This is a genomic window from Martelella mediterranea (assembly GCF_021021415.1).
Lineage (GTDB): Bacteria > Pseudomonadota > Alphaproteobacteria > Rhizobiales > Rhizobiaceae > Martelella > Martelella mediterranea_C.
Map to the genome: position 1 here is coordinate 1 of NZ_JAINWJ010000026.1, position 56931 is coordinate 56931.

At 61.4% G+C, this 56931-nt stretch carries 55 protein-coding genes and 3 pseudogenes (1 of these 58 only partly in view); 31 read left to right on the forward strand and 27 right to left on the reverse strand.

What is annotated here, in order from left to right:
* Positions 1–204: 204 nt before the first annotated feature.
* From K7H91_RS15470 to pxpB, 4 genes are read right to left on the reverse strand one after another with little or no spacing between them, the layout of a single operon-like run.
* A complete protein-coding gene (locus K7H91_RS15470) occupies positions 205–978 on the reverse strand; it encodes a LamB/YcsF family protein (protein ID WP_230721169.1) in 774 nt (257 codons plus the stop codon).
* Position 979: 1 nt separating this feature from the next.
* Entirely contained in the window at positions 980–1351 is a 372-nt protein-coding gene (locus K7H91_RS15475; protein ID WP_230721170.1) for a biotin attachment protein, read from the reverse strand.
* Positions 1348–2331, reverse strand: a complete 984-nt coding sequence (locus tag K7H91_RS15480; protein ID WP_230721171.1) for a biotin-dependent carboxyltransferase family protein — start codon at positions 2329–2331, stop codon at positions 1348–1350. Before K7H91_RS15480 ends, K7H91_RS15475 begins: the two co-directional genes overlap by 4 nt.
* Positions 2331–2993 carry a 5-oxoprolinase subunit PxpB gene (gene pxpB, locus K7H91_RS15485; RefSeq protein WP_230721172.1) on the reverse strand — a complete coding sequence of 221 codons (663 nt, stop codon included), beginning with the start codon at positions 2991–2993 and terminating at the stop codon, positions 2331–2333. Before pxpB ends, K7H91_RS15480 begins: the two co-directional genes overlap by 1 nt.
* A 28-nt stretch (positions 2994–3021) precedes the next feature.
* Between pxpB and K7H91_RS15490 the strand changes: the two genes are divergently transcribed.
* The 14 genes from K7H91_RS15490 (at position 3022) to K7H91_RS15555 (ending at position 16631) form a co-directional block, all read left to right on the forward strand.
* Positions 3022–3210 carry a hypothetical protein gene (locus K7H91_RS15490; RefSeq protein ID WP_230721173.1) on the forward strand — a complete coding sequence of 63 codons (189 nt, stop codon included), beginning with the start codon at positions 3022–3024 and terminating at the stop codon, positions 3208–3210.
* A gap of 456 nt (positions 3211–3666) precedes the next feature.
* Positions 3667–4647 carry a TRAP transporter substrate-binding protein gene (locus tag K7H91_RS15495; protein WP_230721174.1) on the forward strand — a complete coding sequence of 327 codons (981 nt, stop codon included), beginning with the start codon at positions 3667–3669 and terminating at the stop codon, positions 4645–4647.
* 116 nt (positions 4648–4763) lie between these two features.
* Positions 4764–5276: a TRAP transporter small permease gene (locus K7H91_RS15500; protein ID WP_230721175.1), complete on the forward strand. Its 513-nt coding sequence runs from the start codon at positions 4764–4766 to the stop codon at positions 5274–5276.
* Positions 5277–5292: 16 nt separating this feature from the next.
* On the forward strand, positions 5293–6585 hold the full coding sequence (locus K7H91_RS15505; protein ID WP_230721176.1) for a TRAP transporter large permease: 1293 nt from the start codon (positions 5293–5295) through the stop codon (positions 6583–6585).
* 194 nt (positions 6586–6779) lie between these two features.
* Positions 6780–8015 carry an aminotransferase class I/II-fold pyridoxal phosphate-dependent enzyme gene (locus K7H91_RS15510; protein WP_230721177.1) on the forward strand — a complete coding sequence of 412 codons (1236 nt, stop codon included), beginning with the start codon at positions 6780–6782 and terminating at the stop codon, positions 8013–8015.
* 12 nt (positions 8016–8027) lie between these two features.
* Entirely contained in the window at positions 8028–8684 is a 657-nt protein-coding gene (locus tag K7H91_RS15515; protein WP_230721178.1) for an RraA family protein, read from the forward strand.
* Between the two features lie 113 nt (positions 8685–8797).
* Positions 8798–9703: a LysR family transcriptional regulator gene (locus K7H91_RS15520; RefSeq protein WP_230721179.1), complete on the forward strand. Its 906-nt coding sequence runs from the start codon at positions 8798–8800 to the stop codon at positions 9701–9703.
* 600 nt (positions 9704–10303) lie between these two features.
* Positions 10304–11161 (forward strand): NAD(P)-dependent oxidoreductase, encoded by an 858-nt coding sequence (locus K7H91_RS15525; protein ID WP_230721180.1) that lies wholly within the window; start codon positions 10304–10306, stop codon positions 11159–11161.
* Positions 11162–11240: 79 nt separating this feature from the next.
* Positions 11241–11921, forward strand: coding sequence for an RraA family protein (locus K7H91_RS15530; RefSeq protein ID WP_230721181.1), 681 nt, complete (start codon positions 11241–11243; stop codon positions 11919–11921).
* A 27-nt stretch (positions 11922–11948) separates the two neighbouring features.
* Entirely contained in the window at positions 11949–13055 is a 1107-nt protein-coding gene (gene dctP, locus K7H91_RS15535) for a TRAP transporter substrate-binding protein DctP (protein ID WP_230721182.1), read from the forward strand.
* 109 nt (positions 13056–13164) lie between these two features.
* Entirely contained in the window at positions 13165–13722 is a 558-nt protein-coding gene (locus K7H91_RS15540; RefSeq protein WP_230721183.1) for a TRAP transporter small permease, read from the forward strand.
* A 20-nt stretch (positions 13723–13742) separates the two neighbouring features.
* Positions 13743–15029: a TRAP transporter large permease gene (locus tag K7H91_RS15545; protein WP_230721184.1), complete on the forward strand. Its 1287-nt coding sequence runs from the start codon at positions 13743–13745 to the stop codon at positions 15027–15029.
* The gene (locus K7H91_RS15550; RefSeq protein ID WP_230721185.1) at positions 15026–15823 is read left to right on the forward strand and encodes an amidohydrolase family protein; all 798 of its coding nucleotides are present in this window, start codon (positions 15026–15028) and stop codon (positions 15821–15823) included. Before K7H91_RS15545 ends, K7H91_RS15550 begins: the two co-directional genes overlap by 4 nt.
* A 139-nt stretch (positions 15824–15962) precedes the next feature.
* The gene (locus K7H91_RS15555) at positions 15963–16631 is read left to right on the forward strand and encodes a GntR family transcriptional regulator (RefSeq protein ID WP_230721186.1); all 669 of its coding nucleotides are present in this window, start codon (positions 15963–15965) and stop codon (positions 16629–16631) included.
* Positions 16632–16788: 157 nt separating this feature from the next.
* On the opposite strand, the gene K7H91_RS15560 is transcribed toward K7H91_RS15555, so the two are convergent.
* From K7H91_RS15560 to K7H91_RS15575, 4 genes and pseudogenes are all read right to left on the reverse strand, one after another.
* Positions 16789–17286: an IS66 family transposase gene (locus tag K7H91_RS15560; protein ID WP_230721187.1), complete on the reverse strand. Its 498-nt coding sequence runs from the start codon at positions 17284–17286 to the stop codon at positions 16789–16791.
* Positions 17283–17582, reverse strand: a complete 300-nt coding sequence (locus K7H91_RS15565) for a transposase (RefSeq protein ID WP_230721188.1) — start codon at positions 17580–17582, stop codon at positions 17283–17285. The genes K7H91_RS15560 and K7H91_RS15565 overlap by 4 nt, the downstream gene beginning before the upstream one ends.
* Positions 17583–17619: 37 nt before the next feature.
* Positions 17620–17712: pseudogene (locus K7H91_RS15570) on the reverse strand (LamB/YcsF family protein); the annotation flags it as partial.
* 256 nt (positions 17713–17968) lie between these two features.
* Positions 17969–19108 (reverse strand): mandelate racemase/muconate lactonizing enzyme family protein, encoded by a 1140-nt coding sequence (locus K7H91_RS15575; RefSeq protein WP_230721189.1) that lies wholly within the window; start codon positions 19106–19108, stop codon positions 17969–17971.
* Here K7H91_RS15575 and K7H91_RS15580 point away from each other — a divergent pair.
* From K7H91_RS15580 to K7H91_RS15615, 8 genes are all read left to right on the forward strand, one after another.
* Positions 19107–19793 (forward strand): tripartite tricarboxylate transporter TctB family protein, encoded by a 687-nt coding sequence (locus K7H91_RS15580; protein ID WP_230721190.1) that lies wholly within the window; start codon positions 19107–19109, stop codon positions 19791–19793. The two genes, K7H91_RS15575 and K7H91_RS15580, sit on opposite strands and share 2 nt — an antisense overlap.
* A gap of 12 nt (positions 19794–19805) precedes the next feature.
* Complete coding sequence (locus tag K7H91_RS15585) at positions 19806–21314, forward strand: tripartite tricarboxylate transporter permease (protein WP_230721191.1); 1509 nt, start codon at positions 19806–19808, stop codon at positions 21312–21314.
* A 3-nt stretch (positions 21315–21317) separates the two neighbouring features.
* Entirely contained in the window at positions 21318–22520 is a 1203-nt protein-coding gene (locus K7H91_RS15590) for a CaiB/BaiF CoA transferase family protein (protein ID WP_230721192.1), read from the forward strand.
* Between the two features lie 24 nt (positions 22521–22544).
* Positions 22545–23516 (forward strand): Bug family tripartite tricarboxylate transporter substrate binding protein, encoded by a 972-nt coding sequence (locus K7H91_RS15595; protein WP_230721193.1) that lies wholly within the window; start codon positions 22545–22547, stop codon positions 23514–23516.
* A gap of 97 nt (positions 23517–23613) precedes the next feature.
* Positions 23614–24672: an Ldh family oxidoreductase gene (locus K7H91_RS15600; RefSeq protein ID WP_230721194.1), complete on the forward strand. Its 1059-nt coding sequence runs from the start codon at positions 23614–23616 to the stop codon at positions 24670–24672.
* A gap of 6 nt (positions 24673–24678) precedes the next feature.
* Complete coding sequence (locus K7H91_RS15605; protein ID WP_230721195.1) at positions 24679–25548, forward strand: fumarate hydratase; 870 nt, start codon at positions 24679–24681, stop codon at positions 25546–25548.
* Positions 25541–26161, forward strand: a complete 621-nt coding sequence (locus tag K7H91_RS15610) for a fumarate hydratase C-terminal domain-containing protein (protein ID WP_230721196.1) — start codon at positions 25541–25543, stop codon at positions 26159–26161. Before K7H91_RS15605 ends, K7H91_RS15610 begins: the two co-directional genes overlap by 8 nt.
* A 348-nt stretch (positions 26162–26509) precedes the next feature.
* Positions 26510–27466, forward strand: a complete 957-nt coding sequence (locus tag K7H91_RS15615; protein ID WP_230721197.1) for a sugar-binding transcriptional regulator — start codon at positions 26510–26512, stop codon at positions 27464–27466.
* Between the two features lie 3 nt (positions 27467–27469).
* Here the strand turns inward: K7H91_RS15615 and dhaL are convergent, their stop codons facing one another.
* From dhaL to K7H91_RS15680, 13 genes and pseudogenes are all read right to left on the reverse strand, one after another.
* The gene (gene dhaL, locus K7H91_RS15620) at positions 27470–29230 is read right to left on the reverse strand and encodes a dihydroxyacetone kinase subunit DhaL (RefSeq protein WP_230721198.1); all 1761 of its coding nucleotides are present in this window, start codon (positions 29228–29230) and stop codon (positions 27470–27472) included.
* Positions 29231–29250: 20 nt separating this feature from the next.
* The gene (locus K7H91_RS15625) at positions 29251–30243 is read right to left on the reverse strand and encodes an ABC transporter permease (RefSeq protein WP_230721199.1); all 993 of its coding nucleotides are present in this window, start codon (positions 30241–30243) and stop codon (positions 29251–29253) included.
* Positions 30233–31762 carry a sugar ABC transporter ATP-binding protein gene (locus tag K7H91_RS15630; protein ID WP_230721200.1) on the reverse strand — a complete coding sequence of 510 codons (1530 nt, stop codon included), beginning with the start codon at positions 31760–31762 and terminating at the stop codon, positions 30233–30235. The genes K7H91_RS15625 and K7H91_RS15630 overlap by 11 nt, the downstream gene beginning before the upstream one ends.
* A 113-nt stretch (positions 31763–31875) precedes the next feature.
* The gene (locus K7H91_RS15635; RefSeq protein ID WP_230721201.1) at positions 31876–32820 is read right to left on the reverse strand and encodes a substrate-binding domain-containing protein; all 945 of its coding nucleotides are present in this window, start codon (positions 32818–32820) and stop codon (positions 31876–31878) included.
* 92 nt (positions 32821–32912) lie between these two features.
* Positions 32913–33422, reverse strand: a complete 510-nt coding sequence (locus K7H91_RS25850) for a hypothetical protein (protein WP_419197484.1) — start codon at positions 33420–33422, stop codon at positions 32913–32915.
* Between the two features lie 89 nt (positions 33423–33511).
* Positions 33512–33889: pseudogene (locus tag K7H91_RS15645) on the reverse strand (Tn3 family transposase); the annotation flags it as partial.
* 70 nt (positions 33890–33959) lie between these two features.
* Positions 33960–35120: an iron-containing alcohol dehydrogenase gene (locus tag K7H91_RS15650; protein WP_230721222.1), complete on the reverse strand. Its 1161-nt coding sequence runs from the start codon at positions 35118–35120 to the stop codon at positions 33960–33962.
* 72 nt (positions 35121–35192) lie between these two features.
* On the reverse strand, positions 35193–37490 hold the full coding sequence (locus K7H91_RS15655) for a molybdopterin-dependent oxidoreductase (RefSeq protein WP_230721202.1): 2298 nt from the start codon (positions 37488–37490) through the stop codon (positions 35193–35195).
* A gap of 34 nt (positions 37491–37524) precedes the next feature.
* Complete coding sequence (locus K7H91_RS15660) at positions 37525–38709, reverse strand: mandelate racemase/muconate lactonizing enzyme family protein (protein ID WP_230721203.1); 1185 nt, start codon at positions 38707–38709, stop codon at positions 37525–37527.
* The gene (locus K7H91_RS15665; RefSeq protein ID WP_230721204.1) at positions 38706–40220 is read right to left on the reverse strand and encodes a tripartite tricarboxylate transporter permease; all 1515 of its coding nucleotides are present in this window, start codon (positions 40218–40220) and stop codon (positions 38706–38708) included. The genes K7H91_RS15660 and K7H91_RS15665 overlap by 4 nt, the downstream gene beginning before the upstream one ends.
* Positions 40221–40230: 10 nt before the next feature.
* Positions 40231–40707: a tripartite tricarboxylate transporter TctB family protein gene (locus tag K7H91_RS15670; RefSeq protein ID WP_230721205.1), complete on the reverse strand. Its 477-nt coding sequence runs from the start codon at positions 40705–40707 to the stop codon at positions 40231–40233.
* 93 nt (positions 40708–40800) lie between these two features.
* Positions 40801–41769 (reverse strand): tripartite tricarboxylate transporter substrate binding protein, encoded by a 969-nt coding sequence (locus tag K7H91_RS15675; RefSeq protein ID WP_230721206.1) that lies wholly within the window; start codon positions 41767–41769, stop codon positions 40801–40803.
* 59 nt (positions 41770–41828) lie between these two features.
* Positions 41829–42533, reverse strand: coding sequence for a GntR family transcriptional regulator (locus K7H91_RS15680; protein ID WP_230721207.1), 705 nt, complete (start codon positions 42531–42533; stop codon positions 41829–41831).
* 106 nt (positions 42534–42639) lie between these two features.
* On the opposite strand from K7H91_RS15680, the gene K7H91_RS15685 reads away from it, so the two are divergent.
* Genes K7H91_RS15685 through K7H91_RS15695 form a run of 3 tightly spaced genes read left to right on the forward strand, consistent with a single transcriptional unit; the run spans position 42640 to position 45736 of the window.
* The gene (locus K7H91_RS15685; RefSeq protein ID WP_230721208.1) at positions 42640–43218 is read left to right on the forward strand and encodes a hypothetical protein; all 579 of its coding nucleotides are present in this window, start codon (positions 42640–42642) and stop codon (positions 43216–43218) included.
* Positions 43215–44822, forward strand: coding sequence for a rhodanese-like domain-containing protein (locus tag K7H91_RS15690; protein ID WP_230721209.1), 1608 nt, complete (start codon positions 43215–43217; stop codon positions 44820–44822). The genes K7H91_RS15685 and K7H91_RS15690 overlap by 4 nt, the downstream gene beginning before the upstream one ends.
* On the forward strand, positions 44819–45736 hold the full coding sequence (locus tag K7H91_RS15695) for an NAD(P)-dependent oxidoreductase (RefSeq protein ID WP_269066288.1): 918 nt from the start codon (positions 44819–44821) through the stop codon (positions 45734–45736). Before K7H91_RS15690 ends, K7H91_RS15695 begins: the two co-directional genes overlap by 4 nt.
* A 339-nt stretch (positions 45737–46075) precedes the next feature.
* Here K7H91_RS15695 and K7H91_RS15700 read toward each other — a convergent pair whose 3' ends face one another.
* A complete protein-coding gene (locus tag K7H91_RS15700) occupies positions 46076–48319 on the reverse strand; it encodes a heavy metal translocating P-type ATPase (protein ID WP_230721211.1) in 2244 nt (747 codons plus the stop codon).
* Positions 48320–48384: 65 nt separating this feature from the next.
* Here K7H91_RS15700 and K7H91_RS15705 point away from each other — a divergent pair, with 65 nt between their 5' ends.
* From K7H91_RS15705 to K7H91_RS15715, 3 genes and pseudogenes are all read left to right on the forward strand, one after another.
* Complete coding sequence (locus tag K7H91_RS15705) at positions 48385–48801, forward strand: MerR family transcriptional regulator (RefSeq protein ID WP_230721212.1); 417 nt, start codon at positions 48385–48387, stop codon at positions 48799–48801.
* A gap of 307 nt (positions 48802–49108) precedes the next feature.
* A pseudogene (locus tag K7H91_RS15710) lies at positions 49109–49293 on the forward strand (response regulator); the annotation flags it as partial.
* A gap of 105 nt (positions 49294–49398) precedes the next feature.
* Positions 49399–52335, forward strand: a complete 2937-nt coding sequence (locus tag K7H91_RS15715; RefSeq protein ID WP_230721223.1) for an autotransporter outer membrane beta-barrel domain-containing protein — start codon at positions 49399–49401, stop codon at positions 52333–52335.
* Between the two features lie 124 nt (positions 52336–52459).
* Here the strand turns inward: K7H91_RS15715 and K7H91_RS15720 are convergent, their stop codons facing one another.
* The 4 genes from K7H91_RS15720 to K7H91_RS15735 all read right to left on the reverse strand — a co-directional run bounded on the left by K7H91_RS15720 (position 52460) and on the right by K7H91_RS15735 (position 54742).
* On the reverse strand, positions 52460–52684 hold the full coding sequence (locus tag K7H91_RS15720; RefSeq protein WP_230721213.1) for a hypothetical protein: 225 nt from the start codon (positions 52682–52684) through the stop codon (positions 52460–52462).
* 136 nt (positions 52685–52820) lie between these two features.
* The gene (locus K7H91_RS15725) at positions 52821–53030 is read right to left on the reverse strand and encodes a cold-shock protein (protein WP_230721214.1); all 210 of its coding nucleotides are present in this window, start codon (positions 53028–53030) and stop codon (positions 52821–52823) included.
* A 296-nt stretch (positions 53031–53326) separates the two neighbouring features.
* Entirely contained in the window at positions 53327–54352 is a 1026-nt protein-coding gene (locus K7H91_RS15730; protein ID WP_230721215.1) for a fatty acid desaturase, read from the reverse strand.
* A 180-nt stretch (positions 54353–54532) separates the two neighbouring features.
* Complete coding sequence (locus K7H91_RS15735; protein WP_018066166.1) at positions 54533–54742, reverse strand: cold-shock protein; 210 nt, start codon at positions 54740–54742, stop codon at positions 54533–54535.
* Between the two features lie 501 nt (positions 54743–55243).
* Here K7H91_RS15735 and K7H91_RS15740 point away from each other — a divergent pair.
* From K7H91_RS15740 to K7H91_RS15750, 3 genes are all read left to right on the forward strand, one after another.
* Complete coding sequence (locus tag K7H91_RS15740) at positions 55244–55636, forward strand: hypothetical protein (RefSeq protein WP_230721216.1); 393 nt, start codon at positions 55244–55246, stop codon at positions 55634–55636.
* Positions 55637–55660: 24 nt separating this feature from the next.
* Positions 55661–55915: a hypothetical protein gene (locus tag K7H91_RS15745; protein ID WP_230721224.1), complete on the forward strand. Its 255-nt coding sequence runs from the start codon at positions 55661–55663 to the stop codon at positions 55913–55915.
* Between the two features lie 145 nt (positions 55916–56060).
* A complete protein-coding gene (locus tag K7H91_RS15750; protein ID WP_230721217.1) occupies positions 56061–56315 on the forward strand; it encodes a DUF1488 domain-containing protein in 255 nt (84 codons plus the stop codon).
* A 24-nt stretch (positions 56316–56339) separates the two neighbouring features.
* Here K7H91_RS15750 and K7H91_RS15755 read toward each other — a convergent pair whose 3' ends face one another.
* A protein-coding gene (locus K7H91_RS15755) for a transglutaminase-like domain-containing protein (protein WP_230721218.1) crosses the window boundary here: on the reverse strand, positions 56340–56931 show its 3' portion. Its footprint extends 212 nt past the window's final position; the window shows 592 of its 804 coding nt (coding positions 213–804); the start codon falls outside the window, past its right edge; its stop codon occupies positions 56340–56342.

Sequence of the window (56931 nt, forward strand, 5' to 3'; positions counted from 1 at the left end):
TTCGGTTTTCGGTCGAGAAATGATGGAGATCTGGTGGAGATCGATGAACCAGCTCTCTCAAGCGCGTGCGCCCGGGTCAAGGAACTGACCAGGGCTCCCCGGCGGCGATCGCCTTGACCAAGTCGATCCTGGACAAGGTGCTCCATGAGCAAGGTGCCGCTCGCTTTGAAAGCGGAGCGCCCCCAACTCGCCTAGTCCCACCGTTCAAAGGTCTGGATGTTGCCTCAGGCCCGACACCGTGAAACCTGCCGTCTCGACAGCAGCTCGGATGGACCGGCCGAGATCGACGGCTTTGGGCGTGTCGCTGTGGACCAGGATGGAGTGCACCTGTGTGCGAATGGTGTTGCCCTCAATCGTGTCGATCGTGCCTTCAACGATTGCCTGGGTCACGCGTCGCGCGATTGCCTTCGGGTCCGCGATGACGGCGCCATCCACATTGCGGGCCACAAGCCGGCCCGCATCGTCATAGGCGCGGTCGGCGAGGAACAGGCAGGCAACGCGCATTCCCGCCTTGCGCGCAGCCCGTTCGGCTTCGGTGTTCGGAAGGGTCACCACAATCATCTCGGGATCGAAAGCCTTGTAGGCCCGGATCAAAGAGGCCGCCAGCGCGGGGTCGGCAAATGACATGTTGCCGAGCGCGCCATGGGCGCTCACATGGCTAACCTTGCGGCCGCGAGCGCCCGCAATCGCCTGCAATGCACCAAGCTGATAGAGAACCATGGTTTCCAGTTCGCGGCTATCCATCGGAATCTGACGGCGCCCGAACCCCATGCGGTCGGCAAAACCCACATGGGCGCCGATATCGACGCCATTGCGAACGGCAATCCGCACGGTCTCATCCATGATCAACGGGTCTCCGGCATGGAAGCCGCAAGCGATATTTGCCGACGAGACGATGGACAGAAGCGCTTCGTCATCGGCAATGCGGTAGGGGCCAAACCCCTCCCCCAGATCCGAATTGATGTCGATCATCCGCATTCTAGATCTCCTCATACTCAAAAAAAACCTGACCGAATTCCACAGCCTCTCCCTCCCGGACAAGAGGAAGGCCAAGGCGCGTTTCCCGGTGGGCCAGAACCGGAAACGCCAGCGGTCCCGCATCGATAAAAGCAACCACATCGCCAGCCGAAACCGCCCCACTCCTAACCTGTTCAGCGGCGCGAAACAGGCCGGGCGCCTCCGCCGCAACGGTGTTCCTGGGTTGTTTGCGCGCACGGTCCGGAACACTCCCCTCCGCAGCAGCGGCGGCAAGCCGGACACGGAGAGAAAAACTCGTCATGTTCACGTCCAGGCCGTACGCGCCCGCCGCGCGCTTGCGCTCTGCAAGCGCCGCAACTTCAGCTGGTTTCACGGCTTGGACCTCATGGCGGCGAGCGATATGAAATGTGCGACCTTGCGAAGGAAAGCGTCCTCCTCATGGGCGGCAGCCAGCGCCTCGCGCTGCGAAACCTCAACAAAACGAACCGCCTCACCCGGCCTCGATTGGGCCAGTCGCCTCAAATCGGTTGCGATGATCACGCCGAGCCGCGGATAGCCTCCTGACGTATTGCCATCGGCCATCTGCACGACCGGCTGACCTGAAGGTGGAAGCTGCACCACGCCCGGCAGAATGCCGTGAGAAAAGAGCTCCATCGGCGCTTCAAGATGCAGTTGCGGACCGGAAAGGCGATAGCCGACGCGGCTATTGTTTCTCTCGAGCCGCCATTCGCTCTCCCAGAAGGCATCGCGGCTTTCCGGGGTAAACGCATCATATTCGGCGGCAGTGAGAATACGCAGGATTGCCGGCTCGTGAGGCGTCTTTTCAAAAAGCCTCGGCGAAAGACCGAAGCCGGCCTCGGACCCGTTGGTCGCAGGCGCGGGATTGGCGGCGGGATTGATACGCAGGCGATCATCCGGCCGAAGCGCCCGCCCATCGAAGCCGCCGAAACGGCCTTTCAGATCAGTGCTCGCAGAGCCAAAGACAGGCTCGACGGACAAGCCGCCGGCCACAGCGAGATAAGCAAAAGAGGCGTCGCGCGGCGGCTGCAGGGCAAGCACGTCGCCCTTTCGCGCCAGCATTGTCCACCAGGGTGGCACGGCGCGCTCACCAAGCCGCGCATTGCAGTCGCCCCCGGTCAGGGCGAAAACCATATCCTGCTCGAAGCGTATGGTAAGGCCGGAAGCGGCAATCTCGATGCCTGCCGCCCCGGGTTCATTGCCGAGCAGAAGGTTCGCGAGTTTGAGGGCAAGCGTATCCATGGCGCCGGTCAGGCCAACGCCGGACGCGCGATAGCCGGGACGCCCGAGGTCCTGAACGGTAATCATCGGGCCGGAGGCAAGCACCGTTATCATCAGCGCACCTCCTGAATGCGAAAGCGTATACGGTCGCCAGGCGACAGCAGAATGGGCGCCTCGCGATCCGGGTCGAAGAGCCTGATTTCCGTTCCCCCGATGATATGCCAACCGGACGGGGAATCGCAGGAGATAACGCCCGTTTGCGCGCCGCCGATCACCACGCTGCCCGCTTCGACGCGCGTGCGCGGCACGTCGCGGCGCGGGGTTGCAAGACGCTCATCCATGCCGGCGAGATAGGCGAAACCGGGCTGCGACCCTAGACAATAGACCGTGCATTCGCTGGCTGCATGGCGTTCGGCGACAGCCTCGACGGAAAGGCCGGCGTGGCGTGCCACCTCCTCCAGATCGACCCCTGCTTCGCCGCCATAGCAAACCGGGATCTCCACGACGCGGCCTTGCCTGCGGCTCACGTCCAGTGTTGACCATGCCTCTTCCACAGCAGCGCACATGTCTTCGAAATCGGCACGTTCGGGGTCGTAAACCAGAAGAAGATTGTTCATGCCCGGGACCGCTTCGCGGACATGCGGCCAGCCGGCCGCAAGCTCGGCCAGGCTCCAGATGCGCTCCTGGACCGCATGGTCGAGCTTCTCGCCGGCCGCATCGCAATGGATGGCCGCCTCGCCGAATGGGCTGAAGCGCAAGGGTTGGGTCTCATGCATCCTGCGGCTCTTTCAATAAGCGCTCCAGATGGTGGATGCTGCATCCTCCGGCCATGAAGCCTTGGTCATCAAGCAAGCGGCGGTGCAGCGGAACATTGGTCTCTATGCCCTCCACGACTATTTCACGCAATGCGCCGCGCAACCGCGCGAGCTCCTCCGCATTGATGCGGCACTCGATGGCATGGCCGGTAAAAACCAGATTCTGCTGGGCAAATGAAAGGGGCTCGCCGCGCGCGATGTCGTATCACCTTCGGTGATTTCCAGCTCAGCTATTCCACCTTTCCGGACCAGGTCGATATAGGCCTTGATCTTGTCGATTTTCACGGTTTCGGTCTCCAAGATTACCAATGAAGTCATGGCCAAAACCGAACGCGCAAAAAAGCGATAAATTCGCATTTTGAATCATTCTTAAATCAGATGGTTGAACCTCCGCAGTCCAGCAAGCCCCGCTACCGGTTTTGAAAGACATGACTATAGGCAGAGGTTTTGCCGGCATGCCTTCTGACGCCAGCACGAGAAGGCACCACAAAAAACTCATGAATTAAAGAGATATATTATGATAAATTATTATCGCTATTCAGAATAGAATTATTATGAAACTCTCTATAGCTGATAATGAAGGGCATTTCCGCACAACTCTTGACCTTGCCCTCAACGCAAAAAGGGGAAATCCATGATCAAATCCTTGCTCTCGGCCGCACTCACCGCATCGTTGATGCTTGGCGCAACATCTGCCATGGCGCAGACCAGCTGGGATCTGCCGCTTGCCTGGCCGGCCGACAACTACATTACCGAGAATGAGCAGATCTTCGCCGATGAGGTCAAGGAAGCGACCAATGGCGACGTCGTCATCACGCTGCATCCCGGCGGTTCGCTGGGCTTCAAGGGGCCGGAGATGTTTTCCGCCGTGCGCGATGGTCTGGTGCCGATCGGCGACATGCTGCTCAACCAGCAGGTCGGTGAAAACAAGCTGCTCGGCCTTGAATCCCTGCCCTACCTGATCGGCAGCTTCGACGAGCTTCGCGAATTCCAGAAGCCTTACCGTCCGCTCCTCGACGAGGTGTTCGGCGCTGCCAACCAGAAGGTGCTCTTCACCATTCCGTGGCCGCAGCAACAGATCTTCACCAAGAAGGAAATCAACACGATCGAAGACATGAGCGGCATCAAGATCCGCTCCTACGACAAGTCCTCGACGGAGATTTTCAAGGCCGCCGGCATGACGCCGGTACAGCTTCCCTGGGGCGAAGTCATTCCCTCGCTGGCCGCCGGCGCCATCGATGCCGTCGCGACCTCCTCGCCATCCGCGATCGACGGCGCATTCTGGGAGTTCCTGGGCTACGCCTACCCGACCCGGCAGACCTGGAACACCAATGTCGTCAGCGTAAACCTTGACGCATGGAACGCACTGACCAAGGAACAGCAGGACCAGATTTCGGCAATCGCCGAGGAACTGGAACCGAAGTTCTGGGCGGCAGCACAGGAAGTCGACGCCAACGCGATGGAGACCCTTGCCGACAATGGCATGGTGATCGGCACGCTTTCGGAAGAGACCCGCGATGCGCTTCGCGAGCGTGCAGCGCCGCTGCGTGAAGCTGCCCTCAACGAAATGGGCGACAAGGCGAAGGCCGTTGTCGAAGAGTTCCAGAACCAGTAATCGAGACTTGCGCCGGCCCAACAGGCCGGCGCAATCCGTTTGACCGCCCACGTGGCGCTCGCATGGCAGGCCTGCGACAAACCGCGCCCGCCTCGCTCTTTCCAGGAGAGAAACCGATGTGGCAGGCCGTCAATTCGCTGGTCGATCGCTTTTCCCGCATGCTCGCCTATCTTTCAGGCGCCGCGATCCTGCTCATTGCCGTCATGCAGATGGCAGAGATCATTCTTCGCAATTTCGCCGGCATAAGCCTGCCCTTCGTCTGGGAATACGCATCCTATCTTCATATCAGCGCCATCTTTCTCGGTGCGGCCTTCACGCTCAGGACCGGCGGGCATATCCGCGTCACGCTGGTGCGCGGCCTCAATCCGCGCCTGTTCGAAATCGTTGCAACCATAATCGGACTGGCAATCTCGTCCTACCTGACAAAAGCACTTTTCGGGATGGCATGGGGCTATGGCGCGACCGGTCGCACATCCGGAACAATCAATGACGTCCCACTCATCATTCCGGCAATCTTCGTCTCGGCAGGCGCGGCGATGCTGACTGTGCAACTCGCGCTTCGCCTCGTTCAGGCGGTCATAGGCAATCCGCTCGTGGTGCCGTGGCACGAAACCGCGCGCGCCGAGTGAGCGGAGGGAAGCAGAAATGATGCCGATTGTTACAACGATTCTCCTGTTCCTGGTGCTGCTGACAAGCGGTGCCTGGGTCGGACTTGCCCTGATGGGCGTGGGTATCGGCGGGCTCACCCTGTTCCGCTCCCTGCCCGTGGACAAAATTCTGGCGCAGACCGTGTGGAACGGCCTCACCTCGCCGGAACTGGTGGCCCTTCCGCTCTTCATTCTCATGGCTGAGCTTCTGTTTCGCTCACGGTTCATTGACGGGCTTTTCAGCGCGCTCGAACCATGGGTGCGCCGCCTGCCCGGTGGCCTGTTGCATACGAATGTCATCGGCTGCACCTTCTTCGCGCTGATCTCGGGCTCTTCCGCCGCGACAACCAGCGCCGTCGGCCGTATTACCGTGCGCGAACTGGAAAAGCGCGGCTATGAACGCTCGATCGTCATGGGATCGCTGGCGGGCGCCGGTACGCTGGGCTTCCTCATCCCACCAAGCGTCATCCTGATCATCTACGGCGTCCTTGCGCAGACCTCGGTGCTGAAGCTTTTCGCGGCGGGCATTCTGCCGGGGCTGCTGCTCGCCTGCATGTTCATTCTCTATCTTGCCATTCGCGCCATCGTCCTCAAACGGCAATACGAACCGGAGCAAGACGCGTCGGAAAACATATGGAAGGAGCGTCTTCGCGCCTTTCCCACCCTGCTGCCCTTCTTCATCCTGATGGGCGTGCTGCTCGGCTCGATGTATGGCGGTCTGGCAAGCCCGTCGGAGGCGGCCGCCATCGCTGTCTTCACGACCCTTGTGATCATGGCGGTCGAGGGTACGCTCAGCGTCAAGGCCGTGACCGATGCCTGCCTCGGCACGGCCCGAACCGCGAGCATGCTCGGGCTCATCATCGGCGCGGCCTCGTTCCTTTCAACAGCGGTTGTCTATCTCGGGCTGCCACAGGCGATTTCCGCGCAGATCAACGCGCTTGATCTCAGCCCGATGATGCTGATTGCGCTTCTGGTCGTGATTTATATCGTTCTGGGCTGTTTTCTCGAAGGCATGTCGCTCATCGTCATGACGCTGCCGATCGTGCTGCCGCTGGTCACGAATGTCGGCTACGACAAGGTATGGTTCGGCGTTTTCCTCGTCATCGTCGTGGAAATGGCGCAGATCACCCCGCCGGTCGGCCTCAATCTCTTCGTGATCCAGGGCCTGACGGGCGAGAAGCTCGGGCGGATCGCCAGGGCGGTGCTCCCCTTCTTCCTGATCATGATCGCCTTTGTGTTCCTGTTGGCGGCATTCCCACAGATCGCGACCTTCCTGCCCGGCAAGCTCTGATTCCCGGCAGATAAAAAACGTCCTGCAAAGGCTGAAATCCCGGCTTTGGAAGATGCCGGCAGGCAGAGAAGAGCAACCTTTAATTAAGTCGAATTATTCATTATAAAACATAAATAATTATCGCTATTATTCATATTTTTGTTTGAATATGATCTTTCAAAAGCCGCAAGGCGGCATGCGACGAGGTACTTGAAATGACGCTGAAACTGGCCGAGAGGGTCGTAAAGCTGAAACCGTCGGCGAGCATCGCCGCCAAGAAAATGGTGACGGAGCTGGAGGCGGCGGGCCGGAAGATTCTCGATTTCACCCTTGGCGAGCCGGACCAGCCAACGCCCGCGCACATCATCGAGGCGGCGATTTCGGCGATGAAGAACGGCGAGACGCATTACACCGCATCCGCGGGAACGCCAGCGCTGCGCGATGCCGTGGCCCGAAAGATCGTCCGGGAAAAGGGGTTTGCCTGCAAGGCCGAGAACGTGGTCATCGGCTGCGGCGCAAAGCAGCTCATCTATGAAGCATTCGCCGCCACCGTCGAGCCGGGCGTGGAGGTCATCGTTCCCGCCCCCTACTGGGTTTCCTATCCCGATATCGTCGGATTGCAGGGCGGCAAGGCCATAACCGTAACCTGCGGCGCGGAGCATGACTTCAAGCTCACGCCGGCGGCACTCGAAGCTGCCATAACGCCTGCGACGCGCTGGCTGGTGCTGAATGCCCCCAACAACCCCACCGGCTCCTACTACGCACATGAGGAGCTTGCCGCGCTGGCCGATGTGCTGCGTCGCCATCCGCATGTCTGGATCATGACGGACGAGATTTACGAGAACCTGTTCTACGAAGGCGAACGCTCGCCGAGCATCATCGAAGTCGCGCCGGACCTGGCGGACCGCTCGCTTGTGATTAGCGGGGTCTCGAAGGCCTATGCGATGACGGGTTGGCGCATCGGCTATGCGGTCGGCCCCAAGCCGCTGATCGATGTCATGACCAAGCTCCTCAGCCAGAGCACCACCTGCCCCAGTTCCATCAGCCAGGCTGCGGCCGTCGCCGCGCTCGACGGCGACCAGACCTGTGTGGAGGAAGCGACGGCGCTCTATCGCAAGCGCAGAGACAGGATGGTCGAGCTTCTCGGAGAGGCCCCCGGCCTCGAAGTGCGCGCGCCTGCCGGCGCCTTTTATCTATACCCCTGCGTGGCGGGCCTCATCGGCAAGACCACGCCGGGCGGAAAGACGCTCGAGACCGACACGGACGTCGCGCTCTACCTGCTGGAAGCGGCAAATGTCGCCGTTGTGGATGGCGGCGCCTACGGGCTCTCTCCCTATATCCGCCTCTCCTTCGCAACCGGCATCGAGACCATCGAGCAGGGCTGCGCCAATGTCGTTGCCGCCTGTGAGGCGCTGTTTGAAAACAAAACCCGCCAGTCGGGCACCGCTTGAAGGAACCGAATCATGATCGGAAACCGCATCTTCCCGAACGCAACACACGCTGACCCCGCGATCATCGAAGCCTTCCGCGCCAGCGCAACGGCGATCATAAGCGACAATCTCGAACGCCTCCCCGGGGCTGTCGGGCTGCGCCCCTTCCACAAGATGGACGGCGTAATGGTGGGCACGGCCCTGACCGTGAGGGTGCCGGCTGGCGACAACCTCCTCATTCATAAAGCGTTGGACCAGATGCAACCCGGATACGTTCTTGTCGTCGATGGCGAGGGGCATGAGAACCGTGCTCTTGTCGGCGAAATCATGACGTCCATCGGCGCATCGCGCGGGGCCGTCGGCTTCGTCATCAACGGCTCGATCCGCGACGCCGGCGCGCTCGCGCAGAACCCGTTTCCGTGTTTCGCCCGCTCTGCCGTCCATCGCGGCCCCTACAAGAATGGTCCCGGCGAGATCAATGTTCCGGTCTCCATCGGCGACTTCGTCATCGAACCCGGCGACATTGTCGTGGGCGACGAGGACGGCGTGGTCGCCTTTCCGCAGTCCATTGCCGCCGAATTGCTGAAGGGCGTCCGCGCCCAGGAAGCGAAGGAGGCCGAGATTATGAAGAGCATTGCCGATGGCACCTATAAGGGCGCCTATGGCAAGCCGGCCGGTCCTGCTGCCTGACAGAATCCGGCATCACCCGCCTCCCTCTGAAGGCTTGCGGGCTCTTGCCCGCGCCGGCAAAATCCGCAGAGTGTATGCCGGACCTGCAAGGCCGGCAGAGGGAGCGCGACCGCTTGATTACCTTCAAACAGCTTGAAGCGATATACTGGATAACCGAACTTGGGAGCTTCGCAGCGGCTGCCGACCGCCTCAACACGACCCAGTCGGCAATCTCGAAGCGGGTGCAGGAGCTGGAACAGCAGTTCAGCGTCGAAATTTTCGACCGGTCGAAGCGCACCGCGCGCCTGACAGAGAAGGGCGCGGAAATCCTGCACTATGCCAAGTCCCTGCTTGAGGAGCGCGACAATTTCATCGAGCGCGTCAGCTCAAACCAGGTTTTGATCCGGCACTTCCGGATCGGGGTCACGGAGCTGACCGCCATGACCTGGCTTCCCCAACTCGTGAAGGAAATCAAGACAGAATATCCGCGCGTCAGCATCGAACCGGAGGTCGAACTCAGCGCGACGCTTTTCGACCGCCTGATGGACGATACGATCGACCTGATCGTCATTCCCGACGTCTTCAACGATTCGCGCTGCGTCGTGACGCCGCTGAAGGCCGTGGAGAATGCCTGGATGTGCGTGCCGGAACTTGATCCGGGCGGGGAAACCTTGTCGCTCGAGGATCTGTCAAATTTTACCATGCTGGTTCAGGGCACCCGCTCCGGCACGGGTCTTATCTACGGCCGCTGGCTTGCCGAGCATAATATTATCCCCTCCAAGACGATCTATTGCGAAAGCATGTTGGCGCAGATCGGTTTCACGGTTTCAGGCCTCGGCGTCAGCTATCTGCCCGTGCCGGTGACCCGGCAGCTCGTTCGGGATGGAAGGCTGAAGCACCTGGCCATGCGCGGCGATCTGCCAAACATTCGCTACGCCGTGCTGTACCGTCACGACCGTAGTTCCAGTTTCAAGAAACGCATTGCCGACATGGCGCAACAATGCTGCGACTTTCGCACCTTCTTCGCCGAATCCAGCTAGCCTCCAACGTGATCCATTCAGGGGCGGGACACGTGCAGTTCTAAATCATAGGGCCACCGCCGTCTTCGCGCGCTTGATCGCGGTCAGAGCGACTTCTGCTTTGAAGGCGGGATCGGCTTTGCGGCGTTCTCTTCTTGCCCTTTGGTTCCGTGATCGCATCATGATGACGAATGCCGCACCGAAAACCACTTATGCCGCCTCGCAAGTTTCCCTCGAGCCATTCCACCTCAAAGCGAGTGTAAATCCGGGGGCGGGTCAGCAAGACCGGAAGCACGGTGTGAGGCGGCCTTAGCTAAGGTGTTGCGGACCGCGTGGAGATGCAATCGCCATCTGCCGCAAACACCGAGAAATTGTGAGGAATACCCATGTCCGTAATGAAGGTAATAGACGTCCCCCATCTTGGCGGGGCGAAGGTAGGGTGCCGTTTCAGCGGCGAATACACCTGAGATCGGTGAGGCCTGAAATGCGGATATAGAAATGCAAAATAAAAACATTATAAGTGATCACTGGGAATAAAACCTCAAAAAACTCCGACATTCAGATTTTTCAGTTGCATTTTGTATCCAAAAATGGATTATCTCGTTCCGAAGGGGAGATTCCATGACTGTAATTGCCGCCGCCAGCAAAATCGTCATCATCGGATATGGAGAGGTCGGCCGCGCCTTTGGCGATCAGTTGGAGAAAATGGGCGAGCGGCCTCTTTATGTCGATCCAGTCGCAGCCCCCAGGGATCCGAAGCATCAGGTCGTCCCCGCCTTGCCTGACCATATTGAACCCGGGTCGCTGGTGCTCGGCGTGTTTCCCTCCGCCGTCGCCGCCAGCGTGGCGCGCGAAGTCGCGAAGCGGGCTGGCGCTTTCACCTATGTCGACCTGTCGACTTCGCCGATGACGCTGATGCGCGACTGCGATGCTATTCTGGCGGGCACGGAGGTTGCTTTCGTCGATGGCGCCATCATGGGCTCGGTCGATCTGTCCGGCGCGGGCTCGCCGATCATTCTTTCAGGCGCTGGGGCCAAGAGCGTGTCCGCGGCGCTCAATCGTCTTGGCTTCAACACCCGCGCAATGGCCAATTCTCTCCCGGGAGAAGCCGGCGGGTTGAAGCTCCTGCGCACGCTGATGTCCAAGGGGATCGAGGCGCTGGCTGTCGAGTGCTATGCGACCGCGCAGCGCATGGGGCTTGAGGCGGAGTTGCGCGAAAACCTTGCCGATATCAGCGCACGGCCCTTTCCCAATCTGCTCGATGCGATGGTGCGGACACATGTCCTGCATGCCCCGCGACGCGAGCATGAGGTCGAGGACGCCATCGCCCAGGCGCGCAGTTTCGGGCTGCAGACGCCGGTGTCCGACGCGGTTCTAGCCGCCTATGCGAGGACATCACAGCGAATTGCGGAAGAAAGCCCCACCCCGCCGGCCAATGTAGCGGAGGCGGTGCGCTGGCTTTCCGCAGGTCTGTCGTGACCGGGCGTCGCTTACGCCGCCCTCTGAAAGCCCGGCGGCCGCTTCCCACACACCACCATTTGACTATCGGAGAGAAGAAATGACTGCCGGCTTCAGAATTCATGCCCGCAAATCCAGGGTGGAAAGTGCGCTTGTGGACGGGTTTGCAAGCCTTCCCGTCGCCAATGTCTCGGACGCGATGAACCGGATGACCGCCGCCGGATCGCGGTTGCGTCCGTACCATGCCGAAGGGCGGATCATGGCTGGTCCCGCGCTGACGGTAAAAACCCGTCCCGGCGACAATCTGATGGTGCACAAGGCGATCGACATGGCGGAAGAGGGCGATGTCATCGTCGTTGACGCCGGCGGAGACCTGACCAACTCGATCATGGGTGAGATCATGGTCTATCTCGCGCAGGAAAACCGCGTGGCCGGGTTCGTGATCAACGGCGCGATCCGTGATGCCGAGGAAATCCGCGAAAGCGGCATGGCGATGTTTGCCGCCGGCGTCTCCCATCGCGGCCCCTACAAGGACGGCCCCGGCGAAATCAATGTTCCGGTTGCCATCGACGGGATGGTGATTAAGCCCGGCGACCTGATCCTCGGCGATGGCGATGGCGTGCTCTGCGTTCCGGCCGGTGAAGCGGCGGAAATCCTTGAGGCTGCGCGCGCAAAACAGGCCGCGGAGCAGAAGGAGATCGCCGCGATCCGCAACGGCACGGTCGACCGCAGCTGGGTGAATGAAATTCTGGCGAACCGCAACGTTGAATATTTCGACTGACAGTTAACACTCTAGGAGGAGAAAACCATGGAAAAGAAAACACTGACAGCGCTTGCCGCGGCGATGACCCTGGCGCTTGCCGCCCACGGATCGGCGCAGGCCGAGGTGACCGAGGTGCAGTTGCAGGAACTGGCGAAGACCTTGCCGGAAAAGACCCAGGTCTCGGTGCTGGCGATCGACAGCAGCACGTCGGAATGGAGCATGCTTGAGAAGCCCTTCTGGGAGGAGGTCGTGCCGCGCCTCAGCGACGGTCGGATCGACGTCAAGCTCAGCTCGATCACCGAGCTGGGCGTGCCCGGCTCGCAGATGGTTACGCTGGTGCGCTCGGGGGTCTACGACATGGCCGATACCGTGGCATCCTATGCCAGCGAAAACATGAAGATCCTGGATGGTATGGATATTTCCGGCGTCACGCCGACGATCGAGGGCGTGCGCGCCAGCAGCGACGCCTTCATGCCGGTCATCAACGAGACCCTGTCGAAAAAGGCGGGATCGGTTGCGCTCGCAAGCTGGCCGACCACCGGGCTCGTTCTGTGGTGCGGGGCAAAGGTTGAAAGCCTCGAAGACCTGAAGGGCAAAACCGTTCGCGTCTTCAGCGGCACGCAGGCCGATCTGATCACCGCGCTCGGCGCGACGGCGGTTTCCATGCCGTTTGCCGAGATGGCGCCGGCCCTGCAGCGCGGCGTGATTGATTGCGGCATCACCGGTACCGCCAGCGGCAATATCGCCAAGCTGCCGGAGGTCACGAAATATGTCTATGCGCTGAACACAGGTTGGGCCCCGCAGATCAGGATTGTGAATGAATACTGGTTCAACAAGCAGGCGCCCGAGGTCCAGGAATGGCTGCGCCTTGCCAGCGAATATTTCGAGCAGGAAATGGCCTGGCCGACGCAGATCCGCAACCACAATATGGGCCTGTGGTGCACGGCCGGCGACGCGCAGTGCGACGATAGCGGCGCGTTCCAGAAATATGATGCGACCGTCACCGTTCCGACCGAGGCCGAACTGGCCGAAGTCGCAAGGCTGACGCAGGAGAAGGTGCTGCCGAATTTCGCCCGCAACTGCGGTGAGGCCTGTGTATCGGAATGGAATGCAACGATCGGCGAGCTTGTCGGGATTGAGATGAAGCAGTAGAGCCGGTTGGCAACGGGGTCCGGTCGGGTCAAGAGACCTGATCGGCCCCTTTCCCTTTCGGCATCGCAGCTCCGATTTGTCTGAAACCGTTGACGTGGAAACGCCGCATATGACCTCCGCACCCGTTCTGAAGAAGCGCTCGCTGTTGCAACAGGTAACGACCCTGGCCTCCCGCGCCGGCGGTTATGGCCTGCTCGGCATCGCTGCGATGATTTGCGTGGATACGATCTCGCGCAAGCTGTTCAAGGTCTCGATTACCGGGTCGACCGAGATCACCGGTTTCGTTTTCGCCTTTGCCACCGGCGTTGCGATTGCGTATGCGGCGCTGTTCACCGCGCATATCCGGCTCGATGTCGTGCAACGTCTGTTGCCCACCCGCCTTCGGGGGTCGCTCGATGTGCTGGCGGCGCTGACCATGCTGATCGGCGCGGCCATCCTGAGCTGGAACGAGTGGCTTCAGCTGAAGGAGGCCCTCGAATTCGATGCGACCTCGACCTTGCTCAATATTCCGCTGGTCTATCCGCATGCGCTCTTCCTGCTCGGGCTGTTGCTTTTCACGCTGGTCTCGGCGCTCGTCCTCATCGGGCTGTTGCGCAGGTTTCCCAGGACGGTTGAGCACCCGGGCTCTGAGGGACATCAAAGCCTCGAAGACCTCGGCGACCTCTAGAAAGCCCCGGAACAAAAGCCATGTCTATTCTCGGATTTATCGGCAGTCTCTTCGGCCTGATCGCGACAAGCATTCCCGTCGGGATTGTTCTTCTGTTTGCGGGTATCCTTCTCAGCCTGTTCTGGCTGCCCGTCAACATCATCTCGGTGATCGGGATCACCACCTGGGAAACGGCCACCAACGACTTGCTGGTCGCCATTCCGCTGTTCATTCTCATGGGCGAAATCATGCTGCACAGCGGCAGCGCATCGTCCATGTACCGCGCCTTGCTGCCGTGGCTGAACCGCCTTCCAGGCGGGCTGATGCACACCAATATCGCCGCCTGCACCATGTTCGCCGCCACCTCCGGCTCCAGCGTGGCCACGGCCGCCACCGTGGGCACCATCGCCTTTCCCGAGATCGAGAAGAACGGCTACAATGAGCGGCTGTTCCTCGGTACGGTCGCTGCCGGCGGAACGCTGGGCACGCTGATCCCGCCGTCCATCAATATGATCATCTATGGCGCGATCACCCAGACCTCGATCCCGCAGCTTTATCTGGCGGGCTTCATCCCCGGCATATTGCTGGCGCTGATCTTCATGCTGGCGGTGATTATCTGTTGCGTGTTCTTTCCGTCCTGGGGCGGGCGGAAAGAGACCTATGGCTGGGCCGAACGGCTGGGCAGCCTGCCGCAATTGCTGCCGATCTTCTTTATCTTCATCGTCGTGGTCGGTTCGATCTATGCCGGCGTCGCCACCCCGACCGAGGCCTCCGCGCTCGGCATTGCCGCTTCCCTGATCCTCAGCGCCTTCAACGGCACGCTGTCTATCGCCATGCTCAACAAGGCGATCGAAGGCACGATGCGTTCGACGGGCATGATCATGCTGCTCCTGATTGGCGCCTATTTCCTGAACTTTGCGCTCGGCATGTCCGGCTTTATCGAGCAAATCACGGACTATATTTCCGGTCTGGCGATGCCGCCCCTGGCCGTTCTGTGCATTATCATCGTGTTCTACATGGCGCTCGGCTGCGTACTGGACGGGATTTCGATGATCGTGCTGACGGTCCCGGTCACCGCGCCGCTCATTATCGGCCTCGGCTATGATCCAGTCTGGTTCGGCATCATCCTGATGATGGTGATCGAGGCCGGGATGATCACGCCGCCGATCGGAATCAATTGCTACGTGGTTCAGGGCCTGCGGAAATCGGGGTCGCCAAACGACGTTTTCATCGGTATCCTGCCCTTCCTCGGCGCGATCATCGCCATGATCGGCCTGATGATCGCATTCCCGCAGATTGCGCTCTGGCTGCCGGAAAGCCTGCAATGACCACGAACACCGCTTCCGGCGCCTGGGACTGCCATTTTCATATCCTCGATGCCGCAGCGCCGGTCGTCGCCAATGCCGTCATCGCGAACCGGACTGCCAGTTGCGCCGACTATCGGGCGGCGACGGACGGGCTGGGTCTGACCCGCGGCGTGCTGGTGCAGCCTTCGCTCTACGGCGGCGATCATACGGTCCTGCTGCGCGCGCTCGCTGAACTTGGCGCGGGCTACCGCGCGACCGGCGTGATCACGCCGGATGTCGATCGCGATGCGCTTTCAGCGTGGCACGCGGCCGGGATGAGGGGCGCGCGCTTCAATCAGGTTCAAGCCGGCGCGACGCAGATCGAAGACATGTCAAAAACCGCGGCGCTCGTCCGCGATCTCGGCTGGAGCCTTGAACTGCACCTGCCCGCCAGGGAGCTCTCCCGCCATCATGAGATGCTCGCCGATCTCGGCGTCCCGCTTGTGCTCAACCACCTCGGCCGCTGCCGTCCCGGTCATGGCACGGATCTGGAGGCGCTCCTGCGGCTTTATGAACTGCCGCATGTCTGGGTCAAGCTTTCGGGCCCTTACCATGAGGATGTGGACGACCTCTCCTGGGCGCATAGCCTTGATGTCGCAAAGCGGCTGATCGCCACCGATTCCTCTCGGCTCATATGGGGAAGCGACTGGCCGCATGTGACCGAGAGTAAGCCCCCGGACTTCTCGAAGCTCCTCTCTTTCATTCGCACGGCGGCCGACGATGAAACCGTCCTGCGCCGTATCATGTCGGAAAACCCTCAGACGCTCTATCGTTGAAGCGCGAAAGGGAAGGTTTCAAGTTACGGATGACAGCTTGTATCCATGAGACCTGCGTTCTAACCTGCCGGCGGTCGATGGGAGACTCATCTTTTCGCGGACAAGCCTACGAGAGTTGAATGATAAGGTCAGGTGTCGCATGAGCGTCAGTGACGATGTACACACGGAATTGAGGCGCCGGCTGATCGCGGGCCATTTCTCACCCGGGGAAAAACTGCGGGAAGAACATATCGCGACCGAACTGCATGTCAGCCGCACCCCCGTCCGGGCAGCACTTCAGCGGTTGATCACGGAAGGTCTGCTCGAGGCCGCGCCGAAGCGCGGGGCCGTGGTCAGCCAGTGGACCGACAATGATATCGAGGAAATCTTCGAGCTGCGCATCCTCGCGGAAGGTCTGGCCGCCGCCTGGGCGACGCGCAACATGTCGGACGCCGATATCACAAAAATGGAAGAGATGAACCGCGACATCGCTCGTGCGTTTGAAGGCAAAGCCCGTAATTTCAGGGACATCGTCCAGTCGGTGAACCATGAATTCCACATGCAGATCTACCAGGCCTGCGGCAGCGCAAGATTGCGCAATTTCGGCACCTCGCTTCTGGAATATCCCAAATTGTTGGGTGGTTTTTACATCTACTCGGATAACGAGATCCAGGAGAGCATTCAGCAGCACGAGGATATTCTGCACGCGCTCAGGGCCCGCAACGAGCGATGGGCGCGGTCCTCGGTCACTTCCCACCTCAGTGCCGCTTTCGAACGGCTCAAACGCTCCCGCCGCAAACCCCAGGTGACGCCAACTCCAAAAGGCTAGCGTATCAGGCCGACAACCCCAATCGATTTCCAGCAAGCACGATGCAGCGCGGCCGGACCACGTCAACCACGTCCCAACTTTCGCCGTACGAGTGCTGGTTTAAAGAAGTACCGCACCGGCATCTCGCCCAGCCGTAAGCATCCGGCGCAGGCCGTGGTCATGCGGCGCGTCGGCGTTTAGATGGCTGCCAATTCCAGGGCAGACGATCCGGCACCCTTGAAGCCGTTGTGTTGGGAAGAAGGGCGAGGACGTCATCAAGCCAGGCTTGGGGATCTGTGTCGTTCAACATTGCCGTGACGATCAGGGAGTACATGAAGGCTGCTCTGTCACGGTCCCGCTCCGAGCCGGCGAAGAGCCATGATGTCCTCCCCAGAGCGATACCGCGAAGCGCGCGTTCGGCCGCGTTGTTCGTAGGGCGGATCCGCCCATCTTCGAGGAAGAGCGTGAAGGCATCCCAACGGTCGTGCTTGAACATGTAGGCGATCGCCTTGGCGACGGGGTTGTGCTTCGACATGGTCCTTGCTCGGCCCGCGTCCAGTTGTGGAGGTCCTCGACCAGAGGGCGGACCAGCGGTTTGTCGGGCGTCGAGCCGGCTGGCGACGTCCAGGCCGTTGATCTGACGCTCGACGTCAAAGATGGTGTCGATCTTCTTCACGACGCGATCCGATCCATAGCGGGAGCAGGTGGTGGGCGTTTCGATGACCACACGCTCCGTGGCAGGTGGCCCGGGAATGGCTTGCACGCCGGACGGCGACGCTCAAGACTGGCAACGGCCGTGGTCTTCGCCATGTTCAGGGCTTCGATCTCGTCTTCGATCGCAGCGGCTTCGAGTTCTTCGAGTTGCATCTCCATCTGGTCGATCAGCCGGGCGCTGCGCTCCGAGCTGTAGCCATAATGTTCCCATCGGAGTTTGGCGATCTCCAGCTTCAGTTGGGTCGCTCGTGCTTTCAACGATTGCCTGGATCACACGTCGCGCGATTGTCTTGGGGGCCGCGATGACGGCGCCGTCCATACCGCGCGCGACAAGCCTGCCCGCATCGTCATAAGCGCGTTCTGCGAAAAGCAGGCAGGCAACGCGCATTCCGGCATCGCGCGCAACCTGCTCGGTTTCGGTGTTCGGCAGTCGCCACAATCATGTCAGGCTCGAATCAGCGAAGCTGCCAGTTCGAAGCGCCTGCCTTTGGACCGTCGCCCGGATATCGGGGTTCGATGCCGATCGGCACGATAACTCTTTGAAATATTCAAAGCGTGCGGGGTCCCGATGCCGCGCCGAATGACACATCGGGCGAAAAAGTGGTCGCCGGTTTTCCGATAACCCGATGCGTCAAAACGATGCTCTAGCTGGAAAAATGGTAGAGCGGCTTTCTGTCGACGGTGCTTCCGGGAACGAGTTTGTGGGCTTGAAGCGCATCTTTTTCGAACCGGACGCCGTGGCCCGGCGCATCGGAGAGCTGGTGTTTTCCCCCGCTGATCGGTAGCGGTGCGGATGTCGCGCCGAAATCGAACAGGTTGAGGCCGAAGATATTCTCCACATGCATGGCGTTCGGGAGCGCAGCCGCGAGATGGACCGAAAGCTCCGCGGCTCCGTGTGGGGAGACCGGGATGCCCGCTGCCGCGCCGAGCGCCGCGATCTTCACGAATTCGGTAATGCCGCCGACCTTCCAGACATCGGGCTGCAGGAAATCCAGCGCGCCGGCGCGTATATAGTTCCAGAATTCGAAACGGTTGCAAAGCTGCTCGCCCGCCGCGATCGGCATGCCGGTGGCTGCCCGCAAGACGGCATGGCCATCGATCGTATCGGAAAGCAGCGGCTCTTCCAGAAACAGCGGCGCGGCCTCGAGCAGCAGGCGGGAACGCTGGATGGCTTCGCCGAGCGACCATTTCTGATTGGCGTCGAGCATGAGCTGGCAGTCCGGCCCGATCAGTTTGCGGACCGCCATGACCCGCTCGCGGTCTTCATCCAATCCGGGCCTGCCGACCTTGAGCTTGAAGGCCCTGTAGCCCTCTTCGAGTTGCCCGCGCGTTTGCGCCAGAAGGTCGTCCTTCGAAAGATGAAGATTGATGGCGCTGGCATAGACTTCGACCGTGCTTCGGGCGCCGCCCAGCAACCGGTGGAGCGGCTCGCCGGCGGCCTTCGCCTTCAGATCCCACATGGCAATGTCGATCGCCGAAAGCGCCAGCGTGGTGATGCCGCCCGGCCCGGCGGCATGGCATTCCATCCATAGCCGCTGCCAGACCTGCTCGGTGTTGCGCGGATCCATGCCGATCAGCATCGGAGCGAGATAGCCGGTGATCAACGCTTCAGCGGAGGCGGCGCCCACGCCCGCCGTCGTGCACCAGCCGGTTCCGCTCTGCCCATCCGACGTGTTTACCTCGACCAGCACCAGTTCGCGATGGGTCATGGTCACGCGGCTGGAGGTGAAGGGTTGCTTCAAAGGCAATCGGTAGCCGCTGCAGCGGACTTCGGTAATTTTCATGTCGGTTATCGCCTCCCTCGCTTACCCGGAAAGCCGTGCCGTTCTGGCAGCAGCCTTGCGCCGGCCCATCTTGCCGGAGCCGGGGGACGCGTACCTTGTCGTTATCCCCGCCTTTCGCCTGCCGAAACGTCGGCGAGTGGCTGTATCGCTGAATCGGCACGCGGATATTGTGAACGCGCCGTCGCGGATTCCTTCAAAAAAGACGAGAAATGCTCGAAACATGCAGAAATCAAAACTCAACGCCGATCTGATTTCCGGATTGCTGTTCATAGCGTTCGGTCTCTGGTTCTGCGGCTCTTCGGTCTATGGACTCAAAATCGGTAACGCGTTCCGCATGGGACCGGGCTTCTTTCCGGCCGTGCTTGGCGGTCTTCTCGCGCTGCTCGGCCTCGTCATCGTCGTCAGCGGCCTGCGTTCGGATGAAGCGCCGTTGACGCTGCCGAACGTGCCCTGGCGGGCTGTCGTGCTCCTGCCGGTGGCGCTCATCCTGTTCGGCGCGGCCATGAAACCGCTCGGCCTTGCCATTGCCCTTCTCCTGCTGTGCTTCTGTTCGGCCATGGCGATCAAGGAGATGACGGTGCTGAAATCGGCGGCGTTGTCGGTCGCTGTTACGCTGCTCTGCATCGGCATCTTCTCCGTCGCGCTCGGGCTCAACCTGCCTCTTCTGGGCAATTGGCTGCGATAGGAGGCGGATCCCATGGATTTCATCAACAATCTCGCACTGGGTTTTTCGGTCGCCTTCGCCGTCAAGAACCTGTTTTTCTGCTTTGTGGGCGTGTTGGGCGGTACGCTGGTCGGCGTGCTGCCGGGCGTCGGACCATTGGCGACGATCGCCATCCTGTTGCCCGTCACTTTTTCCATGGGGCCGGATTCGGCGCTGATCATGCTTGCCGGCATCTATTACGGCGCCCAGTATGGCGGCTCGACCACCGCGATCCTGCTCAATCTTCCCGGTGAGGCGTCATCAGCCGTCACGACGCTCGACGGCTACCAGATGGCCCGTAACGGCAGAGCGGGGCCGGCGCTTGCGACCGCGGCGCTGTCTTCCCTGTTTGCCGGAACCATTGCCACGCTGGTCATCGCTTTGTTCGCGGCCCCGCTTACCCATGTGGCGATGGCCTTCCGCCCGCCCTCCTACTTCTCGATGATGGTGCTCGGCCTGATCGCGTCCGTCGTGCTTGCCCATGGCTCGGTGCTGAAGGCGATCGCCATGGTGCTGCTCGGGCTGTTGCTCGGCATTATCGGCACGGATATCTACACCGGCACAACCCGCCTCAACATGGGCATGCTCGAACTTGCCGATGGCGTCGACATCGTTGCGCTGGCCATAGGGTTGTTCGGCATCGCCGAGATCCTGCGCAATCTGGAGACGAACGAGGTCCGCGATGTCCTGAACGAGAAGGTCAGAGGGCTGTGGCTGTCGCTGGCCGATCTCAAGCGCATCTTCATGCCCTCGGTGCGCGGAACCGCGATTGGCTCGGCACTCGGCATTCTGCCGGGCGGAGGGGCGATGCTCTCCTCGTTCGCGGCCTATATCGTGGAAAAGAAGGTCTCGAAGAACCGGGCGGAATTCGGCCAGGGCGCGATCGAGGGCGTCGCCGCACCGGAAGCGGCCAACAATGCCGGATCGCAGACCGCCTTCATTCCGATGCTGACGCTCGGCCTGCCTTCGAATGCGGTCATGGCGCTGATGATCGGGGCGATGATCATCCAGGGCATCCAGCCGGGACCCGACATCATCGTCAAGCAGCCTGGCATGTTCTGGGGCCTGATCGTGTCGATGTGGATCGGCAACTTCATGCTGGTGCTCCTGAACCTGCCGCTGATCGGCCTGTGGGTGAAGTTTCTGTCGGTGCCCTATTCGGTATTGGTTGTGGCGGTGATGGCGTTCAGCGCTGTCGGCATCTACTCGGCCTCCGGCACGCTTTTCTCGATGTACGAACTCGGCTTCTTCGCCTTGCTCGGATACCTGCTGATGCGGCTTGGCTGCGAGCCGGCGCCGCTGACGCTCGGCTTCATTCTCGGCCCGATGATGGAGGAGCAATTGCGGCGCAGCATGTTGATGTCGCGCGGCGATCCGACCGTCTTCCTGACAGAGCCGATCAGCCTGGCATTTCTCGTTGCCGCCGCCATCGTGCTCGCCCTGCTGGCGCTGCCGTCGATCGCCCGCAAGCGCGAAGAAGCCTTCCTTGAAAGCGAGGGCTAGACCATGGTCCCCATCAATGACATCCGCCCCTTCGAGGGCATCAGGGTACTCGACATCACCCATGTTCTGGCGGCGCCCTTCGCGACCTATCAGCTCGCGGTTTTCGGGGCCGACGTCATCAAGATCGAAAACCCGCACGAACCGGAACAGACCCGTATCGATGGCAGCGATCCGCAGCTTTCGGCCGACAATATCGGCACCCACTTCATCATCCAGAATGGCGGCAAGCGATCGCTCACACTGGACCTTAAAACCGAGCAAGGGCGTGAGATCCTGCGCAAGCTGGTGCCCGGCGCGGATATTCTGGTCGAAAACTTCCGGCCGGGAGCACTGAAGGCGCTGGGGCTCGGCTATGAGGATCTCAGAAAACTCAACCCTCGCCTGATCTACGCCTCGATGTCCGCCTTCGGGCAGGACGGGCCGCGCGGCGGGCAGACCGGATACGATCAGGTCATCCAGGCGGTGTCGGGCCTGATGATGGTCAACGGAACAGACGATATGGTGCCGATGAAGGTCGGCACGCCCGCCGTTGACTATTCCACAGGCGCGATGGGCGCGTTCGCGCTCGCCGCAGCCCTTTTCCAAAGAGAAAGGACCGGGATCGGGCAATATATCGATCTTTCCATGCTCGATACCGCCTTGATGCTGATGGGCGCCCATCTGACCAATTACAGCCGTTCGGGCAAGGAACCAAAGGCGGGCGGCAACCGGCACGAGTTTTCGACATGCGGGCTCTACGACACGGCTGACGGCAAGCTTCAGATCGCCGCCATCAATCTGCGCCAGCAGGCGCGGCTCTGGAAGGCGCTGGGGCATCCCGAACTGGTCAAAGCCAATAATGGTGAACGCCGCAAGGACGCGGATGCCGAGCGCGCAATCCTGTTGCCCATCCTGCTCACCAAAACGGCGGCCGAGTGGGAGGACTGGTTTCAGGACCATCATATCCCCGCCGCCCGGATATGGACGTTGCCGGAAACGCTGGCCCACGGCCAGCTCGAAAGCCGCGACATTCTGCACCATTACGAAGATGAGCCCGGTATTCCCGGAAAGATCACGGCTCCCAAGGCCGCGTTCAAACTGGATCACGGCGGCGCGCGGATCGATCGCCCGCCACCGCGTCTGGGCGAGCACAACGAGGAATTGCTCGCCGAGCTCGGCTATAGCGCCGAAGAAATCGCCAACCTGCGAGCAACAGGCGCGATCTGAACCCAAAATGAGGAGGAGGACCCCATGAAACCCTTGACACTATTGACGTCCGTTTCCCTGGCGCTTGCGGCATTGACAGGCGCCGCCATTGCACAGGAGAGCGACTATCCAAACGATCTTGTCCGCGTTGTCGTCGGTTCATCGCCGGGCGGCACGGCCGATACCGTTTCCCGGATCGTTGCCGACGCCCTGAGCGACAAGTTCGGCGAAACCTTCGTCGTCGAGAACCTGCCGGGGGCCGGCGGCGCGCTTGCGGCATCCGAGGTCAGGAGCGCGGAGCCGGATGGCTACACCATCCAGTTCATCTTCTCGTCGTTCTCGATCCTGCCCTCGCTGAACCCGGATGTGAACTACGACCCGGTCAAGGATTTCGAAGCCATTACCATGGTCTCCTATGCGCCGAACCTTCTGCTCGTGAACCCGTCCTTCGGCGTGAAAACCTTTCCGGAATGGGTCGACAAGATCAAGGCCAATCCCGGCAAGTATGACTATGGCAGCGGCGGGATCGGCTACAGCCAGCATCTGTCGATGGAAATGCTGTTGCAGGATATCGGCGGCGATGTCGTGCATATCCCCTATGCCGGCAGCGGCAACCTGCTCGGCGCCCTGATCTCGGGCGAGATTCCATTCGCCTTCGACACGCTGACGACGGCCGTGCCGCACATCGAATCCGGTGCGCTCATTCCCCTGGCGATCACCAGCTCCGAGCGGTCCGAGATATTGCCGGAGGTGCCCGCGGTCGGCGAGTTCGTTGAAGGCTACGAACTGACCGCCTGGAACGGCTTTGTCGCGCCGGCGGGCACACCCAGGGAAATCGTCGACCAATTGAACGCCGCGATCGTGGAATATCTCGAGACCGACGCGGCCAAGGCGTTCTTCGGCAAGCTCGGAACCGCGATCGCCGCGAGCACGCCCGAAGAATTCGAACAGGTGATTGCCGGCGACTACGAAAAATTCGCAGTGGTGATCAAGGAAGCGGGCATCACCGCGCAATAAGCCAGACAAGTCGGGCAAGGACAGAGTTCGTGCCCGGCTTCCCGACGCATGCCTGCTTGCAGGCGAATGCGTTTTGCCATGCTGCGGAGCTCTGCCAATGTCAGACGAGGTAACTTTTTCAGCCGATCTCCTGCGTCGCTACGCGACTGATCTTTTCACGGCGGCGGGTCTTTCGGCGCAGGCGGCGGGGCGCGTTTCCGACGCCCTGATCGAGGCCGATCTTTCCGGGCGCGGTTCGCACGGGATGTTGCAGGCCGACAGGTATATCGAGCGGCTGATTGCCGGTGCGATGTCGATCGCCGACGTGCCACAGGTCGTCAGCCGAAGTCACGGCGCGATCGTGCTCGATGCCGATGGCATGGAAGGGCATCTGGTCGCCGAGGATGCGATGAAATTGGCCATAGAAACGGCCCGTGAAACCGGCATTGCGGCCGTCGCGGTTCGCCGGGCGCAGCATATGGGCGTGGTCGGGCGTTATGTGCGCATGGCCGCCGAGGCCGGCTGCGTGGGAATTGCCATGGGCAACACCAAGCCCGTAATGGCCGCCCCCGGCGGTGTGGAAAAACTCGTGGGCACCAATCCGCTTGCGATCGGCATACCGGCGACGCGTGAGGCGGTCGTGCTCGATATGGCAACCAGCGCGGGCACCTACGGCCGCATCCGGCAGGCAAACGCCCTTGGCCTGGATATTCCCGCCGGCTGGGCGCTGGATGCCGATGGCGTTGCGACCACGGACCCGGCGGAGGCGATGAAAGGATTGTTGCTGCCGGTCGGCGGCGCAAAGGGCTTTGCCCTGTCCTTCATGATCGACCTTCTCGCGGGGTTGTTGTCCGGCGGGGCCTGGGGAACAAAACTCGGCCTGATCGACGACAGCACCGTCGGACCACAGATGTCGTCCTATCTTTTCATCGTGCTCGATATCGCGTCTTTCCGGCCACTTGAGGAATTCAAGGCGGAAGCGGACGAAGCGATCGCCGGGGTACGGCAATCGCAAAGGGCAGACGGCGTGGACCGGCTCTATACACCCGGTGAACGCAGCGCGGAACAGCTCGCGGCGAGCAAAGGTGAGATCAGGCTCGCCCCCGCCGTCGTAAAAGCGCTTGCCGAACGCGGCCGGCAACTCGGCATCACCGTGCCTGCAGAATTTCTGGAGTGATGAGCCATGACCATCGGCTACGACATCATCAGGGAAACCGCTCGGACGCTGTATGATCGGGCGATCAAGCGCATTCCGGAAAATTCGAAGGCGGCGCTGGAGAACGCCCTCGAAACAGAAAGCTCGCCTTCTGCCCGCACGACGCTCGAATTCATGATCAAAAGCGCCCGCCGCGCCGAAGAGAAGTCGACCTATGTCTGTTCGGATGCGGGTTTTCCGGTCTATTTCGTCAAGATCGGCACGAACGCCCGGTTCGAGGGCGATATCAAGAGGGCGTTTGTCGATGCGTTCGACGAACTGGTGAGAACGATCGAGCCGCCGATCCTGAAATTCGTTACCAATCCGCTGACCGGCGAGCGCAGTTATCACGGCAAGGACATGCCGCATATCACCTGGGACTTCGTCTCGGACGACGATTGCATCGACATCACCTGTTCGCCCAAGGCGCTTGGTTCCGGGCGCTGGGCCGCGCTGGAAATCTTCAGCTATCCCAGGCTTGAGGAGATCGAGCGCTATATTCTCGATGTTTCCATAAGGGCGGGATCGCAGCATTGCCCGCCGGTGGTCATCGGCGTGGGCATTGGCGGCTCCTTCGACCACGCGGCGAAAATGGCGAAACTGCAGACATTGCGACCGTTCGGGACCACCAATCCTGAGCCAATCCTTGCCGCGATGGAGGAGCGGCTTACCCGCGCCGTCAACAAGACCGGATTCGGGCCGATGGGCACCGGCGGCGACACAACCGCCCTCGGCGTTCACATCGATTACGCGTCCGGCCATGGCTTCACCCCCGTCGCGGTCTGTTTCAACTGCTGGATCAACAGGCGCACCCGGGCGCGCATCGGCAATGACGGGGAGGTGCGCTATCTTGAGTGAATACATTCTCGATCTGCCGGTCTCCCGCGATCTCGCTCGCTCCTTGAAGCTCGGCGATACCGTTTTCCTGCGCGGGGATGCCGTGATCACCGCCGGCTATCCGACGCATCAGCGCCTGATGGACTGCGTCGAGGAAGGGCGGCCGCCACCGGTTTCACTGGATGGCGGGGCATTCTTCCATCTCGGCTGCATGAGCCGCGAGGAGGAAGGCACGCTCCGGCCGCTTTACGTCAATCCCACCACCAGCACACGCTTCAACGCCTTCATGCCGCCCATCATCGAGCATTTCGGCCTGACCATTATTGGCGGCAAGGGAGGGCTCGATGACGCCTGTGTTGCCGCCATGAAGAAGACGGGTTGCGTCTATCTTTCCATCCTTGGCGGTGGTGCGCCGCTGCTGACGGAGGGGATCGAGGCGGTCTGCGAAACCGGCTGGAACGATCTGATCGTCCAGTTCCGCCTTTCCCGGGTCAGGCTGGACATGTTCGGGCCGCTGACAGTGGCCATCGATGCGCACGGAAACTCGGTCTATGCCGATCTCAGTGCCGGCGCACAGGCGCGCCTTCCCGACATCATGCGCGCGCTTGCGAGGGACAGGTCAATTCAGATGTGAGTTTCCTGCACTCAAAACAGGACTCGTCGCACGGTAGATACCGCGGCATTCATTATGGTGCGTTCGTAGCTGACAGGACGGTGACTCATCACAGCGGGGTAGCGGCGAATCTCGTCACCGGCATTAACCTGACATCCCTCCGTCAGGACATGTACGGTGGTTGGCCCGACCGCGACATCGGCCCGCTATTAGCTGCTTCGACCAGAGCTGACCGGGCACGGCTTCGCGATCACCTTCGTACCGATATCTTATGGTATTCTTTCAGCGCAGATTCGCATATATCGGCAAGTCTCGGTTTGGTCTTGCTGATAGACCGGGCCGCCGACCAGAATGATGGGTGAACCGAGCGTGGACGATCCGAACGACAGCCTTCCGGAACAGCTTGAGCGCGCGCGCGTCGCCTGGTTCTACTTTGTGGGCGGATTGACGCAGCAGGAAATCGCGGCCCGGATGAACATGACCCGGCTCAGGGTGAACAAGATCATTGGCCAGGTGCGCGAGGACGGCGCGGTCCAGATCGACGTCAAGCTGCCGCTCAGCGGCTGCATTGCGCTGGCCGAGGCAGTGGCCGAGCGCTACGGCCTTGCCGAAGCCACCGTGGTGCCTGACGTTCCGGATTTTCTTGAACAGAAACGGGTGATCGGCGAGGCGGCCGGCGCGATGGCCAGCGGGCTGATCGAACGGCGGGATCTCGGCATCGGCATCGCGACGGGCCGCACGCTGAGTTTCGCCGTGCGCCGCCTCAACGCGCGCCCGCATGCCAATAGCTGGGTGGTTGGCCTGACCGGGGGCGCCACGCGCTCCTCCGGCACCAACACATTCGAAGTGGCGACGAGCCTTGCCCGCAAGCTGGGCGTCGAATGCCATTATCTGACGGCCCCGCTCTATTGCGCCTCGCCCGAAAGCCGCGAGGCGCTGCTCCTGATCGATGAGTTGACGGACGTACTGGCCCGGACCGAGATCGCCGATCTCGGCATTGCCTCCTGCGGCTGGCTCGCCGAGGATACGACGCTGACGCTGATCAGGGTGGTGAAGGACAATCTGGACGAGATCCTGAAACGCGGCGCGGTCGGCGAATTTCTGGGCTGTTTCCTGGATTCCCAGGGTCAGCCGGTCGATCATTTCCTGAATGATTCGATCATGGCGCTCAGCCCCGAGAAGATGAAGCTCAAGCCGATGTCGATGCTGGTGTCCGGCGGCATCGAGAAGGTGCAGATCATCCGGGCGATCCTGCGCGGCGGCTACGTCAACCGGCTTGCCACCAACGAAGCCGTGGCCCGGGCGCTGATGGCCGGGCCACGGTAGATTTCACTTGGGAGCGCGAGCCTCCGCCAGAGCGGCGGCCATGGCCCGCAGCGTGACCCATGTCGATGCCGCGCCCGGGTCGATATGGCCCTTGGAACGCGCACCGAGCTTGGCCGAGCGGCCACGGCGGGATTCAAGATCGGCCGTTGCCTTCATGCCGGCCTCCGCGCCGTCCCGGGCGGCATTAATGACATCGAGCTCCGTTCCATTGGCGGCGGCCTGCTGCGCACGCTCCACCGCCGGCACCCACGCATCGATCATGGTCTTGTCGCCCGGCTCGGCGCGGCCCCGGTCGCGCACGCCCTGGAGCGCTGCGGCAAGCCACGCCGAAAGCGCCTCGGGGTCAAGGTTCAGGCGGTCGCTGACCGCAGCGCCCGCGCGCAGGAAGGCGGTCGCGTAAAGCGGCCCGGAGGAAGCACCGACGGCATCGAGGAAGGCCTTGGCCATGCGCTTGCAGCTTCCCTCGATGGTTTCGTCTTCCTCGGCATTGGCGAGCGCGCCCTGAACGGCCTTCCAGCCGATTTCCATGGTGACGCCGTGATCGCCGTCACCGATAACGCCATCCAGTTCGGACAGCCAGTCGCGCTCGGCAATGATCTCGTCGCCGGCCCGCTGCATCATGGCGCGGAAGATTTCGGGCGTAATGATCCCTTCGCGCTTCAGATTGGCTGCGACTTTCGCCTTGGCAGGCGTGTCCCCAGCCTGGGCCGTTCTTCTTGCCGAGCGGGCGCTGCTTGCCGCGGCGCCCTCGATGGCTCCGACCGTTAGGGCTGGCGTCCGGCAGGGATGGTCCAGAAGCCGCGTCAACTCGTCGTCCAGCTTCATCAGCGTGATGGACGCGCCCGCCATTTCCAGCGAGGTGGCATATTCGCCCACCCATGAGTGATGGATCTCGATGCCCTTTTCATCGAGGATATGCTTGAGCCGGTCGAAGATGATGTAGAGTTCGACCAGTGAGGTCGAGCCCAGCCCGTTGACGAGCACGGCGACGCGGTCCCCCTTGGCGGGGGCCATTTCGCTGAGGATGGTGTCCATCAGTTCGTCCGTCACTGTATCGGCCGGCGCCAGCTTCTCGCGGCGGACGCCCGGCTCGCCGTGCAGGCCCATGCCGATTTCCATCTCGTCGTCGCCGATCTCGAAATTCGGCTTGCCGGTCTGGGGTAGGGAGCAGGCGCCGAGTGCTACGCCCATTGAAAGCGTTGCGTCATTGGCCTTCTGTGCCAGAGCTTCGACCCGGGCGAGCGGTTCGCCCAGATCGGCCGCCGCACCGGCGATCTTGAACACGAAGAAGTCGCCGGCAATGCCGCGCCGCTCGGAGCGCCGTTCCTTCGGAGCGGAGGCGACGTCGTCTGCGACCTGCACCTGCCGCACCTGCGTGCCTGAGGCTTCCAGCTCCTCCGCGGCCATGGTGAAGTTCATCACGTCGCCGGTGTAGTTGCCATAAAGGAAAACGACGCCCGCGCCGCCATCGGCCGCACGGGCCGCGTCGAGGATCTGTTCGGGAGACGGAGAGGCAAAAATGTTGCCGACCGCGGCCGCATCGGCAAGGCCGCGCCCCACATAGCCGGCAAAGGCGGGCTCGTGTCCGGAGCCGCCGCCAACGACGATCCCCACCTTGCCGTCACGCGGACCATCCACGGCGACAATGGCGCGGCCCGTGCCGCCTTCGCGCGTCAGCATGTCGGGATGCGCAGCGACCATGCCCGAGATCAGTTGCGGGATGATATCTTCGGGCGCGTTGATGAGTTTTTTGGTCTTGGTCATTTGTATTCCACTTTGTCAGTTCATGCGCCGTCGCGGCGAAGATAGCGGCGGGAGATTGCATCAAACGAGATCGCGATCACCACGATGGCACCGGACACGACGCCCTGCCAATAGGGCGAGACGCCGAACAGGACAATGATGTTCTCGATGATTGCGATGATGCAAGCGCCAAAGATCGCGCCGAGCGGCGACCCGACGCCGCCTGTGGTCGCCACCCCGCCGATGACCGCCGCGGCGATCGGCGCCAGAACCCAGGTCTGGCCGATCGAAGGCTGGGCGGTTCCAAGCCGCGCCACCATCAAGAGCCCCGCCAGGGCGGAGAGCATACCGGCGAAGGTGAAGACCAGGATCCGGATCCGGTCGACGCGAATGCCCAGCATGCGCGCTGCCGCCGCATTGTTGCCGATGGCATACATGTAACGGCCCATCGATGTCTTCATTGTCAGAAAAAGCGCGATGACCAGCACGACCAGCATGATGAGGAAAGGTACCGGAAGGCCGAAGACATCGCCCCGGCCAAGGAACTGGATGCCCTGCGGAATGCCGGTGATCGCGACGCCCTTGGTCAGGACCAGAATCGCGCCGCCGTAAATGCCGGCCGTACCGATCGTCAGCACCAGAGAATGCAGGCCGAGCGTGGTGACCAGGAAGCCGTTGAGGAAGCCGAGCGCCATGCCCAGCGCCAGCGCCAGAACCAGGGCCATGCCCCAGGGGAGGCCGGCCTGCACCATCAGCATGCCCGACACTACGCCGCAAAGGCCACCGATGGTGCCAAGCGACAGGTCGAGTTCGCCCAGAATCATCAGCGACGACTGAGCGATGGTGACCAGCCCGACAAAGGCCAGCCCGCGCGCGATCACCGACATGTTGTAGCCCGACAGGAAGTAGGGCGATACCAGAGCCGAAATGGCGAAAATGACGACGAGCGCCACGAAGACGCCGGCGAGCGGATTGCGGACCAGGATTGCAAGCGCCGATGGCGCGCGGGATTGAGTGGTCTTGTCAGTTGACATGGGAAGCCTCTGCCTCGTTCGGGGTCTGTGCCTCAGACCCGGCGCCGGTCGCGAAGATCGCGCCAACCAATGTTTCGGTATCGGTGGCGGCGGCATCGAAATCGCCGGTGATGCGGCCGCCATGCATGGTGATGATCCGGCTTGCGCAGCGCCTGAGTTCCGTCATCTCCGATGAGATCAGGATGATGCCGACGCCGTCCTCGGCGAGCTCTCTCATGATCCGGTAAATCTCCGCCTTGGTGCGGATGTCGATGCCCTTTGTCGGCTCATCGAAGATCAGGATGCGGGGCGTGGTGGCCATGGCCCGGCCGATGATCGCCTTTTGCTGGTTGCCGCCGGAGAGGTTGGAAATCCGCTGGCCGGGGCTCGATGCCTGGATGTCGTAGTCGTCGATCACCCGGCGCACGAGCTTGCTTTCCTTGCCGAAATCGATGCCGGTAGCGCCCGAGGTGAGCGACAATGCGGAGATGCCGATATTTTCGCGCAGCGAGAGCAGCGGAAAAATCCCGTGATGCTTGCGTTCCTCGGAGAGATAGAGCATGCCGGCGTTGACCGAGGCGGCCGTGTCGTTCAAACGCCATTTGCGGCCTTCGACCTCGACCTTGCCGGACGATGCCTTGCGAAAGCCGAAGATGGTCTGCATCAGTTCCGAGCGGCCCGCGCCCACCAGTCCGGCAAAACCGAGAATTTCGCCGCGTTTCAGGCTGAAGCTGATGTCGTCGAACATGTGACCCGACAGGTGTTCGACGGTCATGATCGTGTCGCTGACGGGGCAGTTTGGCCGGAAGTGCTCGTCGATCGCCACCTCGCGGCCGGACATCGCCCGGATCAGCGCGGTCTCGTCGATATCGGCGATACGGCCCGCATCCACCTTCCGGCCATTGCGCAGAACGGTGTAGTCATCGCCGATCTCGAAGACTTCCTCCATCTTGTGCGAGATGAAGACGATCGCGTGGTCCCGGTCCAGAAATCCGCGGATCACCTTGAATATCCGCGCCACCTCGCGGGCCGTCAGGGCCGAGGTCGGCTCGTCCAGGATCAGGACCTTCATGTCCTTGTTGGTTGAGGCGCGGGCGATCTGCAGAAGCTGCTGGTCGGGTACCGATATGTGGCGCACGAGATCCGACGGTCTTGCGTCAATGCCGAACCGGTCGAGATAGGTCTGCGCCTCGGCCTCCATCCGACGCCGGTTCACGAACGGGCCGTGGCCGGTGCGATCGAAGGGCATGAACAGGTTCTCCGCCACGCTGACATCGGCGAACAGCGACAGTTCCTGCGGCACATAGGCGATGTTGCGAAAGAGATCGGGATGATCGACGGGATCCTTGCCATCGATCTCGATCGTGCCGGTGGTTGCGCGATCGGAGCCGGTCAGGATCTTGACCAGCGTGGATTTTCCGGCGCCGTTTTCGCCGGCCAGAATGTGGGTCCGCCCCAGTTCGATGTCGAGATCGACGTCGTCAAGCGCGGTCACGCCGGGAAAAACCCTGCCGAGGCCGCGTGCCTTGAGGTAGGTCATGTGTCCTCCTGAGCATGTTTCCGATCAATCCATCGCGTGGCATTGAAAGGAACGCGGGCCGCATCTGCGGCCCGGAGAATGCGGCCGGCGCAATGCCGGCCGCGGCAAACGGCTCAGCCGTCCACATTGTCCTTGGTCAGGAACGCATTGCCGGTATCGAGATATTGCGGAACCGGCGCGCCGGTGGCCTGTGCCCAGAGCAGCATGACCGACCAGTAGCCCTGAAGCTCTGGCTGCGAAGCCGACGAGCTGTCGGCGACGCCCGAACGGATCATGTCCAGCATTTCCGGCAGGTTGTCGAGGCCAACGAGCGTGACCTGGTCCTGCTTGCCGGCCTCGATGATCGCCTGGCCGATGCCGATCGGACCGGCGGCGTCGGAGGCGACCCAGCCCTTCAGGTTCGGATGGGCCTGCATGATGGCGGCGGCCTGCTGCTGAGCAATCTCGATGCTGTCATTGTCGATGCCTTCGGCAACGACCTTGATGCCTTCATGCTCGGCGAAGACCTCGCGGTGGCACTCGGCGCGGATCGAATGGTTCGGCGCCGTCGGCACGCCCATCATGATCGCGACTTCGCCTTCGCCGCCGAGAACCTCGACCAGCCGCCGCGAGGCGATCTTTGCCTGTTCGCAGAAATCCGAGCCGATATAGGGGATCGCCATGCCTTCCGGCGGGATCGAGTCGAAGATGACCAGCGGAATGTCCTGGCTCTGGGCCGCTTCAAGCGACCCGCGATTGCCCGAGGGGTCGAGCAGGTCGATTGCGATGCCGTCGGGGCGTGTCGAGATCGCGCTTTCAACGATCTGGACCTGCTGGACGACGTCCGCCGTCTGCGGTGCTGAGTAGACGATCTCGATATCCGCGCCGGTCTGCGCCTTCAGCGCTTCGGCGGCCATCTGCGCGCCGTCATTGACCTTGTCGAACCACGGATGGACGACCTTCGGCACGATAAGAAAGCGGTAGCTGTCCTTCGTGGCGGTCCCGGCTGCGTCCTGCGCAGCAGCGGCCAGCGGCATGGCAATAACCAGTCCCGCCAGCAAAGCGGTGAGTTTCTTCATCGATTTTCCTCCCGATCGTGTTCGCCGCTCTTACGGGCGACCCTCCTGGCGGAGGGGCGAAACGCCCAACGGCCAAAGATTGGATACATCTGTTAAAATAAAAATACAAGTGCATTTTGAGTGATGCATTCCTGTGGGAGCCGGAACAAGGACAGTTCAAAATCCTGCGCGGCCGTTATCAGCCAAAGACAGCTACCTGTGATTTGATGGCGATGCCTCCGGCGAGAGTTGGTCGTATTTGGGCGAACGATCACTGCGCGGAAAACGTTCGGCAGTTGGAGTGCCGGCGGCAGCCGAGACCAACAGGTTTGTGTGATGCCCCGGCCCGTTCGGGTTTTCCGCGTCGTGGTGCCGGCAGCGATGCGCTGTGACCAGCAGAAGCCGATCTCAGGACGAGCTCGGTGCTTTCCCATGTCACGCCAGGCGATCGCGATGGAGCGTTCATAGCCACACGCCGAGCAGATCTGGCCTTTCGGCCAAACCATCGCTTCCACCAGACACCGACAACGCGCTTCGTCCGAGAACGCCTTCGTCATCTCGTCGACAGTTCGGATCATCAAAAGCACAGCCAGAACGTCGTCAGACGTCGAAACCTTCTTCAAAACCTGCCTGGAGAAGCTCATTTGAACAGAGGAAATGCAACGAATTGCTGTCTTTGGTTGATAAAGGCGCCTTGCACTAACGGCCAACAAAAAGCCGCACGCTTCAGTTTGTGGGCAGCCTTCCCTTTGTTCAGGCCAGCTTGGCAGCGTCTACGCAATGAAGGGCTTGAGAATACCATTCAACAGCGTTCGCTCAATGCGGCCGATTTCTCATAGTGCTCTGGCCAGGTTGCTCGATTTCGAGGAAACCGAGAGCCTCTTGAGGTTTATCGAGGGTGCAACTGTGCGTGCCGTGACCGAGGTGGCCAGGCGCAGCCGTTGCGGAGCCGCTGTGCGAAGCGTTTGCCAATCAAGGCAAATAGCGCAAAGACATGATCGCCGGCGCCGCCGGTATCGGCAGAATGCTCATCGATTTCCAAAATCGTTTCGTGGTCAAAAAGCCCTTCGGCCTCACGGGTGATTGGACTGTCAACAACCAGAACGATTTGCTCGCGCGCCTCAAAAATGCTTGTGACAGGCCCATTGCATATCCTGTATCTAATAGGCTTCGCGATAAAGCCTTGCTGCATCGGCTTCGTTAATTTCGGCGGGATTGTTGATCAGCAGGCGGGTCTGCTTCATCGCGTCACGCGCGAGCATTGGAATATCCTGCTCGGGCACATCTACATCCCGCAACCTGAGGGGGGCTCCGGACTGTTCCATCAGCCCCTGCATTGTTGAGACGAATTGTGCTGCGCGCGCATGGATGCCTTCATCCTTTGGCGCAGAGATCACATCGGCCAGTTCTGCATAAAGCGGCGCAGCGGCCGTCATATTGAAACGGAGCACCGGGCCCAGCATCAGGGCATTGGTCAAACCGTGCGGCAGATGATAGCGACCGCCCAGCGGATAGGCCAGCGCATGCACCGCGCCGACAGGGCTGTTGGCAAACGCCTGACCCGCGAGAGTCGAGCCCAGCAGCATGGCCTCGCGGGCGACGCGGTCGTCCCCGTGCGTGCAGGCCCTGATGAGATTGGCAGACATCAACCGAAGCGCTTCCCTTGCAAGAAGGTCGGAAACGGGATTCTTCTTGTGGCGTCCAGTATAGGCCTCGATCGCGTGGACCATGGCGTCGATCCCGGTCGCCGCCGTCTGCGGACGAGGCAATCCCACCGTCAATTCGGCGTCCAGCAAAACGCGGTCGGCGTAAAGCTGAGGCGCAACGATCCCCATTTTCTCGCTCTCGCCGGTGGTCAGGATGCTTATATTGGTCACTTCCGATCCGGTCCCCGCCGTCGTCGGTATCTGCACCAACGGAACCCGGCCGCCGGCGATTTTGCCGATGCCGTAGAGTTCCCCCAACCGCTGTTCGCTCACAAGCATGACCGCTGCGAGTTTCGCCACATCCATGGACGAACCGCCGCCCAAACCGACGACGATATCCGCCTCTGCGTCCCGGCCCCGGGCGAGGCAGTCCATCAACACGCTTTCAGGCGGATCGGCGACGACCGCATCGAATATCGTTACCTTGAAACCGGATTCGCCCAGCGATTTCAGGGCGGGCGCGAGAAGGCCGGACTCGCGCAAAAACCGATCGGTCACGAGAAGCAGAGACCGCTGTGAAAACCAGTTGCCCAGAAGCGACCCCAGGCGTGACGCACCGCCCCATTCGAAGTGGAGCGCCGCAGGCGTATGAAAGCAGAACAATGCAGGTTCCATGACTATCTCTTGCGGGTTCGGGATTTTGTTCACAGCGCGGGCCGTTGGCGCTGACGGCCGATACGTCGCGGTCTATTGGTTTCTGTCTTCAAGCACCACGATATCCGGCGGATCCAGCACGCTGACGGGCGCTGGCTCGGCGACAGGGCCGGAGAGGCTCACGAGGCAGGTTTGCGCCGAACACCCCTGTGTCAGCGACGATGTGCCGCGATCCAGCGTCAGAACATTCGGGTTTCCGTGTCGCTCACCCCCTGCCCCGTCCGGATCGTACCAGGCGCCGGTCGAAAGCTTGAGCACACCCGGCATGATATCCGCCGAAACCCGGGCGCCGGCGAGCGCCCGCCCCCGTTCATTGCTGAGTTCGACCAGATCTCCGGTCACGATGCCGCGCGCGGCGGCGTCTGCCTCGCTGATCATGACCGGCTCGCGACCGGCAATCTTGCCGGCCCGGCTGTGCGCGCTGGCATCAAGCTGGGAGTGGAGTCGGCGGGAAGGCTGGTCGGACAGCAGGTGAAGCTCGTCGGCTTCGGCCTCGCCAAGCCATTCCGCCGGCGGAAACCAGCTGGCGTGTCCAAGGCAGTCCGGCAGGTCGAAACCTGCGATCTTCTCGCTGAAGAGCTCGATTTTGCCCGACGGCGTCGGCCTTCTATGGGTCCCCGGGTCGTCCCGGAAGGCTTCCATCATGACGGTCGGTCGCGCCTCGCGCGCGAGCAGGATCAACCCCTCCTCCCAGAAATCATCAAACGCCGGAAGTTGGCAGTCTTCGCCGACAAGCCGTTGGCGCGTTTGCTCGTAGATGTGGTGCAGCCAGTCGATCTCGGTGCGCCCTTCGCTGAAGGCTTCGGAGACGCCAAGCCTTTCGGCCAGCCCGCAGAAGATTTCATAGTCACTGCACGACTGCCCGAGACTTTGCGCGGCCTGTCGCATGGCAACGAGATGGCCTTCGCGGGTGGCAAAGCCAATATCATTGCGCTCCAGAACGGTGTTGGCCGGAAACACGATGTCGGCGCGGCGGGCCGTCGGCGTCCAGTACTGTTCATGGACGATGATCGTCTCGGGTCGCGCCCAGGCCCGCTCCAGCCGATTGAGATCCTGATGATGATGGTAGGGATTGCCGCCAACCCAGTAGATCAGCCTGATATCGGGATAGCTGTGGGTTTGCCCCCCGTATTGAAACGGGCCGCCGGGATTTTCCAGCATGTCGGAGATCCGCGCGACCGGGATGAAGTCGCGGACCGGGTTCTTTCCCTGATCGAGCGTCGGACCGGGAACGGCCGCAAACGGGCTGCCGAGCGCATTTGTCGTGCCGTAACCGAAACCAAAGCCGCCGCCCGGCAAGCCGATCTGCCCGACAATGGCGGCCAGCGTGACCAGCATCCAGCAGGGCTGTTCGCCGTGGCTTGCCCTTTGCAGCGACCACGCCATGTTGAGCATCGTGCGCGTACCCGCCATCTCGCGGGCAAGCGCCGCGATGCGCCCGGCCGCTACGCCCGAGATCGCCTCAGCCCATTCGGGCGTGCAGGGTTCACTCCCGTCACGCCCCATCAGATAGGCCTCCACCCGATCGAAACCGGTGCAGTGGCTCTGCAGGAAGGCCCGGTCATGCAGGCCTTCACGGACGATGACGTGGGCAATCGCCAGCATAACGGCGGTGTCGGTGTTGGGGCGTATAGGTACCCATTCGGCCTCTGGAACATCGAGATTGTCGCGCACCGGGCTGAAATTGACGAACCTCACGCCGCGCTCCCGCATCGCCTGAACGCCGCTGCGGGTAAAATGCGTGCGCACCCCGCCGGGCGAGACCTGGGTGTTCTTGCGCGGGACTCCGCCGAAGGTCACGAATAGTTTCGTGTGTTCGGCCATCACGTCCCAGGTTGTGTGCTCCGCCATCAGCCCCTTCATCGGCCCGATGATATAGGGCATCAGCGCGTGGGCGGCGCCAAGGCTGTAGGTGTTGACGTGCGGCACGTAACCGCCGAGACAGTTCATAAACCGGTGAACCTGGCTCTGTCCGTGATGGAAACGGCCCGCGCTGGCCCAGCCATAGGAGCCGGCGAATATCGAGGCATTGCCATGTTCATCGATCACGCGTCTTATTTCGGCGGAAGCGAGATCGAGGGCCTCGTCCCACGGGACTTCGATCATCCGCTCGCCACCGCGGTCGCCGGGCTTTGCGCCCGGTCCGTTCTTCAGCCAGCCTTCGCGCACAGCCGGACGCTTCACCCGCAGGGCGCGCAGTTCGGGCTGGTCAAGATCGAGACCGATGCCCGCCGGGTCCTCATCGCCGGCGAGTGGCCTGGCGCGCACCGAGCCTGAAGCGTCGGTGTCGATCTCGAAAATCCCCCAGTGCGATGAGGTGTAGCGTGGCATCGCGCCTTTCCTTTCCTGACCTTCAGGCCCTGTTTCAGGCCGTGACCTCAAGTTTCGGCGAACGCTTCAGAACATCGTCGTTGAGCGAAATGCCGAGCCCCGGCGTATCGGGAACATCGAAATAGCCGTCGCGGGGCTGCAGGTCGATATCGCAGAGTTCGACATTGTAGGCCTTCATGGCATGGCTGTGGTGCTCATGGATCAGGAAGTTCGGGATCGCCGCCTCAAGATGCAACGAGGCCGCTGTCGCCACCGGGCTGCCGCAGACGTGAACCTGCACGGTCACGTCATAGATATGCGCGTAGTCGCACATCTTCTTGGCTTCGGTGAGACCGCCCACCAGTCCGATGTCGGGCTGCAATACCTCCAGGCTCTGCTCTTCGAGATAGGGTCTCACGCCCCAGCGGGAGAAGATCCGTTCGCCCGCCGCCAGCGGTATCGTCGTGCGCCCGGCGACATAGGACTGCATGCGCGAATTGGTATAGCTGACCGGCTCCTCGAAATAGTAGATGCCGAATTCCTCAAGCGCCTCGATGAGCTGCACCGCGGCAGGACCGCTTGTCAGACTGTGCACTTCGAGAATGATTTCTCCCTCCGGCCCCAGCGCCTCGCGCACGGCCGCCATGCGGTCGCGGAAAAGGTCAAGTTGCGACCGGGTGAAATAGGTGACATGGCGGTCGAGGCGGTTGCCTTCGGCATCCATGTTGATCGGGTCCACCTTGACGCAGGTGAAGCCCTGCGCGCGGGCAGCGCTTGCCGAGCGGCCATAATCCTCGGCCGAACCAAGCTGCAGATAGGTGTCGCCCCAACCGAGTTGAAGCTGGCTGGCATAGGTGCGCAGGCGATCACGCGTCTTGCCGCCCAGAAGCTGGTGGCAGGGCACGCCGAGCGCCTTGCCCTGGATGTCCCAGAGCGCGGTATCGATTCCGCTCAATCCGGCGAGGACATGAGTGTTTGCGGACTGTCCCCAGAAACTGCCGCGATAAACGTTCTCCCACAAAGCCTCGCGACGCATCGGATCGGCGCCGATGAAGAAACGTTCGGCAATTTCCCGTGCCGCCTGCGCTCCGGCCGCATGTCCGATACCATAGGCCAGTCCGACCTCGCCGACGCCGGTCAGGCCTTCATCAGTATGGACGCGCACCAGAACCGGGTGCCACGGGATCGCGATCCCGTCGGGCATCTGGACATCGAATATTTCCACCTTGCTGATTTTCATGGGCGGGCACCTTTTCTGGAAGAATTGAAGGAACGCAGATAGCGCAGGAGCGGGACCACAATGGCGACCAGCGTCAGGGCGAGGATCACCGCGGAAAAGGGTCGGGTCACGAAGGGCAGATAGGAACCTCGGCCGTATTCGAGGGCGAGGCGCAACTGCTCTTCGGCCATCGGGCCAAGGATAATGCCCAGAATCAGAGGCAGGATCGGAAAGCGCGCCACCCTCAGGCCGTAGCCAAGAACACCGAACGCCAGCAGCGTGTAGACGTCGAACATGCGGTTGTTCAGGACATAGCTGCCAATGACGCAGAGCACGAAGATGACCGAGACGATATACTGCGTGGGGATCGTCAACACCCGGATGATCGTGCCGATCAGCAGATGGTAGAAAATGGTGCAGAACGCGAAGGACACGAAAAAGGCGACAAAGATGAATGCAACGTAATCGCCGTTCATCACGAACAGCAGCGGACCGGGTTCGACATTGTGGAGCATCAGCGCCGACAGCAGCATGAGCGTCGAGGCATCGCCCGGAATGCCCAGCGTCAGCATGGGAATGAGGGAACCTCCCATCGAAGCGTTGTTGGCCGCCTCCGGCGAGACGATTGCCTCGGGCAGTTCTCCCGTCCCGAACTTCTCAGGCGTCTTCGAACTCGCCCGCGCCTGGCTGTAGGCCAATATATTGGAGAGACCCGGGCCTACGCCCGGCAGGATTCCGATACCGATGCCGATCAGCGTGGAGCGCAGCAACGCCCATTTCACGCTCAGAACCTCTGTAAAGGCGCGCGCGAACTCCGGCAGTCTGAAAGCCGTTTGCAGCCGGTTCACGGTCGCGCCGATGCGGTCCGTATCGAGAATAAGCTGCGGCAGCGCGAACGCACCGACCAGAGCAGGCAGAACATTGATGCCGCCCTCGAAAGCGGCAACGCCGAAACTGAACCGGGACGCGCCGACGCCGGTCGAATAGCCGATCATCGACAGACACACGCCAAACATTGCGATGGCCACCGCCTTGAGCGTGTCGCCCTCCGAAAGGCTGGCAATGGTGAGGAAGGTGAAGATAACGATTGCGAAGTATTCCCACGGACCGAATTGCATCGCGAAACGCGACAGGGCGGGCGCGATCAGCACCAGCGCCAGACCGCTGATGACGCCGCCGATCATCGAGGCGTAGACGCCGAGACCGAGCGCGCGGGAAAGCTGCCCCTTCTTGGCCATCGGATAACCGTCGAGACAGGTCGCGGCCGCGGCCGGCGTGCCTGGAATGTTGAGCACGATCGCCCCGACCAGGCCTCCCGAGATGGCGCCGCAATAGACGCCCATCAGCAATCCGATGGAGGATTCGAAATCCATCGTGAATGTCAGCGGCACCAGCAGCGCCAGCGCCATGGTTGATGTGAGGCCCGGGATGGAGCCGATGACGAGACCAGCCGCCACGCCGGCCGCGATCATCACCAGCAGCATGGGATTTGCCGCCAGATCGCCGAGGGCCGAAAAGATATAACCGCTCATGATCCTTGCCTCATCCGCCCAATGTCATTTCAGGGAGAAAGCTCTCCAGCCCGTAGACCACCACGAGATAGACGAACGCCGTTACCGCAACCGCGACCGATGCGGAGATCACGAGGGATCGCGCATCGCGTTTACCCAGAAGGAATGCGGTCACCGTCATGAAAATGACCGAGGAGAGCATGAAACCGAGCGATCCGAAGGCCAGAACGAAAAGGACGGCGGCGACAAGGAACAGTACGCGCCGGCCGCTGAAAATCTCGCCCCAGGCGGGAATGTACTGATCAGCGAAGCGCTTGCTCCAGACGACGGAGCGGATCAGCAAAACCGCGAACAGGGCAAGCGTGGCCACGATGAAGACCATCGGAATCGTGCGCGGCGAATAGAACTGGCTGACATTCGTGGCGCTCTGGATCTGCGGCAGTTGCGCCGCCAGCCCGAGCACGAGCAGGGTAAGCCCGCCCGTTATCAACAGGTCGATGGATTTCATGAGTTTTTCCCGAGTGATCTGACGACCGCCGCCGCATGGTCACGGCGGCGATGAGAGAGCCGCGCTCGGCGCGGCTCGCGCTTCACGCTCGCGTCACTGGACCGAGTACTTCTTTATCAGATCCTTGTAGACCTTCATCTCGGCCTCGTTATAGGCCTCCACTTCGGCGGCATCCTTGTACATCGCCTGAAAGCCCTTTTCCTCGAGCGCCGCGGCACATTCCTCGTCAGTGGCGGCCTTCTCCCAGGCCTCTCGCAGGACGTTCAGCGCTTCTTCAGGCGTGCCCTTGGGCGCCCAGGTAATGATGTTGACGCCGTAAGAGACGTCGACGCCCTGCTCCTTGGCGGTCGTCGCGTCAGGCATCTGCTCGACGCGTTCGTCGGCGAGTATGGCGATGGGCTTGAGCTGACCGGCCTCGATGTAAGGCTTGGCGGTCGCGAGATCCATTGTGGCAAGGTCTAGATTGCCCTGAAGGATGGCCACCACGCGGTTCTTCGATCCGGCGAGGCCGATAATCTGTGTCTGAGCGATATCCATGTCGTCCGCTTCCATGACGATCAGGGATGCGAAATGCGAGAGCCCGCCGAGCGCCGCACCGACCTTCAGCTCGCCCGGATTTTCGGCGATATAGGCCTTCATGCCGGCAAGATCGTCGAACGGAACGTTGGCGTTTGCGAACACGCCCCATGGACCAAAGGCCGCCTGGGCCACCACGTCGTAATCGGAGGGCGCGTGTTCTGTCACGCCGCGGGCCGAAAGCGCATGCAGCGACTGATGCTGCCACAGCAGCTTGTAGCCCGTCGGACGCTCCTTGACGACGGTATCTTCGGCGACGGCACCCGCACCGCCCGTGATATTGCGGACGAGAACTTTCTCCGGAAGCACCTTGTCGAGGCAGCCGGCGAAAACACGCGCGGAAATATCGGACCCGCCGCCCGGGGCATAAGCCGCAATCAGCTCGATCGACTTGTCGGGGAATGTTTGCGCACCCGCCATCGGCGCCGTCATGGCCACCGCCGCTACCGCGACCGTGGCGCTCAGGGTTTTCACTTTAGTAAACATGGGTCTCCTCCCTTTGTTGTTTTGATTGAGCTGCTCCCTCAGTCCGAAACATCGGCGCCCTAGCGCTTCTCTTCTCCCGTTTCGGACTGAATGACTCCGGTCTCGTAAGCCGTCTCGAAAGCGCGCGAGGTGTGCTGCATCAAGGCCTGCGCCAGCCGCGCGCCATCACCGGCGCGGATGATGTCGATGATTTCTCCATGTTCGGCGTTGGAGCGCTCCTGACGCTCCTGCGTGCGCTGGCCGATTGCGAAACAGAGATAGATTCGCATCTGCAGGTTCATGGCGATCTCGCAGAGCACGGCGTTGTTGCTTGCCTCAATGATAGCCTCGTGGAAACGGCGATTGATCTTGGCCCATCCCAGCATATCGCCAGCTTCGCACAGACGGCCCATTTCCTCGTGATGGCGTTCGATCTCCGCCAGTTGCGCCTGCGTGATCCGCTCCACAACCTGCACGGCCATCTTGTCCCACAGCCAACCCATGACCTCCACAAGCTCTCCAGCTTCGCGCGCGTCAGGCAGACTCAGAACGGCTCCGGCATTCGGGCGGGTTCTCACGAGGCCGCGGGCGGCGAGCATCTTTATCGCCTCGCGCAACGGCGTGCGCGATACGCCTAACACGTCGCTCAGCGCCTTTTCGGTCAACCGGTCGCCGCCGCGAAGCTCGCCGGTGGCGATCAGGTCGTTGATCATCTCGACCACCCGTTCCGGGAAAGGAGTCACCTGCATTTCAGCAAGTGTGGAAAGCCCATTATTACCGCTCATCGCCATGATTGCCTGCCCGCCTCTCAATTGCATATTGCATACAATATACGTACATGGTAATGGATTGCATACAATATGCAACAGCTTTTTTTGAGTGGAGGATAAAATGAGTGTGGAACAGAACCGTCACGCTGAGGTCGCCAAGACCATCGCCAGGGTCCGCGCGATCTGCGGATCCGGTGACATGAGCCGCGACAAACTGGGGCAGATCGAGGAAGTGCTGCTGGAACTCGCCGCGCGGCAAGACCTTTTTCCCGATAGCGAATTCGGAATCCCGACGGACGAAAAAATTCGCCTCTATCGCCTGGCCGAAGATCCAGACGGCGGCTTCGCGCTCTACCTTCACGCGGCCAATGTGCCTGCCGAAGTCGCTCCGCATAATCACGCGACCTGGGCCGCCATCGCCGGCATTGGAGGAGAGGAGACGAATTTCCTCTATGAACGGACGAATGGCGATGCACCGGTTCTCACCGGCCAAAGGCCAATCCGAAAAGGCGAGTCGATCTCACTCATGCCCGACGATGTGCATTCCATTCGCGCAGGGGGAACGGAACCGCTGAAGAACCTGCATCTTTATGGCCTCGCCATGGAAAAGCTTCACGATCGCGAGTTCTGGGACGCCAAGCGCGCAGTGTGGACCAGGGTGCCGCCGACCTCCGGCATCATCGAGCGGAGGTCCGCATGACCCAGCGTATGACCGCTACAGAGGTTCGCGATCTGGCCGCACGCGGCGGAGAATACGCATTGCTGGATATGCGCGAGGAAGGCGATTTCAGCGAGAAGCGCCTTATGCTGGCCTCCTGCCTGCCGCTCAGCCGGCTGGAGCTGCGCGCCCGCATGCTGGTTCCACGACTCTCGACGCCTCTCGTCATCATGGATGGCGCCGGCGAGGGACTTGCGGAAGTCGGCGCAGAGCGGCTCTCGGCGCTCGGCTACGAAGACATCGTCATCCTCGACGGCGGCGTTGCGGCATGGGAAGCTGCGGGACTACCTGTCTACAGCGGCGTCAATGTTCTGACAAAGGCCTTCGGGGAGGTCATTCACCGCCAGTGCGGCACGCCTGACATAACCGCCAGGGAACTCAAGGACTGGATTGATGACGGCAAGGATCTCGTCATTCTGGATGCGCGCCCTTATGCCGAATATCACGAGCATACCATTCCCGGATCGCTCTCCGTCCCGGGCGCGGAACTGGCGGCCCGCGCGGCGGAACTGGCCCCCTCGCCGGATACCACTATTGTCGTCAATTGCGCAGGCCGGACCCGCTCCATCATCGGTTGTCAGTCCCTGATCAATGCGGGTCTGCCCAACAGGGTACACGCCCTGCGCAACGGTACGATGGGTTGGAAACTGGCAGGCTTCAACCCGGAAACCGGGGCAACGCGCAATGCAGCCGCAAGTGAAACGCTCGACGCCGACGCGCTGCGCCATCGCGCCCGCAATCTGGCGGAAAAATTCGACGTGACGATGCTCAACCCGCAAGACCTCGCAACACTGAAGGCGCCCGGAGACCGCAACGTCTATCTGTTCGATGTGCGCACACCCGACGCGTTTTGCGCCGGGCATGTGGCGGGCAGCGTGAACGCCCCCGGCGGACAGCTGGTGCAGGCCATGGATGACTATGTGGCCGTGAGAAACGGCATTGTCGTCCTGGTCGACCCGTTGCTCATGCGGGCGGTCATGACGGCCTCCTGGCTCAATCAGGTGGCCCAGTGCGAAACCTATGTCCTCGATCCGTGTCCGCCGCTTGGCGAAACCGGCAAGCCGGAATCGGCCGTCCTCAACTTGCCGGCGATATCCCGCATGACAGTTGCCGATCTGGCGGAACAACGGCGCACGAATGCGAGAACGGCAGTCGTTGACTATTCCGTTTCTGTTCGCCATCGCGAGGGCCACATTCCGGGCGCCTTCTGGGCGGTACGAGGACGTGAAGCCGCTCTTGCCGCGACCCTGGGCCCCGTCGACCAGATCGTGCTGACCGGCGAAGATGCGGATCTGTTGCAACTTGTCGCGCCCGAGATCGCGCAGGCAACCGGTGCAGTTGTTGCCTGCCTCGATGGCGATGTGAAGGCCTGGAAAGACGCGGGCCACCCGGTCGAAACCGGAATGACAAAGCCAATCGGTCCGGTGAATGACGTCTGGTACAAGCCTTTCGAGCTGGATGACCCGCAAGCCGAAAAAAAAGCGGCCGAAGCCTATCTGGACTGGGAGGTCGAGCTGACCGAAAAGGTCGCCCGCGACCTTGTCGATTTTCGTCCGATGACCGTTGCAGGAAAGCAGGCAAGATGAACGCGCACCGGGTTCCGCTTCTGTGTCTGATCGACCTGCCCGCAGAGGCGGTCTCGGCCCTGCGGGAGCGCTATGAGCTGCTTCGACCCGAAGACGGTGTGCCCGATAGCTGCCGCGGCATTATCACCGGCTATGGCGGAAAAGTGGACGCGACCCTGCTCGCGCGCTACCCGAACATCGAGATCATCGCATGTTTTACGTCAGGCCGGGACATGGTTGATACCGAGGCGGCTTCCAGGAAGGGTATCGATGTCGTCTCGAACGGTGCGGCGCTGGCCGGATCGGTCGCTGATCTGGCTGTTGCCTTGATGCTTGCCAGCGCGCGTGAACTGCCCGCTCTCGATGCCCATGTCAGATCCGGCCGATGGCGTGAAAGACGCTACCGCCCAGGCATACTTCTTTCCGGGCAGCGGCTCGGAGTCGCGGGCTACGGGGCAATCGGCCAGGGGATCATCCGCCGCGCGATGGCCTTCGGCATGGAGGTGGCGACGTTTACGCGGCGCCCGCCGCACGACAATTTTGTCCGGCATTTCAGCGATCTCAAGACTATGACGACCTGGGCCAACTGGCTGGTGCTGGCCTTGCCGGGCGACCCCTCGACCGACGGCATCGTGAACGAGGACGTGTTGAAGGCGCTGGGACCCGAAGGCACACTCATCAACATCGGACGTGGTTCTCTTGTTGACGAAGCCGCCCTCATCAGGATGCTCGAGACGGGTGGAATAAGAGGCGCCGCACTCGATGTCTTCGAAGATGAGCCGACGCCGAATCCCGCCTTCGCCAAGCTTGCAAACGTCATCCTTTCTCCGCATCAAGGCGCAAACACATCCGCCGCGCTTTCGCTCAGAAGCAAAGCCCTGCGTGAGATGCTCGACGACAAATTCCAGGATGCTGCGGGCAAGCAGAATTGCTGAATGCGGCCTGACGCAAGGCATGAATATCGGGCCCGATAGCCACACCGGTCACGACGCGACCTGCGACTGGCCGGTCTTGCCCGAAGTCGTTCTCGCTTTGGGACAGATGCGGCGGCACGGTGAGGTCGATCCGTTGGTTTGGCGAAGACCGGCATGGCGCGCGAAATACGCTGAGACGATTGCCTTCGCGTCAGCCGTTGGTTTCACCGCACAGAGCAGGCGACTGGGGTGCTACCCGCCGCCGGCGACCGGGACAACTCGCGGGGCCGGCCGGTGAAGCTGATGTATATATAATTGCATAACATGCTACAGCCCGTTTCAGGAGCTTCTGGCGCTCGCTCATGTGCCACGCCCCGTTTGGTGCAGTTCCTGACTGGGAACATGCGCGTCGACGGCGCCGTTCTTGTTCAGCCTATCCCCAGATGCGCCTTGGTGTGCGTCCTCCCCGCGAAAGCGCAGCAAACGCAGGGCATTTACGGTGACGAGCACGGTGGCGCCGGTGTCGGCCAGGATCGCCATCCACAGCGTCGTCACGCCGGTCAGCGTCGTGATCAGGAAGACCGCTTTCAGCCCGAGCGCCAGCGCAATGTTCTGCCAGATATTGCCGAGCGTGGCGCGCGACAATCCGACCAGTTCCGCGACGCCCATCACACGGTTCTTGAGCAGAGCCGCATCAGCCGTCGCCAGAGCGACGTCTGTGCCAGAGCCCATGGCAATGCCAATAGAGGATGCCGCAAGCGCCGGCGCGTCGTTGATCCCGTCGCCCACCATGGCAATGCCGCCGTGCTCATGAAGCTTGGCGATCTCCGCAAGCTTGGCGTCCGGCAACAGTTCCGCCTTGGCCTCAAGGCCGAGCTCTCGGGCGATCGCGCCTGCCGTGCGCCGGTTGTCGCCCGTCAACATCACCGTGCGGACACCGAGAGCATTGAGGCGCGCAAGTCCGCTCGCGGCATCCGCCCGCGGCTCGTCGCGCAGCGCTATGACGCCTATGGGACGCTTGCCGGACAATACGATCACGGCAGTTTTGCCCTCTGCCTCCAGCGTTTCAAGTCTTGAACTGAGTTCCGGCGTGAGATCCCCCTGCTCCGCCGCATAGCGCGGCGAACCGACGAAGACGAAACCATCGCGCAGCCGCGCGGTGACGGCCTTGCCGGGTATGGCCATCGCCCCGCCGAATATCCTCGGCAGTTCGAGACCTCGCTGGGCTGCCTCTTCGACGATCGCCTCGCCAAGCGGGTGACTGGAACCGCCCTCGACCGCTGCCGCTTTCGCCAGCAACTCGGCTTCGTCGCCTTCAAGGGCAATGATGTCGGTCACGCGCGGCTGTCCGACCGTCAACGTGCCCGTCTTGTCGAAAGCGACGGTGCGCACCTTGCCAAGGATTTCCAGCGCAGCACCGCCTTTGACCAGGAGCCCGCGCCGCGCGCCGGCGGCGAGCCCCGAGGCAATTGCCGCCGGTGTAGAGATGACCAGCGCGCACGGGCAGGCAATGAGCAACGTCGCCAGTCCGCGATAGATCCAGATCGACCATTCCGCGCCAAAGAACATCGGCGGCACCACCATGATGAAGGCCGAGACCGCCATGGCCGCGGGCGTGTAGTAGGCGCTGAAGCGGTCGATGAAGCGCGCCGTCGGCGCCTTCGAGCCTTGCGCGTCCTCGACGAGATGGATGATGCGGGCAATCGTGTTGTCAGCGGCCGTTCGGGTGATGCGCACCCGAAGCACACCATTGGCGTTGATGCTGCCGGCATAGATGGCGCTACCCGCCTCCTTCAACACCGGCACGGACTCGCCGGTGACCGGCGCCTCGTCGAGTTCGGATTTGCCATCGATCACCTCTCCGTCAGATGGCACGCGGTCGCCCGGCCGGACCACGACGATGTCATCGATGCCGAGCTCATCGGCGGGCACCTCCGTCACTGCACCGTCGCGTTCGCAGCGCGCCACGCGCGGTACGAGCTTCATCAGCGACTCGATGCCGGCGCGCGCCCGGCCCGCGGCCACGTTCTCGAGAATTTCGCCGACCGCGAAGAGAAAGACGACGATCGCAGCCTCTGCACTCTCGCCGAGGGCAACCGCACCGATAGCGGCGATCGACATCAGCGTTTCTATGCTGAACGGCGTGCCATGCCGGACACCGGCGATGGCGCGCCGGAGGATCGGCAGGATCCCAAACAGCGCCGCCGCCAGATAGACCCATTCGGCGATCGCGGGCACAACCGTTGCGATGATGAATGCGAGACCCAAAAGAACGCCGGCGCCGATGACGAGTTGGCCTTTGCGTGTCTGCCACCAGGCTCGGTCGGAAACGCCACGGTCGCCGGTGGAGTTTTTTTCCGCATCGGCCCCTTCATCCGGCATTAAATGCGGCGTGTAGCCAAGCGAGCGGATGCGGTCCTCCACCGAGCTACGAGACGTGCGGTCTTCATCGAGGACGAGCGACAGCGCCTCCAGCCCATAGTTCACCTTGATCTCGGTGACGCCCGGCAGGCGCTTCAACCCGTTCTCGATCTTGATCGCACATGCGCCGCAATCCATGCCTTCGACGCGGAGTTTGAGCGCGTTGTCAACTTCGGCAGCCATGTGTCCCTCGACGTGTTCGATGCGACACCGTATATGCACCCTGTAGCAACTATAGGGTCAAGACCATGGCACACCAAAACTTCTCGATCGGCGATCTCGCGAAGGCCACGGATACGAAGGTAGTAACCATCCGTTACTACGAGCGGATCGATCTGCTGCCGGCGCCCGAGCGCACGGCCGGCAATTACCGCAGTTATTCGGCGGCGCATCTCGGCCGCCTCAGCTTTATCCGCCGGGCGCGGGACCTTGGCTTCACTATTGAGCAGGTACGCGACCTGCTCAGTCTGTCCGATCAACGTGACCGATCATGCGAAGCCGTCGATGCGATCGCCTGCGCGCATCTCACCGAGGTGGATCGCAAGATCGCCGACCTGCAGGCCTTGCGACGCGAACTCGGTAGCATCATCGATCAATGCGGCTGCGGTACGATCGCCGAATGTCGGATCATCGAGGCGTTATCGCCTGCCCTCACAGGCGATTAAACTTCTGCTGCAGCTTTCACCTGGTTGACGGGAGGGCATGACCGCACGGTCCGAGATATTGGCGACCGTCAGTCGCTAAGACAACCCTTGCAGCAAGCGTCTCTTCCAGCTCCGGATCGAACAAAAACTCGCGCTTTTCCTATGAGATTTTTATGTCTTGGCCTCTTCTTCCCATGCACAAGATTGATCCCGCCCTGTTCGAGCAGGTGATCTTTAATCTTCTGGACAATGCGGCAAAATATGCACCGCCGCGGACCACGATCCGGATGCCGGCGCCAGTGCGCCTGCCAACATTGGGAGATGCCTCATGACCAATCCAACCATCCGGATACTCATCGTCGACGATGAAGTGTCGATCCGCAAAATGCTGCGCGTTGGTCTGTCGGCCGAAGGCTACAAGGTCGTTGAAGCGATGAATGCCCGGGGGCGATGGAGAGCGTCGCGGCAAACGAGCCCGACCTGATCATCCTGGATCTCGACCTTCCCGATACTCACCCTTCAGTTATCTCGCTAATAATAGAATTGTTAATACAAGAATTTTCTATATACCTTATTTATAAGATTATGTTTTACCCCTCCATCGCGTCAGGAATTTTTGTGAATAAAAGCAAATCACGCACTGTTTTGCTGTCGTCCAGTGCTTTTCCGTTCGGCTTTCTGGCGGCTTTCGGCGTTGCCCTTCATGCCCATGCGCAGACACCGACGCCGTATACAACGCTGAATTTCGGGTCGAGCGGGACATTCCTCACCGGCATTCGCGGCAATACCATCGTCGGCAATTACGTGGTGCCCGGCACCACGGCCACGGGCGGTCTTCTTTACGACACCCGCTACGGCACATGGTCGGCGATGCCGGTGGCGACCGCAAATGGCGTCAACTATCCGGGCGCGATCGGCTCCTCGCCCTATGGGCCGAGCTTTGGCAATCAGGGCGGCGTATTGCGCACCGTGGGCAGTTACATCACCGAGGCCTCCTCGCCCTACGACCTCAGCTATCTCTATGACGCGGCCGCGGCTCCGGGAGCCCAGCTCACCGAACTGGTCTATCCCGGCACATCCGACAACCCGACGCTCTACACGATCGCGCACAGCACGTTCGGCGATACCGTGGTGGGCAATTACGATACCCGGCTGGCGACCGGTAACGCCATGATCTACACGATCAGCACCGGCACCTATGTCACCAACAACAAGCCCGGCGCCGTCAGCACCACCGCCTATGGCGTCTATGGCGACATGATCGCCGGCGGCTACGCCGAGGTCGGCCTCGGCGGCGGCATCGGGTTCGAGCACGGTTATCTCTACAACACCGTCACCGACACCTGGGCGACCTATGATCATCCCGGCGCGATCGTCACGCATCTGGAAGGCATCACCAGCGCGGGCCGCTCCGGCGAGTACAACATGGTGGCAAACTGGGTCATGCCGGATGGCTCGCTGCATGCCGGCGTGCTGCACGTGAATGCCCTCGGCATCCCCAGCTGGTACGAACTCGACATCCCCGGCGCCGATGTTGTGTCTTCGAACTCGGCCTATGGCGATACCGTGGTCGGCATCTATCTGATGCCCGGGGACACGGCGCCCAACGGCTACGTCGCCACGGTTGCGGGGATCTACAATCCGATCCGCAATGCCGGTGCGCTGACCTCCGGAATTGACGGCGATGCCGCCCTGTCGGGCCGCAAGGGCGATGACATCATCAATGACGGCACCATCAGCATGACCGGCAATGGCGGCATCGGCATGCGCGGCGAGACATATGGCGTGCTCACCAATAACGGCACGATTGCCGCCTCCGGCATCGCCGGCGCGGCGGTCGAGCTGCACGGCGTTTATGGCACGTTCCTGAACTACGGCACGCTGAGCGCGCCGGCTGTCGCGGATGCCCTGCGCACCGGCCCCGACAGCTTTGGCACCGTTATCGTCAACGCCGGCGTCATCGACGGCCGCATCGCCGCGACGGCGGGGCCGGCAAAGCGGTTCGAAAACAGCGGCTGGATCGGCGTCAGCGGCAACGGGGTCCCGATCACCCATCTCCTCAGCGGCATCTATTCGCAGACCGAGGCCGGAACGCTGTCGCTGCGGGTCGGCGAAACCGGCCATGACAGGTTCGGCCTGACAGGCACCGCCCGGCTTGCCGGCACGCTCGAGGTTCCGTTCCAGACCGCGACGCTGGCCACGAGCTATGACCTGTTCGCCGCCACCGACGAGATCACCGGCACCTTCACCACCCTGACCACGCCCGGCCTGCCGGGTTACGTGGCAACGGCGCTCGATTACGCCGATAACATCGTCACGCTCGACCTGACCTCGCAGATGGCTTCGCAGACCGGCCTGACGGCCAACCAGTCCGCCGTCGGCGGCGCCGTGGATGCGGCCTTCAACAGCGGCCTCCTGGCAACGGCCGGAAACGCGACCGCGGATGCGCTCAACAGCATCTACAGCCTGTCCGGTTCCCAGCTGGCGCCGGCGCTCGGCAGTCTCTCCGGCGAAATCTATGCCAGCCAGCGTTCGGTTCTGCTCAATGATGGCCGTTTTACGCGTGAGGCGGTTCTGGACCGGCTGCGTCAGCTCAACTATGGAAACACGGCGGGACCGCTGACAGCGCTCGGCGGCGAGCAGGCCGACACCGGCAGTCTGGTGACCGGTTACGCCGCTGACACATCCGCGAGCGCCCCCGGCTTTTATGACGGCGGCAGTTCAGGGTTTTCCGTGTGGGGAACGGGTTACGGCAGCTGGGGCAGCTTCGATGGTGACGGCAATGCCGCGAGCCTCGACACGTCGCTTGGCGGGATCATGACCGGCATCGATGCCAGGCTCGACCCCAACAGCTATGCCGGCGTGGCTCTCGGCTACTCTCATTCCAGCAGCACCAGCGACGGCGTGAACAGCTCGGCAGACGCCAACAGCGGGATCATCGCCGCCTATGCGGGAACAAATCTGGACGGCGTGAACGTGCGCGGCGGTGTAAGCTATACCTTCAGCGACGTGAACACCTCCCGCGGCATAGCGCTTCCGGCGCTTGTCACCAGTGCGGATGGTCAGTTCAATGCCGGGCTCACCCAGGTCTTCGGCGAGATCGGCTATGGCATGGAATTCCAGGAAATGGCGATTGAACCGTTCGCGGGTCTTGCCTGGGCGCATCTCAACACCGACGGCTTCACCGAAACCAGCGCGGCGGCCGGGCTGACAGGCGAGAGCCAAAGCTCCGATGTCGGCTACGGCACCCTTGGCATCCGGATCGCGAAAGACTTCGCGATGCAGGGAGGCAGCGTGCTCACGCCCCGCGCAGCACTTGCATGGCAATATGCGTTTGGCGACCTGAACCCTGGGACGAGCTTGAGCTTTGCCGCACTCGGCGGCTCGGCGTTTACCGCAAGCGGCGTCCCTCTGTCCGAAAATTCGGCACTGCTCGACATCGGCCTCGATCTCCAGATCGGCAGCTCGATGACCGCTGGCATTTCCTATGTTGGCCAGTTCGCCAGCGAAACGCGGCAGAATGACGTTCGGGGCACGCTGAGCTGGCGATTCTGAATTCGGATGCCATCTCTCCGGGCCTTTAAGCCCAATTTGTTCTCAAGCGCCTGATCGTCTTTGAGCGATCAGGCGCTGTTTCCGGCGCTCTGCAAAACACCATCTGCACGTCGTGTTGAACACGTCATGCCATCCTGGCCCGTTTGGCGATGAGAGCGGCGGTCGCCGACTTCCGGTGTTCAAGTTCCTTTGCAAGGCGGGCTTCACGAAGCCGCCGCGTCTTTTCCTCGCGGGCCAGAGCGAGGAAATCCATCTCCTCGACGACCGCATTGCGCGCGAAGAATTGCGATTGCGCATTGGCGAAGGCGATCTCGGCCTTCTGGCGAGATTTGCTGTGTGTCTGTGACATGATCTTTTCCGAATTGGACGCCGCACCGTAGCGCGGCAACAAAAAAAGGCCAGGCGGTAAGCCTGACCTTGTTGGTATCGTGCTCTCGACAGTGCCAGTACATCCGTGGTCAATGGAGAGCGGATACCGGGATATTTCAGGCAGCCTGCAGGTTGCAGGCTGACATCTTGCCCGACTTGCTGTCGCGCTCGAGCTCGTAGCCGATCTTCTGGCCTTCCACGAGTTCGCGCATTCCGGAGCGTTCTACGGCGGAGATGTGAACAAACGCATCGGCGCCGCCATTGTCAGGCTGAATAAAGCCGAAGCCCTTCGTCGAATTGAACCATTTAACTGTGCCAGTGGTCATGATGAACCCTTTCATAGCAATAGGAGACCACAACGCCGAAAGCGCTGCGGATGGTGATAGCGATTTTTGGAAGAAAAGGTTCGTTCAAGGAGCGGTGTCAAACGCACAATAACTAAAGCTTAACAAGCAAATATCGACCATCGATATATGGGGCCTTTTCATCCGGCTGTCAACTTTTAGTTTTCCGGCTTCGATTTCTTCGGCATCTGGTTGTGACACCGGTTGCCCCTCTTTGCGGCGGATAAAACAGGGCTGGGCCTGGAGGAGGCGCATACCGCTTGAACAGGTTCCTGGCATCACGCGCTCAAGCGCGCCTGCCGGAATGAAACCAGTCGACCCGTCCTTTCATCCCACAGCACAAACCTGACACAACGCAGGCTCTCCATGAGCGTGATCCGGCCGATGTCGCGCAGTTCCGGGTAATCGCGCAGCACGTCCGGCAGGCGATAGAACGGCACCTTTGCCGCAAGGTGGTGGACGTGGTGGATACCGATATTGCCGGTGATCCAGCGCAACGGGCGCGGAAGGTCGTAATGCGAACTGCCATTGAGCGCCGCGTTCTGGAAATCCCAGTTGCGGCCCTCAGACCAGTGGGTTTCCTCGAACTGGTGCTGGATATAGAACAGCCACACCCCGGCCGTCGCGGCCATCAGCGTGATCGGCAGCTGTACCGTCAGAAACGCAAGCGGCCCCATGAGCCACATCAGCAGGGCAACGGGAATGGCTGCCCCGACCGTGGTGACGATGGTCGAGGTCCAAGGCTCCAGACCTGCCCGCATCAGGCCGAGCGGCAACCGGTACTGGCAGATGAACAGCCAGGCGGGACCGAACCCGAACATCACGACCGGATGGCGATAAAGACGATAGCGCAGCCGCCCCCAGGACGATCGGGCATGATATTCCCTGACCGTCAGCGTATCGACATCGCCGATGCCGCGCTTGTCGAGATTGCCGGTCGTGGCGTGATGAACCGCGTGGGTCCGGCGCCAGTAATCGTATGGCGTCAGGGTGAAAACGCCGATGACGCGGCCGGTCCAGTCATTGGCGCGGCGGCGGGCGAAGAGCGCGCCATGCCCGCAATCATGCTGCAGGACAAACAGGCGTACAAGGAAACCGGCCGCGGGGACCGTCAGCAGCAGCGCCCACCAGTGGCCGTTGAGGACAGCCAGTGCCAGCAGTCCCCACAAACAGACGAAGGGCAACGCCGTGACCGCGATCTCGATCGTGCTGCGGAGCGGGCTGGCCTGCCGGTAAGGCGCAAGCGCTGCGATCCAGGAACGATGGTTCCGTTCGATTTCGGCCTTTGCGGTATTGCGATCCATGGCTTCTCCTGGCTCCGGTCCAAGCTTGACCGGGACGCGCGAAATCTGTCTCGAAATGTTCGCCGCCGCGACCTGCATACGGTCGCTCAAAGCAAGAAAGGCCGAGCGCATTGCCCGGCCGATCCATCCGTCTCGACATTCCGTGCCAGTACATCCGTGGTCACGGAACAGAGACAAACTTTATGCAGCGCGCAGGTTTTCCGCGGCGCTCTTGCCGGACCTGTCATCGGTCACGACATCGAAGGACAGCTTCTGGCCTTCGGCAATGGCGCTCATTCCGGAGCGTTCGACGGCGGAAATATGGACGAATACATCCGATCCGCCGCCCTCGACCTCAATGAAGCCAAAACCTTTGGTGCTGTTGAAAAACTTCACTGTACCAGTGCTCATGACGATTTCCTTTCAATCAATCAGAGAGAATGCCCGACGGGCCATGATGGCCGCGGCCGGACGATAAAGTCGATGTTGATGGGAAAATCACCAGAGCGCGAGGCGCAAAACAAAGTTCGTCAAACAAGATCGATGAGCGTTATATGCGCTGCCTTCGTGTTTAAAACAAGGCCAAATTTCAGTTTTTCTGAAGAAATATCAAAAAAATAAAAATATAATTACTTTTAAAATATTATTACTATGGCCTATTATTTAATCTCAATCGTAGTTATATATGATTTCATGGTCCGCTAAAACCGGCCTCTTAAAAAATCGCCTGAAAAAACGCTCTCCAGAATTTCGCTCGTATTGTGAAGCGATGATGGCGCATGCGCGCAAAAGAGAGCGTCTTTTCCAGGCCCGCGACGCCAATAACGCGCGTCGATATACGCTAAAGCGGCCGGGGAGCGCTGCCGCCGATCACACCAGACAATTCATCCCAAATCGGAAGGAATCGGCATCATGGCAGCAGAAAACAATGGGGCGTCATCCATCGGAGAACGGTGGAAAGCCTATCACCCGGCAAAATCGACACTTGTTTGGGCTTGCATCATCACCGCCATCGTCACCATCGCCATTGGTTTCACCTGGGGCGGATGGGTAACAGGCGGCACATCAAGAACACTCGCTGCCGAAGCCGGGGATCTCTCGCGCGATGAGCTGGCGACGGTCATTTGCGTCCAGAGGTTCAAGGCGGCGCCCGATTCAGCACGGCAGTTGAGCGAACTGAAGGCCATCGACAGCTCCTATAAACAGCGTCAGTTCATTGAGGCTGGCGGCTGGGCAACGATGCCGGGAGAGGACGACGCAAGTCGCGCCGCTGCCACGGCATGCGCCAGCGCGCTCGCAGGGTAAAGAGCAACAGCAAATGAGCTGCCGATGACGCAGCCGGAAACGGCTTTCGCATCGTGCGAAATGCCTGGATTTACAAGCGGCAAGCAAGAGGCGCCACCGCAACAAAGCGCGCCGCACAAATGGAGTCTCCAGATGGCCAAAGGTCAAAAGCGAAGCAATCGCGAAATCAGAAAACCCAAAAAGGAAAAGACCGCGGCGGTTGTCGACGCGCCGTTTGCGGGTTCGCTGGTCAGAAACGCCGGCAACAGCAATGTCACGCGTGGCAAGCCGAAAGGCTGAACCACACGCGAGGGCCGTCGGTTAATACGCCACAGCCCTGCCGAACGATCGTCTGCCAAGCGTCTTTGCTGGGGACAGGGTTCGGTCTGATCGCCAGTTTCAAACAGTGGCATTTCGCGCCACATTCTCAAGGATCTATCCGGTCATGGCACTCGATTTTCCCAATCAAAGCCGCAGCTACGACGAAAACGGCAGACGCGTCCGCTTCACCGGGCATGACGGCATGTTCGAGGTCAGGTTTTTCGTCAGGGCCGATGCGCTGCGCGATCCGGCCGAAGGCGAGGCAAGTTATCTCGCTGCATTCGACGCAGCGCGCGAGAAAATCTACGATGCAGCACGCAGGATTTACCTGAAAGGCCGCAGGGCGGTTTATACCCTGACAGCCTCTGACGTTACCTGAGCCTTCTGTACACGCCTCGCCGGTTCAGATTTCCTCGGTGACGACATCGAACTGGCGGAGAATGGCCGGGCCGAAGGCCGTCGACATCGCCACGTCCGTGGCATCGCGGCCCCTTGCCATCAGGATGCGACCGATGCGCGGCCTGTTGTGGCGTGCATCGACCGTATACCAACGACCGCCGAGATAGACTTCCATCCAGGCGCTGAAATCCATCGGGTTCGGATCCTTCGGCACGCCAATATCGCCCAAATAGCCGGTGCAATACCGCGCCGGGATATTGAGGCAGCGGCAGAGCGTGATGGCGAGATGGGCATAGTCGCGGCAGACCCCGACACCGTCGGTGAACCCGCCAAAGGCGGTCCGGAACGGGTCGGCCTTCATATAGTCGAATGCGATCCGCTGATGGGTGAAATCCAGGATCGCCTGAACGCGCGGCCATCCGAGCGGCGTATCGGCAAAGGTCCTCCAGGCAAAATCGGCAAGCCGGTCGGTGTCGCAGTAGCGGCTGCCGAGCAGGTAGACCAGCACATCATCGGGCAGGTCGTTGATCTGGTGCTGAATCGCGCCATAGGGAACAGGATCGGCAAGGCCGTCATCATATATCTCGAACGCGGTG

Coding starts and splice junctions, on each gene's coding strand:
- K7H91_RS15470 (WP_230721169.1), bottom strand. CDS start 978: ATGCGGATGATCGACATCAATTCGGATCTGGGGGAGGGGTTTGGCCCC.
- K7H91_RS15480 (WP_230721171.1), bottom strand. CDS start 2,331: ATGATAACGGTGCTTGCCTCCGGCCCGATGATTACCGTTCAGGACCTC.
- pxpB (WP_230721172.1), bottom strand. CDS start 2,993: ATGCATGAGACCCAACCCTTGCGCTTCAGCCCATTCGGCGAGGCGGCC.
- K7H91_RS15490 (WP_230721173.1), top strand. CDS start 3,022: ATGGTGGATGCTGCATCCTCCGGCCATGAAGCCTTGGTCATCAAGCAA.
- K7H91_RS15495 (WP_230721174.1), top strand. CDS start 3,667: ATGATCAAATCCTTGCTCTCGGCCGCACTCACCGCATCGTTGATGCTT.
- K7H91_RS15500 (WP_230721175.1), top strand. CDS start 4,764: ATGTGGCAGGCCGTCAATTCGCTGGTCGATCGCTTTTCCCGCATGCTC.
- K7H91_RS15505 (WP_230721176.1), top strand. CDS start 5,293: ATGATGCCGATTGTTACAACGATTCTCCTGTTCCTGGTGCTGCTGACA.
- K7H91_RS15510 (WP_230721177.1), top strand. CDS start 6,780: ATGACGCTGAAACTGGCCGAGAGGGTCGTAAAGCTGAAACCGTCGGCG.
- K7H91_RS15515 (WP_230721178.1), top strand. CDS start 8,028: ATGATCGGAAACCGCATCTTCCCGAACGCAACACACGCTGACCCCGCG.
- K7H91_RS15525 (WP_230721180.1), top strand. CDS start 10,304: ATGACTGTAATTGCCGCCGCCAGCAAAATCGTCATCATCGGATATGGA.
- K7H91_RS15530 (WP_230721181.1), top strand. CDS start 11,241: ATGACTGCCGGCTTCAGAATTCATGCCCGCAAATCCAGGGTGGAAAGT.
- dctP (WP_230721182.1), top strand. CDS start 11,949: ATGGAAAAGAAAACACTGACAGCGCTTGCCGCGGCGATGACCCTGGCG.
- K7H91_RS15540 (WP_230721183.1), top strand. CDS start 13,165: ATGACCTCCGCACCCGTTCTGAAGAAGCGCTCGCTGTTGCAACAGGTA.
- K7H91_RS15545 (WP_230721184.1), top strand. CDS start 13,743: ATGTCTATTCTCGGATTTATCGGCAGTCTCTTCGGCCTGATCGCGACA.
- K7H91_RS15550 (WP_230721185.1), top strand. CDS start 15,026: ATGACCACGAACACCGCTTCCGGCGCCTGGGACTGCCATTTTCATATC.
- K7H91_RS15555 (WP_230721186.1), top strand. CDS start 15,963: ATGAGCGTCAGTGACGATGTACACACGGAATTGAGGCGCCGGCTGATC.
- K7H91_RS15580 (WP_230721190.1), top strand. CDS start 19,107: ATGTCGGTTATCGCCTCCCTCGCTTACCCGGAAAGCCGTGCCGTTCTG.
- K7H91_RS15575 (WP_230721189.1), bottom strand. CDS start 19,108: ATGAAAATTACCGAAGTCCGCTGCAGCGGCTACCGATTGCCTTTGAAG.
- K7H91_RS15585 (WP_230721191.1), top strand. CDS start 19,806: ATGGATTTCATCAACAATCTCGCACTGGGTTTTTCGGTCGCCTTCGCC.
- K7H91_RS15590 (WP_230721192.1), top strand. CDS start 21,318: ATGGTCCCCATCAATGACATCCGCCCCTTCGAGGGCATCAGGGTACTC.
- K7H91_RS15595 (WP_230721193.1), top strand. CDS start 22,545: ATGAAACCCTTGACACTATTGACGTCCGTTTCCCTGGCGCTTGCGGCA.
- K7H91_RS15600 (WP_230721194.1), top strand. CDS start 23,614: ATGTCAGACGAGGTAACTTTTTCAGCCGATCTCCTGCGTCGCTACGCG.
- K7H91_RS15605 (WP_230721195.1), top strand. CDS start 24,679: ATGACCATCGGCTACGACATCATCAGGGAAACCGCTCGGACGCTGTAT.
- dhaL (WP_230721198.1), bottom strand. CDS start 29,230: ATGACCAAGACCAAAAAACTCATCAACGCGCCCGAAGATATCATCCCG.
- K7H91_RS15625 (WP_230721199.1), bottom strand. CDS start 30,243: ATGTCAACTGACAAGACCACTCAATCCCGCGCGCCATCGGCGCTTGCA.
- K7H91_RS15630 (WP_230721200.1), bottom strand. CDS start 31,762: ATGACCTACCTCAAGGCACGCGGCCTCGGCAGGGTTTTTCCCGGCGTG.
- K7H91_RS15635 (WP_230721201.1), bottom strand. CDS start 32,820: ATGAAGAAACTCACCGCTTTGCTGGCGGGACTGGTTATTGCCATGCCG.
- K7H91_RS15650 (WP_230721222.1), bottom strand. CDS start 35,120: ATGGAACCTGCATTGTTCTGCTTTCATACGCCTGCGGCGCTCCACTTC.
- K7H91_RS15655 (WP_230721202.1), bottom strand. CDS start 37,490: ATGCCACGCTACACCTCATCGCACTGGGGGATTTTCGAGATCGACACC.
- K7H91_RS15660 (WP_230721203.1), bottom strand. CDS start 38,709: ATGAAAATCAGCAAGGTGGAAATATTCGATGTCCAGATGCCCGACGGG.
- K7H91_RS15665 (WP_230721204.1), bottom strand. CDS start 40,220: ATGAGCGGTTATATCTTTTCGGCCCTCGGCGATCTGGCGGCAAATCCC.
- K7H91_RS15670 (WP_230721205.1), bottom strand. CDS start 40,707: ATGAAATCCATCGACCTGTTGATAACGGGCGGGCTTACCCTGCTCGTG.
- K7H91_RS15675 (WP_230721206.1), bottom strand. CDS start 41,769: ATGTTTACTAAAGTGAAAACCCTGAGCGCCACGGTCGCGGTAGCGGCG.
- K7H91_RS15680 (WP_230721207.1), bottom strand. CDS start 42,533: ATGAGCGGTAATAATGGGCTTTCCACACTTGCTGAAATGCAGGTGACT.
- K7H91_RS15685 (WP_230721208.1), top strand. CDS start 42,640: ATGAGTGTGGAACAGAACCGTCACGCTGAGGTCGCCAAGACCATCGCC.
- K7H91_RS15690 (WP_230721209.1), top strand. CDS start 43,215: ATGACCCAGCGTATGACCGCTACAGAGGTTCGCGATCTGGCCGCACGC.
- K7H91_RS15695 (WP_269066288.1), top strand. CDS start 44,819: ATGAACGCGCACCGGGTTCCGCTTCTGTGTCTGATCGACCTGCCCGCA.
- K7H91_RS15700 (WP_230721211.1), bottom strand. CDS start 48,319: ATGGCTGCCGAAGTTGACAACGCGCTCAAACTCCGCGTCGAAGGCATG.
- K7H91_RS15705 (WP_230721212.1), top strand. CDS start 48,385: ATGGCACACCAAAACTTCTCGATCGGCGATCTCGCGAAGGCCACGGAT.
- K7H91_RS15720 (WP_230721213.1), bottom strand. CDS start 52,684: ATGTCACAGACACACAGCAAATCTCGCCAGAAGGCCGAGATCGCCTTC.
- K7H91_RS15725 (WP_230721214.1), bottom strand. CDS start 53,030: ATGACCACTGGCACAGTTAAATGGTTCAATTCGACGAAGGGCTTCGGC.
- K7H91_RS15730 (WP_230721215.1), bottom strand. CDS start 54,352: ATGGATCGCAATACCGCAAAGGCCGAAATCGAACGGAACCATCGTTCC.
- K7H91_RS15735 (WP_018066166.1), bottom strand. CDS start 54,742: ATGAGCACTGGTACAGTGAAGTTTTTCAACAGCACCAAAGGTTTTGGC.
- K7H91_RS15740 (WP_230721216.1), top strand. CDS start 55,244: ATGGCAGCAGAAAACAATGGGGCGTCATCCATCGGAGAACGGTGGAAA.
- K7H91_RS15745 (WP_230721224.1), top strand. CDS start 55,661: ATGACGCAGCCGGAAACGGCTTTCGCATCGTGCGAAATGCCTGGATTT.
- K7H91_RS15750 (WP_230721217.1), top strand. CDS start 56,061: ATGGCACTCGATTTTCCCAATCAAAGCCGCAGCTACGACGAAAACGGC.